This window comes from Lactiplantibacillus sp. 3062, from assembly GCF_055413545.1.
Map to the genome: position 1 here is coordinate 403,701 of NZ_JBVAYE010000002.1, position 57,118 is coordinate 460,818.

The following is a 57,118-nucleotide window of genomic DNA, read 5'->3' on the forward strand; positions in this document are numbered from 1 at the left end:
AAGTTTGAAAGGTCAATGGCGTGATAAACTTTGCCGCATGGGTCGTCATCGCAACTCGCACGACGGCGCCCTGTTTCATCAAACTACGAATCAATACTAACGCTTTATAACTCGCAATCCCACCACTAACGACTACCGTTACATGGCGTTTTGTCCATATACTCACTTCTTCACGTCCTTTGAAAAATCTCGCAACCGTGCCAGCGAGATTTTTACACTTTAATAAAACAATTGTATCAAGAATCGACAGTAACGTGAAGCTGAACGTCCGCGTCATTCTTCATAAAAAAAGTGCCAAGCCCCAGCTGGCTCAGCACACCGTTTTGTTACTAATCTTTGTCAGTTTCATCTGGATCGATCATTAGGTCACCGGCCGCAATTTCTTCCATGGCCCGACCAATCGTTTTAACCGATTTGTATTCGCTAAGCATTGGTGCTGCACCAGCGTCCAATTCATGGGCCCGCTTGCTAGCTAACATAATCAATGAGTAACGCGAATTAACTTGCTTCAATAAGTCATCAACTGATGGATATAAGATCATGATTCCGCATCTCCTAACATTTCTTCATACTCGGGCATGACCCGTTTAACACTAAACCGTTCACTACGAATAATAGCCTTGATTCGTTCAGCAGCTAGCGGGACTTCATCATTGATAACCGCATAATCATAATTACGCATCATCTTGATTTCATCAACCGCTTTTGCCATCCGCTTGTTGATCACACTCATATCATCAGTCCCACGACCAATGATGCGGTGCTTCAATTCCATCAAATCCGGCGGCGTCAAGAAAATGAAGACGCCATCAGGCATTTTTTCGCGGACTTGCATGGCCCCGTTAACTTCAATTTCTAAGAAAACGTCTTTGCCAGCCGCCAACGACTGCTTAATATATTTTAAGGGCGTCCCATAGTAATTGTCAACATACTTGGCATATTCAAGCATACCGCCGCTCTTAATTTCATCCTCGAACTCTTCTTTGGACACAAAATAGTAGTCCTTGCCATCTACTTCGCCCGGACGCATTTGCCGCGTCGTCATCGAGACTGAATATTGAAAATCGTTATCATCTGAGTCAAAGATTTCCTTGCGGACGGTACCTTTACCGACACCCGAAGGACCTGATAAGACGATTAACATGCCTTGTTTCGCCATGATCACAAATTCCCCTTAATTAAAATATGTTTTAAAGTTTATTTTGCACTTTTTAACCCTATATTGCAAGTATTATCAAGGTTACACAGCTTTTTTTCATTTTTATTCGTGAATTTTCTCAAATTTTAGGCTTGCTTTTTAGAACGCCTGTTCGTATAATGGAAACACAAACAAATGTTCGAGGTGGCTAATATGCAAAATCAACAATCTAATTTGAAACTAATTTCCAAGAACTTACACGCTTCCTATCGCCAATTTATGGATGACTTTACTGCTGCCCCGACCGTCGTTGCGCCGTTACTGCCAATGATGCCGGCTTTCCAGCGGGATTTGTTCTTAGCTCAAGCGCACACGGAACACTATCAAATCATGCTCCAGATGCAGCCTCAGCTCACTGAGTCCCGACCATATAATATTCACGGAGTGTTAAAAACCCTCGCTAGTGGTCAGTTGGTTCTAGTTAATCGGCAGTTACACCTGACCCACTTGGTCGACCCGGACGCCATCCGTTATATCAAACGCGTTTGGTTTAATCATTAATACTTGCATCAAAAGATGAAATCATGTTCAATACAACCTTGCGTATTCTCATGGTGTTTTTGATGCAAATCAAAAAGATTGATGTTACAGCTCCACTGACTTCCCTGAATGAGTGAGTACGGAGTACCTGTAAATCAATCTTTTTTAGTAACTTAATTTTTATATTGCTTCTTTTACTTGTCGCTCACTGACGTTATTTTTGAGTTGGATCAGCACGCTTTTCAATCCAAGCCAAGACCGTATCAGCAATGATTGCCATTAAAGCTGTTGGTAACGCCCCGGCCAAGATAATGGCACCACCATTCGTAGCATTGGTTCCTCGAATAATGATATCCCCTAAACCGCCGGCACCAACGAAGGTCCCAATGGCCGTAATCCCGATAGCCAACACTAATGCGTTCCGGAGTCCAGCCATAATGACGGAAAGTGACAGTGGCAACTCCACCATTCGTAACAATTGCCAACGCGTCATCCCCATCCCCTTACCGGAATCTAAAATACTAGCACTCACATTTTGCATTCCAGTATAGGTATTCTTGATAATCGGTAGCAATGCGTATAAAAAGACCGTGACGATTACCGTGTTCACACCTAAGCCCAAACCAATCATGATGATTGATAACATCGCTAGTGACGGAATCGTTTGAATCACATTGGCAATCGCGATCACTGTCGCACTCAACCGACTATGATGGGCAATGAAAATGCCAATTGGAATCCCAACAATTGCCGCAAACAGCACGCCATAAATTGAAATCAAGAAGTGACGTGAGAACTGGCTTAACACGTACACACCGTTTTGTTGGTAATAATATATCAACTGTTGCAGTAAGTTCATCTGAGCCATTATTTGTCACTCCCTTCAAAGTAATTATGTTTTTCAAGGAACTGTTTAGCCACAACTTCCGGTTCCACTAAGTTATTATCAACTTGATAGTTCAAGTTTTGCATCGTCTTTAAGCTGATTTTACCGTTTAATCGATTCAAGATTGGCTTCAACTTCGGATGAGCTTTCAAGATCTTGTTCGTTGCAACCGCACTCGCATTGTATGGTGGGAAGAAATTCTTATCATCCTTTAAAATCTTCAGATCATAACTACCAATCCGACCATCAGTCGAGTATCCGAGGATGGCATCCATTTTACCTGATTCCAAGGCATCATAAACTAAACCAATTTGCATTGGATAAGTCTTCCCAAATTGAAAGCCATACAACTTCTTAAAGGCAGGATAACCGTCACCTTTTCGTTCAGTCCAGATTTGATCCAAACCGACCGTCAGCTTCGAGGCTACTTTTTTCATATCACTAACCGTATTTAGATGGTATTTTTTAGCCGTCGCTTTCGTCACCATAAAAGCATAGGTATCTGCGAACCCATAACTTGGGAAATAGGTCATTTGATACTTGCTGTTGAACTGTGAGCGAACTTTTTGGTCAATCGACTTGATATTACTCCGATCCATCTTTTCGCCCAGAATCGTCGTTAAGTCCGTCCCAGTGTAACGAATCGCTGAAATATCAGCCTGATCATTCTTCAAGGCATTGAAACTAACCGTCCCAGAACCTAAATTGTTAATGATCGTCGTATTCAAATTAGAATAATGCTTAATCATATCTTGAATCATGTACGCCATGATTTGTTGTTCAGTCGTGTTTTGTGACGCAATCCGGATCGTATCGGATGAAGTTCCTGACAAACCCGGAAAGCCACAGCCGGCCAATAATAACGCACTGGCGACCGTTGCGAAAACACCTAACAACCACTTTTTAATTTTCTTCATCTTTAATCCCCCTTACGCTTGTGTGGTTCTTGGGGTAACCGCTGCTTCTAGTTTACCCAACAGCCAATCAACGATGAGGGCTAAGATAATCACCGGAATTGAACCGCCTAAAATTAAGTCAGTTCGATAGAGGTTTAACCCATTAAAGATAAAGTCCCCAAGGCCACCGGCACCAATGTATGATGCTAACGCGGCCCAGGCAATAACGTACGTTGCGGATAATCGAATACCAGCCATAATAACTGGGGCTGCCATCGGTAACTCAACTTTAACAATTGACTGCCAACCGGTCATTCCCATTCCCTTAGCCGCATCGATCAAGGCTGGATCAACGTCTTCCAGTCCAAGATAGGTATTGCGGAGAATCGGTAATAAAGAATAGATGAACAGCGCAATGATAGCTGGAATTGCACCAATCCCGAAAAACGGGATCATCAATGCCAACAATGCCATCGCTGGGATCGTTTGTAACATACTAGCGATTGACATGACCACATTCGCAATCGGCTTCACCCGCGTAAGCAGAATTCCAATCGGAACCGCTACGATAATGCCTAAGAACAATGAAAACGCCGAAATATACAAGTGTTGCCACGTCTTAACCAGCAGCTGCATGCCGTAGTTTTGTAGGAAAGTTATCATGCCTGTTCACCGCCTTCAGCGGGCGCATCGTCCTCCCCATGATGAATATTATTTTCAGCTTCATCTTCGTCTTCATCACCCCAGAGAGCATCATAAACAATATCGACCAGGGTGGCCCGCGTTACAATTCCGACCAGGCGATGTTGTTCATCTACGACTGGAATGTTCTTCAAGCCGCGTTTCAAAATACGTTCGACCGTATCCCGAATCAATGAATTTGACTGAACATAGAACAAATCAGTCTTCATAATGTCGCCCACACTAGTAGCCGAGTTAAAGTTGTAATCAACGTCTTCAATGCCGATCACACCCTTCAAGATGCCGGCTTCATCGGTGACTAACAACGAGTCAACGCGTTTATCATGCATTTGTCGTAATGCGACCGTCAATGACTTTCCTGGTGTGGTGGCAATTGGGTCTTTCAACATCACTTGCCCAACAGTGGTAATACTTGGCCGTGCTTGAATCAAACGATCCTTACCAATTAAGTTCTCAACGAATTCATTAGCTGGATGACGTAAGATACCGTCTGGCGTATCCACTTGCATAATGTCGCCACCATCCATGATTACGATTCGGGTCGCTAATTTTAACGCCTCATCCATATCATGGGTTACAAAGACGAACGTCTTACCTAAGCGTTCCTGCAAATCCTTAACGAGATCTTGCAAAGATTCACGGGTAATCGGGTCTAACGCCCCAAATGGTTCATCCATCAATACTAAATCTTGGTCTGCTGCTAACGCCCGAACAACCCCGATCCGTTGTTGTTGCCCACCGGAAAGCTCCGACGGGTACCGATCCAAGTAATCTTCTGGCAATTCCACCAGTTTGATCATCTTCTTAGCACGTTCATTCATTTTATCTTGGGGCCACTTTAGCAATCGTGGTACCAAAGTGATATTGTCTCGAATCGTCATATGGGGCATTAGCCCAATATTTTGAATCACATAACCGATTTGTCGCCGTAATTTAACCGGGTCAATCTGGCTAATATCCTTACCATTAAGTTTAATGGTACCGGAAGTCTGACTTAACATCCGATTAATCATCCGCATCGTGGTCGTTTTACCTGAACCAGACGTCCCGATGAAACAAACAAATTCACCTTTTTCGATTTCCAAATTAAAATCTTCAACGGCTACTTTGCCACCAGGATACGTTTTATTCAAATGTTCCATTGTCAGAAACAACCTCATCACTCCAATCATTTACTCAGTTTATTTCGTTGCCGAATAAACTGTACTGTAATTAAGCATAACTTATAACGAAAGCAAAATGCAAACGTCATGACATGTAAACTGAACATTTTATCGTTTTAACGGTATATTTTGGTAGTCGGAGCTTCAGATTAGCCACCCACTACCAACCAGCCCGACAGTTCATTAAAACGTGTCCGTTGACCCATATTTCGTCTATTTGCGTTTTATATTGTAAAGAATTATCGTCGCCTTGGCAATAATACCGAAACCTCACTCGACACTATCGTCACTAATTAACACCATCAAAAAAGGACCGACCATAGTTGTCCGTCCCTTGTGGTACCGATCAATTAAGCTTAATCATCTTTTTCCTCATCGGCCAGTCGCAATAACTCTTCCGCATGTTCAAGCGATAACTTAGTGACTTTAGTTCCCGCCAACATGCGTGCCAGTTCTTGAACCCGGGCCGCATTATCCAGCTTAGTCACACTCGTTTTCGTGCGTTTACCAGTAATCTTCTTGGCAATGAAGTAGTGGTGATCACTCATCGCCGCAACCTGTGGCAAATGGGTAATACAGAGCACTTGTGAAAAGTGTGCAATACCATTGATTTTCTCAGCAATCGCTTGAGCAACCCGACCGCTAACGCCCGTATCAACTTCGTCAAAAATGATACTGGTAATTCCCTGTGATTCAGAAAAAATGGTTTTCAAAGCCAGCATCATCCGTGAGAGTTCCCCACCAGACGCAATTTTAGCCAATGGGCGCATGCGCTCACCAGGATTAGTCTGAATATAAAATTCAACACTGTCCAGACCACTCCGATAGATCTGACCCTTAGTCGGTTTGAATCGTACTTCAAAGATTGCCTTATCCATATACAGATCTTTGAGTTCTTGATGGATCTGTCGTTGTAACACTTTCGCCGCAGCCCGCCGTTTATCGGACAACGCTTCGCCCGTCGTAAGTAGTTGTTGTTTCAGATCGGCGACCCGCTGGGCCAAATCTTCACTATTTTCTTCAGAGTCAGTCATCTTGGCTAACTCAGCCGCGATTTTTTGGTAATAATCTAAGATTTGTTGTTCAGAGTCCCCATACTTACGTTTTAACTGGGCCAAAACGTCCAGCCGCTGTTCGATTTCATCCAAGCGACCCTCGTCGAATTCTTGCAAATCGAGCTGATTAGAAATCTGACCGGCCGCGTCCTGCAGCCCATAAAAGGCATTTTTGACATTCACGGTAATCTCATTAAAGGCGGGGTCCAAATTAGCAATCGGTTCTAGTGCATTCATCGCCGTACCGACCATATCAACCGCACCAGTCGTCTCCTCACCTGCAGCTAACAATGTGTAACTCTGTTGAAGCGCTTGATTGATCATTTGGTAATTATCCAAGCGGTCACGTTCCGCAGTTAAACTGGCCTCTTCACCCACTTTGACTTGTGCTGCTGCGATTTCGTCCACTTGAAAGTTCAGCATATCTAAGCGTTGAGCCCACTCTTTTTCATTCGCATTCTTTTGCCGCAGTTCACGGTTTAACTGCTGATAACGATCATACTGTTGCTGGTAACGCTGCTTCAATTTACGAATTTTAGCGGTGGCAAACTCGTCCAGCAATCCCAGGTGTTTTTCAGGTTGCATCAACTCTTGATGTTCATTCTGACCATGAATATCAACAATTGTTTCACCAATCTGTTTCAAAGTCGTCGTATTGACCAGCATACCATTGATGCGACATGTATTACGGCCGCTTTTAGTAATCTCGCGCTGTAGAATGACGGTATTATCCGCATGTTCGATCCCCGCTTCATCCAACAATTGGGCCGTCACGCCGTCAGCCGGCAAAATAAACATGCCTTGCAAAACGGCTTTATCAGCACCGGTCCGAATAAACTCTGCCGAGCCGCGGCCACCCGCTAATAAACCGACTGCATCAATAATAATTGACTTACCAGCACCGGTCTCACCAGTTAAAACCGTCATGCCGGCTTCAAAAGCAATGTCTAAGTGTTCGATAATTGCAAAGTTCGTAATTGATAATTCTTGTAACACTGCAAGCCCTCCTTAAAAGCAATTGGTTACCAGCATCCGTTAGTTAATTTTGAAAAAAAGCGACCTGACACACGTGTGAGCAGGTCGAAGATAGCTTACTAATTAGTGATCACTCAGTAAGCGTTGAATTTTTTGTTGTAGCTCTAAAGTCATCGCTAACGACTTGCAAATAATCAGAACGTGAGCATCATCGCCTAGCGTTCCAAAAATTTCGTCATAATGCATTGCTTCAATCAACGTTGCTAGTGCTGGTCCGTTACCCGGCAACACCTTGATGAGGACAAATTTATCCTGAGTCGCATACGAGACATAGGCATCTTTCAGTGTCCGCTTGAGCTTTTTCTCCGTATCCATTTGTTTCTGAACTGGCATACTATAGTGGTAACCGCCCGTTGCCGAGGGAACCTTGACCAGCTGCATATCTTTAATATCGCGCGAAATGGTTGCCTGTGTCACGTCAATATCTTCAGCACGTAACAGCTTGACAAAGTCTTCTTGACGTTCAATTTCGTTCGAACTCAATAATCGTTTAATGTAGCGTTGGCGCTCTTGCTTCTTCACCCGATCACCCCCGGTAGCTATTCATACTTATTTAAACACATCATAAGCCAAAATGCATAAATATGAAAGTCCGGATTTCAATTTTAAGCTTGATTTAATTGTTCATAAGCGGCCGCCTGAGTTTTTTCAATCGACACAGTCGGCGCAATCCGTGGTGTTTCATCGGTAGCTTGTAAATGAATTAGAAACTCAATATTACCTTCACCACCCTTGATTGGTGAATAATCAAGCCCTAGAACGTTATAACCATTCGCTTGCGCAAATTCCACGATATCTGTCAACACCGCCTGATGAACAGCAGGATCACGGACAATTCCGTGTTTGCCGACATTCTCACGGCCAGCCTCAAATTGTGGCTTGATTAGAGCAACGACTGAACCACCGTTTTCAATAATTGCGTGTAATGGGGGCAAAATTAAGTGTAGTGAAATAAATGAAACGTCGATGGACGCGAAGTTAGGTTGCCCCTGCGTGAAATCTGCCAGTTTACTATACCGAAAGTTAGTATGTTCCATCACAACCACGCGCGGATCTTGGCGTAACTTCCAGACCAACTGATTACTACCGACATCCAAGGCGTAACTCATTTTTGCCCCATTTTGTAAAACCACGTCGGTAAAACCACCAGTCGACGAGCCAATATCTAGGACCGTTTTGTCGGTCACGTCAATTTCAAAACTTTTGAGTGCTTTTTCAAGTTTGAGACCGCCACGTGAAACGTAGGGCATCGGTTTGCCTTTCAAATGTAATTCAGTTGCCACTGGGATCTTCATGCCCGGCTTATCTAAGCGTTCTTCGTTGACACCTAAGATTTCACCGGCCATTACGGCACGCTTAGCCTTTTCGCGGGTATCAAATAATCCTTGTTGTACTAATAATACGTCAACTCGTTCTTTTTCCATCTAAATTTAAGTCCTTAATCTGTAAAATACGTTAGAAAAGCTGCAAGCAAGCCCATGCCTCGTTGACTAGCAGCACTAGCTTTTACTAACGCCGTTTGAGCAGCTGTTACCGCTTGTTCTAACGCTGTTCGTGCGCCTGCAAGCCCCAGCAAACCTGGATACGTATTCTTATGTTCATCGGCATCCTTATGCGTAGCTTTTCCTAACTGAGCAGGCGTACTCGTCACGTCTAAAATATCATCATAAATTTGAAACGCCAATCCATAGGCATCAGCATATTGTAATAGCAATTCCTGCACGGCTGGTTGCACTTGAGCTTGAATCAACCCTGCCTGGACAGCGTAGTGAATTAACGCCCCCGTCTTCTCGCGATGCAGCTGTTGTAAGGCTGGCAAAGCCAGATGTTGTCCCGCTCCAAGGACATCAGCAACTTGACCAGCCACCATCCCGCGAGGTCCGGTGGCCTGCGCTAATGCTAAGGTTTGATTAGCGACGATCAATGCCGGTAACCCACTATCCGCAATCCATTCGAAAGTCAACGGTTGTAAAGCATCCCCTGCAAGAATGGCAACGTCTTCCCCAAACTTAACATGGTTAGTCGGTTCGCCACGTCGTAGCTGATCATTATCCATCGCCGGTAAATCATCGTGAATTAGCGAATAAGTATGCATCAACTCAACGGCCACACTTGCCCGCAAGTTTGCAGCCGTCGTTGTGATATCAAAAGTATCTAAAATGGCTAACGTCAATAACGGCCGTAACCGTTTGCCACCTGCTAGTACCGAATAACGCATGGCGTCAGTCAGGGTTGATTGGTCAGAACACGCTTGAAGCTGCTCATCTAAATACTGATTAATCTGAGGACGCCACTTGGATTCAAATTCAGTTAATAATTGCTTATTCATTGGCGTCAGCTTGCTCAAACGGAACTTCGTCGCCATTTTCATTCATCATCTTAGTGAGCGTCTTTTCAGCACCTTCAAGGGTTGCTTGCAACTGCTTGCTAAGTGCCACGCCCTTTTGAAATTGATCCAAGGCTTGTTCTAAAGGAACATCACCCTGCTCTAATTGGTTTACGATCGTCTCTAATTGTGATAAATTCTGTTCAAAAGTTGGTTGTTCAGCCATTATTTTCCTCCATCAATCTTCGTAATCTGTGCCTGAGCCTCACCATCAGCCATGTGAATTGCAACCGTTTGTTCTGGCTGCAATTGTTTGACCCCGTGAACCACCTGTTCATCCGCCGTCACAAAGGCGTAACCACGCGTCATGATTTTAAGCGGACTAAGTAGATCCAACGATTGGACGGTCTGCGTCAGTTGTTGCCGTTTTTGCCGCACGACTAACTGGGTACCCCGATTCAGCCGTTGCTGCAAGTTAAGCAGTTGCGTTTGTGCCTGGCGAACTTGGTGAATCGGCGTTTGCTGTCGTAATTGTTGAAAAACACGCTGGTAGTGCTGGCTTGCCAGATTAAAGTTATTTTGACCAGCCTGTTTAAGTCGCTCATTTAAGAAGTCTAACTTCTGCAAATACCCTTCGTACAAGCGGTTCGGCTGAGTAAACACGTACGACGTTTGTAATTTATTAAGTCGTTGTCGATCGCGTTGAACGAAATTCTGAAATGCATTGAACACGCGGGTCTGGTCTTGCTTTAATTGTAATAAAACATCGTTATATACTGGTACCGCTAATTCGGCAGCCGCAGTTGGGGTGGCCGCCCGCACATCTGCGACCAAGTCAGCAATTGTCGTATCCGTTTCATGCCCCACGGATGAAATAACTGGCAGTTGACTCTGTGCGATTGCACGCGCAACCACTTCTTCGTTGAATGGCCACAGATCTTCGATTGAACCACCACCACGCCCAATAATTAATGTATCAAAATCACCTTGCGCATTGGCACGTTCGATCTGCCGACTAATTTCGGCCGCAGCCGCATCACCTTGAACTTGAGATGGAAACAAAACGATCTGCGCAATCGGAAAACGGCGCCGAGTAGTCGTGATAATATCGCGAATCACTGCGCCACTACGACTAGTGACCACTGCAATTCGCTTTGGAAAGCGCGGAAGCGGCTTTTTGGGTGCACTAAACAAGCCCTCAGCCGCTAATTTCTTTTTAAGTTGTTCGTAGGCTTGATACAACGCACCCACGCCGTCTGGTTCCATGCGTTCCACATAAATCTGGTAACTACCACTGGGCTCATACAGACCAATCCGGCCCACGACCAGAACCTTCATACCTTCTTCAGGCTGAAATTTGACCTTGGCAAACGCCGACTTGAACATAATGGCTGAAATCTTGGCATGGTCATCTTTCAAACTGAAATATTGATGCGTATTAGGCCGGGGACGATAATTAGAAACTTCCCCCGTTAGGTACACTTTACCTAAATACGGATCAACCTCGAATTTACGTTTTAAATACTGAGTTAAAGCTGTCACTGTCAAATATTGTTGACTTTCACTCACTTACATCACTCCACTTTGCAAGTTCCACCGTTGTCTGCATCAAGGTGGCAATCGTCATTGGACCCACACCACCAGGAACGGGCGTAATCAACCCTGCGATGCCTTGAGCAGAATCAAAATCGACGTCACCCACTAGTTTACCATTTTCATCACGATCCATGCCAACATCAATGACCGTCGCGCCTGGTTTGATATCAGCACCAGTGATCAGGTGTGCAATCCCCGTTGCAACCACCAAGATATCCGCCGTCCGGGTGACCGCCTTTAGGTCAGCTGTTTTACTATGTGCAATCGTTACAGTTGCGTTAGCATTTGTTAACAAAGCGGCCATCGGCTTACCAACAATGGTACTCCGACCAATAACAACCGCCGTTTTACCAGCCGGATCAACCCCATAGTCAGCCAACATCGTCATAATACCGCGAGGCGTATTTGCTACAGGATAATTACCTGGAAAATTGGTGATCAACTTACCAACGTTCGTCGGGTGAAAACCATCGACGTCCTTTTTAGGATCAATGGCCATCGTGATCAATGGTTCATTAATTTGGGCTGGTAGTGGCGACTGCACCAAGATGCCATGAATGCTGTCATCCGCATTGTATGCCGCAATAATGGCTAACAGTTCGTCCTGACTAGTAGTCGCTGGCAACTGCCGCACCACGGAGTGCATCCCCAACTTAGTGGCTTTACGATTCTTATTTCGAACATAGATTTGACTGGCTGCATCGTCCCCAACAATAATTACAGCAATCCCTGGTTGAATTCCCTGAGCAGCCAATTCCGCTACTGCCGTTGCCGTCTGCGCGTTAACTTTCTTAGCTACTGCCTTACCATCAATAATCTTCGTCACAAGTGCCACACTCCTCTTTCTCTGTCTGGTCTTATTTTAGCATATCACCACAATGATTTATGACCGGTTTACTAATAAGTTATTAAAAAAAGTCTGGCAAATCGCCAGACTTTTACGGTAGAACATAAGATTGTTCGGTTTTAGACTAATTGGCTTGGTTTTTAACCACTTTACCAAGCACCCCGCTAACGAATTTCCGAGAGCGGTCATCACTGAACGCCTTTGTCAATTCAATTGCTTCATTAACCGCGACCTTAGTTGGAACGTCGTCAACAAATTGCAATTCAAAGAACGCGATGCGTAAGATAATCAAATCGGTCTTAGCCAGTCGGTCCAACGACCACTTCTGACTTAAATAAGGCTGAATTTGAGCGTCTAATTCAACTTGATGTTCACGAACACCAGTTACTAACGTACTTAAATATGCGGGAATTTCAACTGCATCCGCTTCTTCAGGGTTGAGTAACTGTTGGAACAACTGATTTTCATCAGCGTCTGGGTTAGCATTCAACGCGAATAAAGCTTGAAATGCTTTTTCCCGGATTTCATGACGCGTTAAACTCACGATTCTTCACCATCTTCATTTTCATCGGTCTGGGTATCTTCATCACCAAACAAGTTGTTTGGATCAATGGCACTTTCAGTCTTCTCAGTCACGATACCAGTGATGTGGACATTGACTTCACTTAAGGCGAGGTCGGTCATAAATAAGATTTGTTGCTTGACCTTATCTTGAATCGCTAAAGCGACTTTTGGTACCGAAACACCATAGTCCAAGTATGCGAACACATCAACACTAATCTGATCATCGACGATTGTTAACTTGACACCCTTACCAAGATTCTTCTTGCGACCGAACAACTCATTTACACTGGAAGAAATCGTCCCTTGCATCCGGTTAACGCCATCAATTTGACTTACCGCGATACCAACGATTATTTCAAGCACTTCTGGTGCAATTTGAATTTGTCCTAAGCTGGGTTCTTTGCTTTGTAACGTAATATTGCTACTGTCAGCCATTTTGACATTCCTCCAATTCCATGTTTGCCGGTATTAGTTTTTCTAAAAATTAAGCCCGTGAAACGTACGTGGAGTCAACGGTGTTAACGATCAGCTTGTCACCGGCCTTAACGAAGAATGGTACCTGAATAATTGCACCAGTTTCCAACGTAGCTGGCTTGGAGCCACCGGAAGCGGTATCACCCTTAATCCCTGGTTCAGTTTCAGCAACTTCCAAAGTAACCGTGTTTGGCAAATCGATTCCCAACACTTCACCCTTATAAAGCGTTACTTGAACTTCCATGTTTTCCTTCAAGAACTTCAATTCGTCTTGAATGTGGTCGCCAGGAATTTCAATTTGTTCATAAGTTTCCGTATTCATGAAGACATAGCTGTCACCATCGGCATAAAGGTATTGCATCGTACTCTTTTCAATTGGCGCTTGTTCCATCCGCGCACCGGCACGGAAAGTCTTGTCTTGAACGGCTCCTGTCCGTAAGTTCTTAAGCTTTGAACGAACAAACGCGCCACCCTTACCAGGCTTAACGTGCTGGAATTCCACGATGCGCCAAATTGCATTGTCTACTTCAATCGTCAAACCATTTTTAAAATCTGCAGTTGAAATCATTTTTAAAAATCCTCCTCAAATATATCTTTATAACTATAACAAGACCGAGCCGCTGTGGCAACTGTCTTAACTATAAAATCAGTAAATCACGAGTTGCAGTCGTCAGTCGTTCATGGCCCTCAGCAGTCACTAAGACATCATCTTCGATCCGCATTCCGCCTAAATCTGGGAAATATACCCCGGGTTCAACAGTAATCACACTGTTTGCAACTAAGGTGCCAGTCGTGTTTTTTGAGATCAACGGGCCTTCATGAATGGCAAGACCAATGCCGTGACCCATACCATGATTGAAGGCGTCACCATAGCCCGCTTTTGTCAGCAAATCGCGGCCAACTGCATCCAGTTGAGCAGTGGCTGCTCCTGCTTGGACCTGATCGATCACAGCCTGTTGAGCGGCCTGCACCGCCTGGTAGGCCGTAACCAACTTATCATCCGGAGTACCTAAAGCAAACGTCCGTGTCATATCTGACGTGTACCCGTCCAAAAAGTAACCAAAATCAAGAGTAACAAGTTGCCCGGCCGTCAAGAGTGCTTTAGAAGCCGTCCCATGTGGCAAAGCCGCTCGTGCACCACCAAGTACGATTGTCGTGAACGACGGCCCACTTGCACCGTGCGTCCGCATAAACGCGTCTAACAGGTTGCTAACGTCGATTTCACGCATGCCTGGTCGCACGATACTCGTTACGTATTCGAAACCAGCATCCGCCAAACGTGCACTCGCTCGTAGCCGGTCAATCTCATCAACACTCTTGGTGATGCGCAACTCATCGACCACGTCTGGTAACGCAACCAAATCGCTGACCAAGTTCTCATCTAAGTAACTGTAGGCTGTATATGGAATCTCGGCCTCGAAGCCCATGACCCCAGTACCGGTAATATCACAAACGGCCCCCAGATAATCACGTGTAATGACTAGGTGCTGGTCATCATACTGACCGGCAAAAGCTGTCTGATAACGGGCATCCGTAATCAGATAGGCTTCCTGTGCCAGTACTAGCAGATAACCATCGCCAGCCATATCAGCCATTCCTGTTAAATATTGAAGATTAGCTCCATCTGAAACTAAGAACGCATCAATTTTTAACTGATCAAACTTATTTTGTAACCGTTCAACTCGACTCATTATTTCGTCACTCCCATCATTACCTCACGCTTCATTATACCAAACTTTCCAAAAACTGAAGGTAATGATTTATTGAAGGCCATTCGTCAATCAATTACGTTTACGGCTAAGCGGCCCGTGAACCAATAATAGTCGCGGGTATCCCTAGATTGCTTCACAAAAAAAGAGCCTCCCTGCAGAGGCTCTTCAAAAATTATTTTGCTGGGTAAACAGATACTTGGCGCTTGTCGCGACCTTTGCGTTCAAAACGAACGACACCGTCAGCCATTGCAAATAATGTATCGTCGCCACCACGGCCAACGTTTACACCTGGGTAAATATGAGTTCCGCGTTGACGATAAAGAATGTTACCATTCTTAACAGTTTGGCCGTCAGCCCGCTTAGCGCCTAAACGCCGACCAGCTGAATCCCGACCGTTGGCAGTTGAACCGCCACCTTTATGGTGAGAGAAGAATTGCAAGTTCATTAACATAGTAAAGTCCACCTCCGAATGTGGTTATCGTGTTTGTTCACGAACTCGGATGTAATCTCCGTAATTCGTGGCCACATCGTTCAAACCAAGTGTGAAACTTTCAAGTAAGGTTTGTAATTGTGTGTTCGCCAAGTCCAGCTTAGTGAAATCTGCAATTAATAGCCCACCATTGGTTTCATCACTTTGTACTACGGGTTGCAAGCGGGCAACTTGTTCAATCCCATTGATTGTACTAATTGCTAACACCGAAACCGCTGCACAAACGATGTCTTGTCCATAAGCACCTGAATCAGCATGTCCCGTCAACTTAAAAGCGGTCACTTGACCGGTCGCATTACGAGAAATGGTTGCCTGAATCATAAAGAATGCCTACTTTCTTAATTATGCATTAATTGTGTCGATCGTTACCTTAGTGTATGGTTGGCGATGACCCTTCTTAGTATGTTGGCCCTTCTTGGCCTTGTACTTGAAAGTAACCACTTTACGGTCACGGCCTTGCTTTTCAACAGTACCTTCAACCGTCGCACCATCAACAGTCGGCGTTCCAACCTTAGTTGTGTCACCACCAACAAAGACTACTTGATCAAAAGTAACCTTGTCGCCAGCAGCAGCGTCAAGTTTTTCAACGTAAATTGCTTGGCCTGCTTCAACTTTATATTGTTTACCACCAGTTACAATAATTGCGTACACGTTTGTGCACCTCCTTAAATTATAAATCACTTAGACTCGCCGAATGTAAGTGCCATTGCTGAACTTAAGACTCAATCCGTGCGGTTGTAGCTGTAGAAGTCCACAAATACAACAGGAAAATATTATCAAATTTTTTCATAATAGTCAAGGATTGATTTCACTTCACAAAAAAGTCCGTGAAACTAATGCTCCCTACCGTCATCAAATGGTGCATTTTTTTAATACACTTGGTTAAGTAATGTGGCGTGTAGATCATATCATTAGCTAACCAATCAGTAATCAGGCCGACTGTCGCAGAAACGTAATACGCGATTTGAATGCTGACCGGTACTTCCAAATCAGCAAATTGATCCTGAAAATCACGGTGAAATTTCGTCATCCACGTCGTCATCTGCTGATTGATCCGTTGATTGACCGCTAACTGGCGCTGATCTAACAATAGCGTCTCAAAGGCTTCCGCGTGCTGACTGATGTAACCGAGTGCCTTTGATAAGGAAAAAACATGCACCCGCTGTAACGGGTCAGCCGGATTGGTCATAATATCACCCACTGAAACCGTCACGATGGCCGTTTCAAACAATTCACTTACCAAGTCATCTAGGGCCTGATCAACAAATGCTGGCTTGTCTTTATAGTGGAGATAAAATGTTCCGCGGGTAACTGCTGCCGTACTAGTCAGTTTTTGCACGGAAATGTTATCGACTGTTTCTGTCTGTAATAGTGTAATTAATGCTTGTCGCAAGCGCCGCCGAGTTTTATCGACACGCGGATCAACTTCATGACTCATATCTGCTCCCTACTTTCATTTCATAATTAATATAACATTAATTACTAAGAGCGTCTAACAGATGATAATCAGCCGGACAAATAGTTAGATTACGTCTAAGATGGTTCTCAGTGATCTATCTGGCCCATTCATTCGACTGACACATGATTGATATGGGGCTCACCTACCTGCCACTATCATACTAGCTGGTTAGTCCTTACATGCCTTAGCATCAATTCAAAGCTAAATTGATCTTTAGGAACGCTGTAAAGGATTTTATCTTGACAACCGACCAAAATAACCGTTATACTAATAATGCAATTTTTGGGAAAAGTCTGGCTTTTCCTGTTAATTCGGTTGCAATGTACACTATTCTTGTTTAATATAGTCGTTATTGGACTAATCAAAGGAGGGACATACTCTTATGACTGTTGTTGCAAAACCATATAACACATGGGCATCACGTCGGCCAGTTGCTGGGAAGCAAAAGCGCATTCGTCGCGAAAAAGAAGTTGCTGCTATCCAACGTTGGGCTGCCGGCAAGACTGACACCATCGAAAAAACACCAAAAATCAAGTAATTAAAAAAGAACTGCTCATCTTGAATGAGCAGTTCTTTTTTAATTGATTGATTGTATAATGCCAATGTGCAAGATAAGAACTCCCGTTGACTAACGGTCATTACGGGAAGCAGTGAAATGCTTACTGCTTGCATTTTCTTTGGCAACAAAGTTTGAATAATATTGAATGCCACCAGCGATGGCGATGATCCCGACGATTGCAAATACTGAACCCATAAGAATTCTCCTTCCTTGTTACATGATTATTATCGTTTTGTTACAGTAACATTTCAAGTGAAATAAACTATTTTAGTCAGTTTTGTTAGTTTCTTTATCTTTTCTTAAGTATTTTAGGAGATATTGGTTCTTCGCCGTCGCCATTTAACAACCCCGTCTTGCAAAGCTTAAATTAATGATGACCGGACTTAGTTACCGCTATTACAGCGTTTATATTGTGTCGTTCTTCAAGCATTAATTGGTATTCATGAAAACAATTTCCTCGTTCACCAGGCTAACTTCATTTTTGACTTTCACCATAATGACCAATTATCTCAGCAAAATGTGCTTACTGTAATTTAGTGCTTTTTCATTACAAATATTACATTTTCAATTTCTGTTTACATATAACTGTACTAATGCCTAAAGATATTACGCGAGAATAACTGCGCGTTAATAATAACCTGCATTTTTCTATAGACAACAAAAAAATCCCTGTGAACAGGGATTTTTTGTGTCAAGCCTATTTCAAATATGTCACGAGTGAGACTTGAACTCACAACCCTCCGCTTAGAAGGCGGATGCTCTATCCAGTTGAGCTACCGTGACAACAACAAGACTAATTATAGATAAGAAGCTGAAGCGTGTCAATTTATTATTTAAAATTCGCACAATCAATCGCTATTCAGATTCGTTTAGGCGCCTGGTAAATAACCCGACATAATTTGATGTCCATCATTAAACAGGTAATAATTGAATAAGTTACTGAAAGGAGATTCCCACCGATGAAACAGAAAGCCTACTTTGTCAGTTGGCATCTATTTGTACTGCTGACAAATTATTATATCAACCAGTCTTATTTCCAATTGCCATGGTATCTCAACTCAACTATCAGCAGCTTGGTCACGCTAATTGTCGCATCCGACTTGCCGATTAAACACATCAAGCATACCAGTCAGCGCAAGCATCTGCACATGCTCAATCATTGGACCCTGCTCCCACTCTTAATGGCCGAGTTGATCATTAATTTTGACTTTTTGACCATTTCCAGCTTTGAAATGGTTAGTTTACTCTTTAAATTGATGAGCTGGTTGCTAGCTATATTCATCACTCATATCACCAGCCATTATTTTAATTATGAGTGCATTATTTAATTCCCCATAAATTGCGCACCAACCTGAACTTCGTGTTCATTCAACCAATTTACAATCAAGACACCGTCCAATCCACCACAACCTTGGTGTAGTACAATCAACGTATCTAATACTGTCTGGGGGAATCAACAATGCTTTTACGCCATGGCTTAACCAGTAACATTTATCTGAACGATTACTTAACGTTTATTCAGCAAGGGCGTGACACCTTTGAATTTCATCATAACTTATTAGTCGCACAGCACCATTACCACCTAGTCATCAACGCCCACCATGCCTTTAACGCTTTCTACGCTGAACAGAAGCGGCTGGCCGAGCAGCTGATGGACTAAATCAATTCTCGCATCCCATCCTAATAGTGCGTATAATATGTTTTGAGGTGAAACATATTGAAACTTGAAGCAATTGCCGGAAATATCGCGCATGCCATCAAAGATCGTTCAACTGACGGGCCCTACGTACTCGCGGTCGAGTTTACGGACAAAGCCACCAAGGGAAAGTCAGCCACTGGTTGTGTCATCGTCCGGATGCCAGATCACCAGCACTATACGATTACCAGCAATGACTTTCGGTATATGGATGCGGGCAAAGATACTTTAGCTGAGGAACTCGGGGCCTTCTTTGAATGCGACGATGATCTTGATCAACGACAAACATTGATCGACCAAGTTAATGACTTAGTTGCACAAGACGCCGATAACGACGCGCAATTAATGACAGAGGCTTAAAAAATAACCTAGTTACGTGATCAAATCGCGCAATTAGGTTATTTTTTTAATAGTTATTTGCTTGTCGTTGCTCATTGACATGATTTTTGGCCGTAAACGCCGTTTGTATCTCGTCCTGAGTAAAACCAAAATCAACTAGCCCAATCTTCAAGAAAACGTGCCAAGCGTGCTGGTAGCTCTCCTGACGATGGTTAAAGTAAGCATCATAGAGGAGGTGCTTGATCGCCAAGTACTGTTTATTCAAATCAGTCGCCGGCTTAGCCGCAATCGTAGTCAATTGCTCAGGCGTTACTGGAATCAAATGCGTCCACTGTTGAATTGCTGAGACAAGGAAGAAGAAGTCCATCGCATCTACGTATTCGTTCAGCAGCGTTTCGCGGTGTGTCTTATCAGGATCCGCTTTGCCACGATGAATCTTCCAAACTTTGAACCATTCCGACGTATTAGCCATTTCTGCCAATTCGACGTCCAGTGAGACCATCGCATTTTGCAACCGTTCTTGTGGCCGCCAATGAATCTGTTGACGGGCCGTAATATCGCGGTCTAAACGAATCGACTGTTGTAATAGCGTTGTTAGTTCTAACATCTAATACCCCCGTTACTTAAGCAAATACTAATGGATCCGCTTTTATTTCTAGCGAATCGATATTTTCTAAGTACCAATCACGCATGAACCCAAAGTGTAACAACACGTCAAACCACGAAACTGCTTGATCAGGATCATGAACAGTCAGGACCCATTGTTGACTACCGCCAGCTTCAGCTGCATCAAAGATATCAACTGTCAAACCAGCCCGCAGTTCAATTTGGGCACCATGTCCTTGCTGTGAATTACGCAACATGTGCTCATTCTTAGCCGCACTGACAAACAATTTGTCAACGATTGCCCGATCTAAATTAGCCGACCGCAGTTCATATTTAGCCGCGTTAGCAACGTCCAAAATATTAAAGTCGACGTTAAAGCCAAAATCATCTTGTAAGCAATGTCCAAATTTAATTAGCGTTGCGAGAACCGTATTAATTTGGTCAACCCCAGTCCCCTTCAACAATAATTTATTAATAAATAAATTTGTAAACGCCGAACTATTAAACCGTAACAAGCGCCGTTCTAAATGAATATAAAACAAGTTTTCGCCAGTTGTTTGTTCACGATAATATGCACCACCGTTGCCGTTGTTCACCACTTGATACAAGAAGGTGTAATCATCCGTCAGCGCCCCGTAAACGTGATACAGCGCTTCAGTATGCCGTTGAGAATTCAGCACCGCTTGTTCATCACCATGCATGCCCAATAACCGACTCATGAAGATCAAATAATAATCGGCATTCTGATATTGATGGGGAAACGTCACGTAAGCCGTATCCAGTTTAAAGTCTGCTAGCTGTTGTGCCGCCGCTAACAGTGTCTCCCCGTCAGTTGTATCAATCAGTTGGTCCATCAAGGCCGTAAATTTTTCACCATTAGCGAGTCCTTTTTTTAAGCCCTCATTGAACGTACTCAGCTTACCGTGAGTGCTCAGTGTTGCCGTGTCCATCTGCTTGTCCGTATTATTCGCCATCAGCCGCTACCTGCGCCTTCCCAATCAGCGTGGTCAAGTAGTCAACATAAAGACTACGGTTACGCTCATTAAAATTCTCAAAACTCTTAAAGGCGTTTTCAATCGCTTGTTTCTCATAAGCTAAAATCGTATCTTCCTTAGAAAGCGTTAAAATCTTAGCTTCGTTATCCTTCATGGTTGCATGGGCATTATTAGCTTGTTCGTCTTCATCGGCCAACTTAGTTAACTGGTCAATAATTTGCTGCCGTTCTTCTTTGATCCGACCAGAATCAAATAGTGAGTTACGTTGCCCATTTTCCTTTAGTTGCTGCCGCAATTCTTCTTTTTGCGCATCACGGTCTGATTGCGCGTCAATCAGTTTCTGTAGCTGATCGCTACCAGCTGAGATCTGCTGAATACGATCTGTATTGAAACGTTTGTGCGCGGGAGCCAGTTCAAACGTCTTTTGTAATTTATTGTATTCTTCCGAACTAAATTCAAAGGCGACTTTCAAAACGTTCAATTTACCAAACCGGCGCCGATCCCACCAGTTACCAAAGTAAATCTGAAATTCGCCGAGTTGGGTTTCTTCATAATAAAAGAATGGGTACTCATGAGCCAAATAATCAATTAACTTGGTACTCAAGTAGTGACTGATTGCCGGATAGACATCCGTAATTAAATCCACTTGGGCGTTACGGGTTGGATCCGGTTCCTCGTTAAGTAAGGCTTGGTGATAGTGGTCACCATCGATCAATTCGTAGATCAACCGGTCGTCACCAGCCGTAATTGCTTGGCGCACCGTAGTTACATAGTCTAACTTTTGTTGAAGTCGCTTCGTAAGCGCGCGCGTAGGTTGATCTTGTTTTTCAAGATCAGGCTGATTTTGTTTTTCCATAATAATCTCCTTGCAATCAATAATAATTGAAAACTTGCTGAATTGCATTGCTGTTCCTAATGTTACCGAAAATTAGTGCATTAATAAAGGTTAACACCACTAATTTACCAATTTTATAACAAAAACGGCTAGTTCGCCATTTAAGGTGCCCTAACCGTCGTATTTTTATCTCAATTAATGGTTTAGTACAATTCCATGTACTGATCACGTTCCCATTCACTAACTTGTTGACGGTATGAAGCCCATTCAAGCCGTTTAGCTTCCAAGAAACTCTGATAAATATGTGGCCCTAACGCCTTCTTCATCGTCGGATCTGTCTGGAACTCTTTCAGCGCATTGTGTAACGTTGATGGTAAGTCAGCGATACCAGCTGCAGCCCGTTCATCCTCATCCATAACATAGATATTACGATCAACACTCTTTGGTGGTTCAATACCGTTCTTGATTCCGTCCAAGCCAGCTTCAAGAACCGCTGCAAAGGCCAAATATGGGTTAGTTGAAGCGTCCACACTCCGTAATTCAAGGCGCGTTGACAAGCCCCGTGCACTTGGAATCCGAATCATTGGTGACCGGTTAGATGCTGACCAGGCCACGTAAACGGGCGCTTCATATCCAGGAACCAAGCGTTTGTATGAGTTGACTGTCGGGTTAGTGACAGCAGTGTATGACCGGGCATGCTTCATCAAACCACCTAAGAAGTGATAAGCGTCTGATGATAATTCTAAGCCATTCTTATCATTAGCATCATAAAAGGCATTGCCTTGATCATGGAACAAGGACATGTTCACATGCATCCCAGAACCATTGACACCGTTTAACGGCTTAGGCATAAAGGTTGCCCACAAATTGTATTTCCGTGCGATGGTCTTAACGACCAATTTGAACGTTTGGATATGATCGGCTGCAGATAAAGCATCCGCGTACTTAAAGTCAATTTCATGTTGACCAGGTGCAACTTCATGATGGCTGGCTTCAACGTTAAAACCAAGTCGTTCAAGTTCAAGTGCAATGTCCCGGCGGCAATTTTCACCCAAGTCCATTGGTGATAAGTCGAAGTAACTTCCCTTATCATTCAATTCGGTCGTTGGTTCACCCTTTTCATTCATCTTGAATAAGAAGAATTCAGGCTCAGTCCCACAGTTAAATGACGTATAACCTGCTTCGCGCATATCGTTTAAGACACGAATTAAGTTGTTCCGTGGATCCCCTTCGAACGGCTTACGGTCAGACGTGTAAACTTCACAGATAATCCGTGCAATTTTACCATGTTCCGTGTTCCAAGGCATGATCAACCAAGTTGATAAGTCAGGATACAGGTACATGTCACTTTCTTCGATCCGAACAAACCCATCGATGGATGAACCGTCAAACATCAACTTGTTATCCAAGAGTTTGTCGAGTTGTGAAACTGGAACTTCAACGTTCTTAATTGTGCCGAATAGATCAGTAAACATTAACCGTAAAAAATTAACGTTTTCTTCTTTGACGATGCGGCGGATATCGTCTTTTGAGTAGGACTGTTTTGCCATGAAAATCGCTCCTTAAATTGATTGACTAACGAATGCAAACATCTTAGTGTGCCGGATAATTGGGGCCCTTGTCGGACTGCAAGCCTCCGAGATTCAGGAATTCATCATGAAGGATTCGGCGCACATCGCGATCAGTTAGCGGCTTAGCCAAGTCAGCTTGCTTCTGCTCAGCTCGCTGTTTTTGGAGCGCATATATTTCTTTGATTCCAGCCATATTGATGCCATCTGCTAAGTAATCCTTGATTTCAAGCAAACGATCAACATCATTCAACGAAAACATTCGCCGATTACCGGCATTTCGTTCCGGCGTAATCAATTCTTGCTCTTCATAGTAGCGAATTTGTCGCGCAGACAAATTGGTCAGCTTCATAACCGTACCAATTGGCAAGACGGCCAACGAGCGACGGAGTTCCTTTTCCTTCATAACGACCCTCCTCTTTAATACAGACTTAATATTAGCAATGTTATCATCGAATGTCAATCATTCATGTTAGAAAATATCACACGTTTTATCATAGGTATACCAATTTATAATTTAGCTTAACCAACTAGCTAGCCGTTGGTCAATCGAGGCCCGTAATTCAGGGTGTTCCAATAGATTGATCCAGTCGACCGACATCTTGTTACGGAACCAAGTCAACTGACGCTTCGCATAACGACGTGAGTCCTGTTTGATCTTAGCAATTGATTCGTCACGCGTCTGCTCCCCATTAAAGTAAGGGAACCATTCGTGATACCCGATCCCCTTACCAGCCGGTAACATGGCGCCACCTTGGTCAAATAGCCACCGCGCCTCTTGTTCCAATCCGGCCGCTACCATTTGATCGACACGTTGATTGATCCGAGTATACAGCAGCGCTCGCTCCGCGGTCAGACATAAGGTATAAGCATCCAGTGTGTCACCGTGCGTATCCGCCTGCTCAGAAAAAAGCTGACCAGTTGTATGCACGTACTCCAACGCCCGTACGACCCGTACCAAGTTAGCGGGCGCAATTGCGGTGGCCGCCTGCGGATCACGCTGTTTCAACGCCATCCACGCCACATCCGAACCTTCGACAGCGGCACGATCAAACCAAGCTTGACGATACGCCATATCAGGTTCATTATCCGCTGGTCCAAACTGATAGCCCGCCAACAAGGACTGCAAGTAAAAGCCAGTGCCACCCACAATAATAGGCAGTTTACCCCGAGCACTAATATCAATGATCAACGCCGTCGTCCGACTGACAAATTCAGCGACTGTAAAACGCTGATCAATATTTTTGATATCGATTAGATGGTGGGGAATGCCCGCCTGCTCTTCCGGCATTATTTTAGCCGTACCAATATCCAAGTGACGATAGACCTGCATTGAGTCTCCTGAAATGATTTCACCATTCAGCTGTTTAGCCAGCGCTAGCGATAATGCCGTCTTACCGACTGCTGTTGGTCCCGCGATTAGTAATACTTTATGTTTAGTTACTGTTGTCACTCGTTTAACCTCCTTGTACCTGCTTACGAATTCTTCGTGCTAATCCAGGGTAGTCGGTAATCAGTCCCGCAAACCGATGACGATAACAGAACCGCATATCGCGTTCCGTGTTGACCGTCCATGGCCGCAACTGCACTTTTGGCAATAAGAGCCAGTGAACTCGCACCCAACGAATATCCGGATGATAACCGAGAACAATGTGTTGCGCATGAAGCCGCTTCGCAGTTTGAACCTTAGTCTTGAACAGGCTATCCGATTCGACCTCGGGCTGTAAAATATGCAACCGTTCGATCGACTTTCCGTAGAAGCTCGAATAAATTAGCGTAAACGGAACTTGATGATGGTTAAAATAATCCGCTACCAAGTCTTCGATCCCCTCATAATGAATCTTATTAGTTTTGATTTCCAGATTAAAAATACCAGTAAAGTTGTATTGAATCAATAATTGAACCACTTCATCTAAAGTCGGAATACGCGTTCCCGCATAGGCTGATGCATACTTAACACCAGCGTCCAATTGCTTTAACTCGACCAACGTGTGATCCACAATCCGACCCGTTCCGTTAGTCGTGCGGTCGACGAGCTCATCATGCATAATAATCAGTTGCCCGTCTCGCGACAAGTGTACGTCAGTCTCAATGCCATCCGCACCATCCTCGATAGCCGCAATAAACGCTGGTAACGTATTTTCCGGCCTGGTCCCCTTGCTACCACGATGAGCAATAATTTGAGTAAGCATTGCGTTTCACCCCACTTTTTTAAAAATTAGATTGAATTGATTGCTATCTCCGCATAAAACAAGCATAATAAAACTAACAATTGCTAGGAGGTTTTACTAATGAAATCATTTACCCGTGGCTTCTTGTTTGGGGTCGTCGCAACTGCTGGTGCCGTAATTGGCTCCGTCTTATCATTTAAGAAGCAAGTTGTTGATCCAATCGAAGACCAAGAAAACAAATTCGAAGAAAACCGGAAAAAGGCGATGCGCAAGAGTCGCTCAGCTCACAACGGTTAATTAAATAAAAAATGGTGGCCGAACAAGTTGTTGTTCTAGCCGCCATTTTTTAATACTTCGCTTTTTTCGTCTTACCTTCCCAACGTGCGTAACCGGGTTTTAAAATGTATAGCTGTGAATAACCATTCTTAGCTAATGTGACGACGGCCCGTGTACTTAACGTATGGGTTTGATCGTAAACGTAGATTGGCATATCCTTGCGAAGTTCGTTCATCCGAACTTTCAAACTGTTGAACGGAATATTCCGAGCCCCCAGAATATGACCAGCGTCAAACTCTTTCTTTTCACGCAAATCAATCACTTGTGCCTTACGCATTCCCGCCTGAAACGCTTCTTCGTCCAACATCGTGGACACCTGACGCCGTCGAATGTAACTATACAACTCATAAATAAAGTAGGCCGCGATTATGATAACTAACACGATGTTAACATACGCCATGCCGCTCAATGCACCTAAAACCACGTTATCCCTCCTAATTTCTACTTATCTATTTTACACAAAACCGCTTACTTTTACTAGGGGTAAGCAGGAAAAGCCGCGATTAAACTGCTGACTAATCCTGAATTCCCACCGATTGCTTTATGGCCGTACTCACCCACGGTTTAAAGGCATCCATTAAAACGGTCGGGGGCCTGAGACCCGCATCTAACCACGCTGTTAATTCAAAACCAAGCATCGCGGTATCACATTTATGAATCCGAATCGATCATCTGAATCTGACTACCATGCACCAGTAATCCCCGATTGTTAGTCAACCGTTTGACCGTAACGCCCGTCTTATGTTCCCAGTCAGTGATCAACTGCGGCAATTGCGGCTTTACTTCACAATGAACATCATAATGCGGATAAATACGGATCGTCGTCGTATTGATGGCTGTTGTGCTTGCCAGTTGCTCGGTGTGGTCCTCCGGGTATAAATAGGCGTACAGGTCTAAATCCGGGCCTAACAAGATAGCCCCAGCGCTAATACCGTAGATTGGCTTGCCCGCCAGCGCGAGAGTCCTCAGTCGTTCCAGCACGTGCGTTTCACGCAGATTCTTCAACAGTAAAAACTCGTAGCCACCATTCAAAATAATGACCGTTGCCGTATTCAATGCGGCCAAATCATCCGTCAATACATCTAGGAGCTGCACGTGCGCATATCCAAGCTGCTGAACCGTTTGTTGTAGTGCCACCATTTGGGGGTGATTTTTACCCGTGCTGACCGAATTGACAATAATCACAATTCTCGCACTGTTCTTAGCCACCGGCGCCACTAAAGTGAAAAAGGCGTCCGTTACGGCCACAGTGCTAAACGCCCGTGAAGACAATAATAACTTTACCATCCTGCTTCTCCAATCAATTCTGTCATCTAATTCAATTCACGCTAGTCGATCCGTATCCCTTGTGCCAAATCGCGTAACAGTTCATACGCCGCTACAACAGCATACCGACATGAAACTAAAATCGCGCATAGTCTGAGGACATGAGCCCAAATCAGCATCGGCAATTGGCGCTCAGTTTTTAACCACAACCTAATCAGCACAGTTTTTGGAGCTTAGTATAAAAAAGAAGCTCGGACATTACTTCCAAGCTTCTTGACGATTGATTTTAACTTAAATAAACCGTTGGGCCAATGAACCTGCTCCGATAACACCAGCGTCGTTACCTAAGACCGCTAACTTCAAAGCAGTCGTGTCGCGAATCGTTGGGAATGTGAATTGGTTAAAGTAACTGATGACTTGATCTAATAAGAAATCACCAGCAGCTGAAACCCCACCACCGATAATGATTGAAGATGGGTTCATCGTGTTCCCGACATTAGCTAATGCCAAGCCTAAGTAATAAGAAACCCGATCAACAACGCGTTTAGCCAAGACATCGCCTTCTTTAGCTAAATCGAAAGTGATCTTTGAACTAATTTCTTCACCGTTGTCTAATAATTGTTTCAACTTAGAAGCACCAGAGAATTCTTCTGCCATATCGCGAGCAACGTGAACGACACCAGTTGCAGAAGCGTATTGTTCCAAACAACCTTTCTTACCACAAGTACACATGTAGCCGTTTGGTTCAACCGTTACGTGACCAATTTCACCGGCACCACCGGCAATACCATGGAGTAAACGGCCATCGGCGATGATCCCACCACCAACACCAGTTCCAAGCGTTACAAAGACAACGTCACTACCGTTTTCGCCAGCGCCCTTCCAACGTTCGCCAAGTGCAGCAACGTTAGCGTCGTTATCCAGCGTAAATTTGATGCCAGTTCCCTTTTCGATTTGAGCCTTAACTGGTTGTAAGGTCTTCCAGTTTAAGTTGTAGGCACCGATAACCGTACCATTATCCAAATCAACGGTCCCGGGAGTCCCCATTCCAATTCCGATAAATTGAGAACGGTCCATCTTATATAACTCAATGTGGTGGTTGATGGAATCGATGATGTTAGGCACAATGTGGGCCCCTTCATCTAAAATCGTGGTTTCAATACTCCACTTTTGTTGAATATCACCATTTTCTGTTAAAATGGCAAACTTAGTTGTCGTCCCACCAAGGTCGACTCCGATTAACTTACGCTCCATGTTGCTAAATCCCTCCATTAGTCATGCGCCGCGTCTTCACGGGCGCGTTCTGCTTCTATCCGGTGCTCATGGCTCAATACGAGCTTGACGCGGGCATACATCTTCGGGTCAATGACACCAGCTTGATAGAGATGATCGATCTCAATGGCCATTAACTCAATGTCCCAAATTCGCTTGCCTACGTACACGTACACGCCAAATTTTTTAAGTAATTGTTGGACGTCGTAAAGTGTTTTCATGTGCATATCCTCGATTAATTATACAGTTAAATTAGCATTTGTAAAACCCATTTTTAGTAAAGCTAACCAGCCAATGACTAGAATAACCGTTGCCACAATTCGTTTCAGCGGCGCAATCTTGCCAATTCGTGGTACACCCAGCAGATAGCCTAACAAAAAGCCACCAACTAGACCCCCGACATGTCCCCAGATATCAATGCCATTCGAGAACATATCGAATACTAAATTCAAAACGGTTAGTAGTAAAAATTGGTTCGTGAGCTGGCGAATCACTGGATTTTCCCAGAACGATTCCCCAATCGTCAAAAAGGCACCAAAGAGTGCGAAACACGCCGTACTGGCCCCTACTGACTGATTATTGGATAACGCGAAACTCATAATATTACCACTAATGCCACCCAAAATATAAATTGCCAACATCCGCCAATGACCATACATTGCTTCAATTTGCATGCCCATAAAATAAATAACGACACCATTCAGTGCAATATGAGTAAGTCCCATATGTAAAAACATCGGCGTCACCAATCGCCACCACTGGCCGGCCGCAATTGCTTGATTGTTCTTAGCACCTAGTGAATTAAAAATCAGCATGGCGCCGTCGCCCATCAGCCACTCGACTAAGAAGACTGCCACAGTAATTCCAAGTAGCACCTGCGTGATAGCCGGTTCAGTTTGCCACCAGCGTTTAATTCTCATCATGTTGTTCATCCCCTGCTACCAAGAGTTCGTCTAACAAGACGTCATATTGATCAACCGGCCATTCAGCGTGTTCAAAAGCCATCTCGTCATAAGCCAGTGTCAACTTCTTACCCGGATAATCAGCGAGGTAACGATCGTAGTAGCCACCACCAAATCCAATCCGGGCGTGCCGGTCACGGCTGTACCCAAGACCAGGAACTAAGATCAGATCGATCTGTTGCTTGGCGACTGGTTCACCCGTGACGGGCTCTGGAATTCCAAAAGTCGTTCGCTCAAGTCGATCAGTCGCTTGGTAAGGATAAAAAGCCATTTGACGATGCGGCAGCGTTTTTGGAATAACCACCATTTTGCCCTCCGCCCAAGCTTGTTCAATAAGTGGGCGCGTCGCTACTTCGATGTCACTACTAATTGTCATGGCAATGACCTGGGCAGTTTGCCATGTTGGGCTTGCAAATAATTGGGTCTGTAACGCCTGGTTTTGCCGTTGCCGGTCAGCCGGCGTCATTTGGCTTAATCGCCCAAGCTGTTGCTTACGAAATGCTTTTTTCTCCACGTACGGCACCCCCGAAAATAAAATTGGTATAAAAAAATCTCATTCATTAACATGTCAAATTGAAAAATCAATTTGGCAGTTGCCAACAAATGAGAAACCCATTGTCTGATGACAATGTTACAGAAAAAACAACAGGAGTCCCCGTTGTTATTTTGTTTCACGATGTAATGTCACTTTGTGTTCCCGTGGACAATACTTCTTAAATTCAACCCGGTCCGGATTGTTCCGGCGGTTCTTTGAAGATAAGTAGTTGCGTTCATGGCATTCTGTACATTCAAGTGTAATGTGTACCCGCATGTTGTTGACCCTCCAAACTCATTCGCATATTACAGGGCCGGAACCCTTAACTTGAACTACTATACCATTAATGATTAAAAAATACCAGTATCAATTAAGATACTGGCACGAAAAAAGCTGATTTTTTACTTGTTATAATACTTCCAAAAGGCCTTATAAATCTGTGTGGCAGTTGTCGTGTTATAAGCACCGTTGGTTGCAGTAATCCCAGGAAAGGCAATGGCAATCACTACCTTAGGATTCTTATAAGGTGCATAAGTGACTAAACTCAGTGTTTCGGTAGAAGTGGTGCCATGGAAAGTTTCAGCAGTCCCAGACTTTGCGGCAACGGCTGGTGAAAGGTTCTCCAGTGCGCTCCCAGTCTTATAGGTACTTGTCCCATGGACCACATCCCAATACCCTTGGTGTACGACATCAAAGTATGAGGATGGGACGTCAATGGTATTCAGGACACGTGGCTTAACATTAGTCTTAACAGCCCCTTGAGACCCGTTAGATTTAGTCCCAGTAATGGCGGAAACGATGTGTGGTGCAATGCGTTGCCCACCGTTTGCCATTGTCGCAATGTATTGCGCCAGCTGAATAGTCGTGTAAGCATCGTAGTTCCCGTAGGACAAGTCTAACGCTTTACCAATATCCTTCTGTGCCGAAGAACCTTGGTAACCTGAGGCTTCACCCGGCAAGTCGATCCCGGTCTTAACACCTAAGCCAAACTCGTTAAAATAACCACGAAGTTTAGAGAAGACCGAATTAGACATCGTCAAGGCTTTACCAGACGCATAGCTGAAGTTACCTTCCTTCATGGCTAATTGCATCATATAGGAGTTAGAAGAAACTTCCATGGCAGTCGAAGCGTTAAGACTCAGACTAGTCCCACCATTCTTGTTAAACCATGACGACTTGGTGGCCGTTCCGGCTAACTTGATCGGCGTATCGGTCAAAGTACTATTCGTGGGTGTAATCACACCATCTTGCAAGGCACCCATGACCGTGGCACCCTTAACGACCGACCCCATAACGAAGGATTGGTTGATGGTTCCCAACGCATTTTCAGTCACTTTACCAGTGGATAGATTCCGGCTGGCACCTGCTAACGCATAAATGGCACCAGTGCTAGGGTTCATTACAACAGCATAGGCTCCTGGCGAGTAGGCATTGCTACTCCCCACCGTTTTGGCTTCAGACATAATGATACTTTGAACCTTTTTCTGGAACTTCGAATTAATCGTCAGCTGAACGTTGTCACCCTTCTGGCCACCGTACTTCTTAATCTCCTTCTGAATGACTCCATCCTGCGTCTTGACCTCAGTCTGCGACTTGGTTCCACGAAGGACATTTTCGTACTGCTTTTCCAATTGGCTTTGACCAACCGAATCATCACGAGAATAGCCTTCTGCCAGCAGAGTTTTAATGCTATCACTCGGTAACCCTTGCTTTTCGGTCGTAACTGTCCCGAGCACACTACTCAAGTCAGTCCCATTAGGATAACTCCGAGTCCAACTCGTTCCGACCTTAACTCCTGGCATTTCGGATTGGTGCTCACCGATTTCAGCAAGCTCCGTACTCGTCACACCAGTCGATTTGATATTGACCGTTGACAGCGAGTACGCCGAACTCATCTTATAATAAATCGCCGCCGCATTCTTTTGCGTAGACGTTAAATTATTAATGATATGTTTTTCCGCATAGGCGACTTCCCGTGCGTACAAAACATCATCGTCGCTAGACGTTTTAACCTTCTTAGCAACCGACTTTAAATTAGCCGCCCCCGCTAAGTAATAATCAGCCAAGTTCCGATCCGTTAATGTATCCGTTGGAATGGTTAAGTACTCACCTAACTTATTCGCCACTTCGTACATCTTAGTCGACGCAACTGACAGCCCCTTCGTGTATTGAATCGCTTGGTGGGATTTGTTTCCCACTAAGACCCGACCGGTTGAATCATAAATCGATCCCCGTTGAACGTTTCCCGTTGCCGTCGTATTATTGGCTGAATTCACCGTACTTCGGAACTTCTGTCCGTAGTCAACTTGTAAGTAAGCTAACTGCGCAATCAACGCAGCAAATAACAAGAAGACGATGAAAAACAAGAAGTTCAGCCGAAATGGAATATGCGACTTGTTGGGATCACGATTTATCGTAATTTTCTTAAACAATTTCAATTCTCAGGCGCTCCCATTCTTAATTTGGTAAACATTTCGCAAAAATTTACCAGATGATACTAGCAATCCTAGATAAATACCATACTTATGTTATTCTAAACGATAGACATAAAAATTTCAGCCGTTATTACGGATTTTAATGTTTTTTTGATTATTTTTCTGTTTGGCTGTGAATTATTAGAGATTGAGGTGGCAATTTTTGAAACTCCGTCGTTTTTTTGACAAGCGCACATGGCCATTATGGATCAGCTTTTGGTTACCTTTACTGATCATGACCGGTTATTTTATTTATCGGCACATGGCTCCCTTTGGATCAAGCAGTCTGTTAACGGTCGATTTAGGCCAACAATACGTTGACTTGTTTTCCTATTTCCGGCATACCCTACTGCACGATCCGAGTGCTTTCTTCTATTCCTTCTCCAAAACGATTGGTGGCGAGATGGTTGGGGTCTGGGCTTATTACTTAATGAGTCCCTTTAATTTAATCTACTTACTATTCCCTGGTCAATCAATCACTACCGGCATTTTTATCGTCACTGTACTAAAGTATGGTTTCGCAGGGCTATCCTTCGCCTGGCTACTAACTAAAACGCAGACGCAAAAGGGTTGGTTGGTGCCAACTTTCAGTACCGCATACGCATTGATGGGCTGGATGGTCGCCAATCAGCTCAACATGATTTGGTTAGACACGGTCGCCATTTTACCATTGGTCATTTTGGGACTGGAACGCTTGTTTACAACTGGTAAAGTCCGTTACTTCGCTGGCTGGCTGGCCGTCATGCTAATTGACAACTATTATATGGGCTACATGGTCATTTTATTCAGTTGTTTATACTGGTTGTATGGTGCAACTAAGTATTGGCAAAACGTGAAGACCTTAGCAACTCACGCCCTCAAATTTGCTTGGGGTGGTCTGCTAGGTGTCGCGTTCTCCGCATGGTTGCTATTACCAACTTTCTGGGCACTCATTCAAAGTAAGGCTCAATATAATGTGACCAAGGTTCATTGGAAAATTGAATACGCGCCCTGGAAGATGTTAGCTAAGTTCGTCACCGGTACTTTCAACTTCGATCAGATGCCATCCGGTCAACCGAACTTTTACGTGGCATGGTTAGCAGTTCTCGCCTTTGTGCTCTTCTTCTTACGGCGCCAGTTCAAATGGTCCGTGAAGTTGAGCGCCTTGATTGTAACCGCGACGCTTATCTTATCATTTTGTTACGAACCACTTGATTTATTGTGGCATGCGGGCCAATTTCCAGTTTGGTACCCTTACCGCTTCTCCTTTGTCTTTTGTTTCTGGGTCGTCTGGATTGGTGCCCAAGCACTGACAGACAAAATAACGATCAAACTGTGGCAAGCGCTAACGATGCTCGCATTGCTGGTCGGTTTGTTTACAACCATTTACTTGAACATTAAGAAAGTCACCTACGTCACCCAAGCTAATCTCTTAATTACAATTGGCTTGGCAGCAATTACATTGATTTTCTTAACGTTGCCTAAGGAACGACGTCTCATTTATCAAATCGTCGCGTTAATTTTAGTTGCGACTGATATGTCGATCAACGTGGTCGCTTCATTAAATAATATTTCCTACGTGTCACAAAGTGAGTTTGGTAAATACACGCAAGTCCTTGACAATGCCGTCAACAAAATTAAAGCTAGCAACAATCGTTTTTATCGAATTGGTAAGACGTTTACACGAACTAAAGACGATCCGATGCAGGCGGCTTATAACGGTGCTGATCATTTCAGTTCGACCTTCGAAAGTATTATCCCTAACTTTTTCGGTTCAATTGGTCAGCCGGATGGGGACGGTGTGGTCGCCTACACCAACGGGACCATGATTACCGATTCGTTACTGGACATGCAGTACTTTATGGATAAAACAGTACCGACATCCCAGACTGATAACGCGAACTATCGTAGCTACATTCCGGTCACCAGTACCAAGAAAGATCTGACGAATTACCAAAAATCGGCAAAGCTCAGCACTAACAAAGTCACGACCTACAAAAATCCATACGCCCTGGGTCTTGGTTTCGCAGCGTCTGACAAGATTACTAGCTTGAAAGTCTCCAAAACAACTGGCGATCCGATTGCCCGGCAAGAGTTGATTTACCAAACCTTGGCAAATCGTTCAACCAGCGGCTTGATCAGTGCCGAAAACTTTAACGAAGTGGTCTTCCAAAACGTTAAGAAGGTCACGACGTTAACTGGCGCCGTCTTGAACAAACAAAATTTAGCGAAAACGGGATCAGTTTACTTTAAGTTCACGCCGACAACCAATGATTCCTACTACATCACGCTCGGGCAAAACCTAACTACTTCGAATGCGAGTTACTACATTAACGGTAAGGAACTCAAGCAGTACCCAACTTACCGGCACACGATCGCTGTTAACGTTGCATCGAATAGCAAGGGCAAGACCGTGACATTCGGGATTCAGATGAAGAAGACTTCTCTCTGGTTACAAAACTTCACCCTCTACAAGTTGGATAATACCCAATTCAAGAAGTCGGCGCAGAAACTCCAGCAATCCCCTTGGAACATCACGGCCCACTCAAGTCGTAAGATTACTGGTACAATCAACATCAAGCATCGTCACCAAGTTTTGATGACGACCATTCCTTACTCCAAGGGTTGGCATGCCACTGTTGATGGAAAATCCGTCGCAACTAAGAAAGTGATTAATACCTTTGTTGCTGTCCCATTAAGTAAGGGCAAGCATACGGTCACCTTGACGTATCGACCGCCATTCTTAATCACTGGTAGTCTGATTACTGGGATTAGTGCACTCGCAACGGCTGGTTGGTTTATCGTCCGGCGTCGACGCCACCACGCCTAGCCCAGTTCACAGTCAAAGATGTGGTCAGCAAAAATCAGCGTTACCTGAATTGTTAATTCAGGCAACGCTGATTTTTTGTCCAAATATTAATCGCTATTGGCAAGCACTCACCAGAACTACTCGTTATTGGGCGTGTAGTCATACTTCGGGCCGTCACTTTGTTCATCATAATCAACTGTGAGATCATAGCCCTTAAAGAACCATTCATCACGGTCGTTGACATAGTAATTGACACCATCCTTTTCAACCATGGCAATCGGTTGATGGGGTTCGTCATCACGCATGATCCCGATTGAGAAGCCACTGTGAACTGCTGTCTTGCCATAAGTTTTGCCGTAAAAGCGCACCCCATTACCAGTGGTTACACCCATGTCATCACGAAACCACTTACTGGCCAAATCTGTAATTGTTATTTTCATTACTAACACCTCATCATTGAAATCGTTTACAGTAATTGTGCCCTTTTTGCCCATAAAACGCAACATTGACAGTCGATGAGCAAGCCAATGACCAGTTGCGTTCCTGAAATGACCGCTAAGGGAGTCTTTATTTACAGCGTCATTGTTTTGTGGTGTACTTAAACTACTTAAGGAGGTGAAACCCATGCAAGTGAACATTGAAACGGATCCCGGCACCTCAATTCCAACCGTCACACTGCATGTTCCAGTCGACTACCCCGAAACGGCCGCCCTCACTGCTGCTCTCAAAAATCTTTCAATTGAGGCCGCTACGTTAACCGTTTCACAACGTGGTCAACTCGTACAGTTACCGCTTACTTCGATCCTATTCATCGAAGCAACTGGTCACCAGGTCGCCGCCCATACGCTGGATAATGTTTATCGTGTTCCCAAGTCGCTGACCGCTGTGGGCACAGGCTTACCTGCTTACTTTCTTCGCGTCTCCAAATCTGCCATTGTCAATACCAAACAAGTCTATTCCTTGACCAAGACATTGACCGGGAACTTGATTGCGTTTCACCACTCACCTAAACAACTGTACGCTTCAAGACGCTACTATCGCCAACTCAAAATAAGTCTTGAACAGAAAGGACTGTTATAAATGCATAAAAATTGGTTTTGGCCCGTCTTCTTAATTGCCAGCGCCGTCGTTCTTATCGTTAGTCAACTCAGTCTCTTCACGCTCCACGTCAGCATCTGGAGTCTCTTGTTAACATTGATTCTAGTTGCGGCTTTAATTAGTAGCCTTCGTTACTTGAATATGCCGGGCGTCGTCTTCGCTATCGCATTCTTAGCCATGATCTATGCGCAACCACTTGGAATCACTAAGCTCGTACCATGGACAATTTTAGGGGCTGCCGTATTACTCAGCATTGGTTTGGGTCTTTTGATTCACCCCCGTTATCAATATCATTATCGCTATCACAACCATGATCATGCTCATTACAATCATCATAACCACGATGACGTCCATGAATCAACGAGCACAATCAACGATGACCATGTTAATTTAGATCTCTCACTAGGCAACAGTATCCGCTACGTTCACAGCGAAAATTTTCGTTCTGCGGATCTGAACGTATCAATGGCTGGTGCCAAAATCTACTTCGATGACGCTGACATCAAAGAAGGCCGAGCAACCATCAATGTCGACGTTTCATTAGGTAGCCTTGAGTTATACCTCCCTCAAACTTGGCAGCTACAGGAAAATCTCAGCAACTCAATGGGCCACATCTCATCGACAGGTACACCGACCACTGCTGGCCCGGGTGTCATACTAACCGGCAGCGTCTCGCTTGGTGAATTACGAATTATCTATATCTAACCCTACTTTGCTGTCGGCCATATCCTGATCAATCTGTCATAAATCATGATTAAAACATGCCAGTTGGTTGGATTACTGTTCATCAGCACTTGCGCGTCCTATTCCGACCTCCGGTCTCAAGCCTGTGAGGGGTCACGGGTTGAAGCCGAGCATTGCCTAGCCATCGGATTAATGCGGTTTTGGCATTAGTCCGTTGGCGTAGCACGCACAGGCTTCAGTGGTACCGAGCACATTTCGGAAACCCGCTCGAATGGCTGATAAACGGCCACTTAACTTGGTGCAATTGGTCGTCGACTATTTTAATACTGGAACCTTAAGTACAATATCACTCTCAGTCTGACAGTTGATTGACAAAATTACCGTTTTTGAAAAGCAATGGCCAATTTATCAAAAGTTGGGTACCTCACCGTCTGCCATTCGAATACTATCCCGACTGGAAGGCGTTTCTGACAATGCCCAGTGGTGAAATTTCACTTAGCAAGCGTCCTTTGCTTGGTTAGTGAAAGGCCAGTATTTGAGACGTGGTGTTTCGGCTCAAATCTGTGCCCACCACGTTCCGGCAATTGGCAGAAATGCCTGGAGGTCGGCGTAGGACGAACCCACAACAAAAGTCTACGCGAGTTCGAGCTGTTTCCAGCGGGTCTAAGCTGGCTGTTTTCGAACCTACACAACTGGCATGTTTTAATCATAGTAAATGCTAAAAAAATGTAACACGTCCAATTTACTCACCCGTTTACCTGCTTTGTGCAGATAAGCGGTGTTTTGCTTGAATCCCGAACTCACACGCAAACGTGCTTGTTCAGTAACAGTTCGTTAAATAGTGGCTGGTAATCAGTAATCGCGCTTCTAAACCACCAAAAAAGACTGTTTCAAGGTATCCTCTACCTCAAAACAGTCTTAAGCATAAAATTACGCGTTTTCAACCTTCAAAATTTTAACCGTCATGGTACCGGCTGGAATGTTGATGGCAACTTCTTCATCAACGTGATGCCCAATCAAGCCCTTGGCGATCGGGGAATCATTAGAAATCTTGCCAACCATTGGATCAGCTTCGGCAGCACCAACAATGGTGTAGCTTTCTGGTTCTTCATCAGGTAATTCTTTGAACGTCACGATTTTACCAACGGAGACTTCCGTTTCGTCAATCTTGTCACTATCGATGATTTCAGCATATTGAAGCATGTGTTCAACCGTCTTAATCCGGTTTTCTAGCAAGCTTTGTTCATTCTTTGCTGATTCATACTCAGAGTTTTCTGATAAATCACCGTAGCTACGTGCGATCTTAATACGATTAATAATTTCTGGACGTTGATTAATTCGAAGGTCTTCAAGCTCTTTTTCCAGCTTGACCTTGCCTTCTTCTGTCATTGGATATGTCTTATCTTCAGCCAATGTGTTTCACTCCTCAAATACGCAATATAGTTATCAAAAACCAGCCTACCATTTCAGATTTTAAAAGTAAACTCTTAAATCTAAAATAGCGCTGGTTAAGACGTTATTTTTTATAAAATTGAACGAACTTTAGTTGTCAATAAATCAATGGCAACTTCATTTTCGCCACCTTCTGGCACAATTAGATCGGCATAACGTTTCGTTGGTTCCACAAACTGATGATACATTGGTTTGACCGTCGCCAAATATTGACCAATCACAGAGTCTAGTGTCCGGCCCCGCTCTTTGATATCACGCTGAATGCGCCGAATGATTCGAATATCATCGTCGGTATCGACGAACACCTTAATATCCATCAGGTCGCGTAAACGCTGATCATCTAGGATCAATACCCCTTCGACAATGATCACATCACGCGGTTCTTGATGAATGGTCTTGTCGCTACGCGTATACTGCTCGTAATCATAGACCGGCTTTTCAATTGGTTGATAGGCCAGCAACTGCTTGATTTGCTTAATCATCAAATCTGTATCGAAAGCCAGTGGGTGGTCGTAATTAACGGCATGGCGCTCAGCCATTGTCATTTCACTTTGATCATTGTAATAGGAATCCTGTTGTAAGATCAACAATGATTGACCAGATAATTGGTTGTAAATTGCATTGCTGACCGTAGTTTTACCACTACCGGAACCACCAGTTACCCCGATGACTACTGGTCGGCGATGTTTATTTTCAGTCATTTAAGTTACGCCTCATTCTTATTTTTCAGCGGCTTCGTTGTGCTTCGAAACCTTCTTGATGTTTGCCGCGTGACCCGCAGCATCCTTTGCATAATAGACATCACCAGTCTTCAAATCTGCTACGAAATACATGTAACCCTTGCTCCGTTGTGCAGGATCTAAGACTGCCTTGATCGATGTTAAACTAGGACTGTTGAACGGTCCGGGGCCGTAGCCTAAGTTCAACCGTAAGTTATACGGTGAATCAGTCTGCAAATCTTTATTCGTTAACGTTGACTTGTTAGAATTGATCGCATAGAACACTGAAATATCAGAATCCAAGCGCCACTTAGCATCTAACCGATTCAAGAAGACGCCAGCAATCAACCGCCGATCTTTCGTCGTACTGCCTTCACGTTCAACTAAGGACGCTAAGGTCATTACTTCTTGCACGGACATCTTCGACTTCTTAATTTGCGCGTAGTATGGTTCAAGCTCATCATTAGTCTTCGAAACCATCTGCGTTACTAATTGTTTCAAAGTTGTTTTCTTACCAACAACATAAGTTGCCGGGAACAAATAGCCTTCTAAACGATAGCGAACTTGCTTAGCACTCATCGCTGAATTCAACAATTGTGGATACTTCTTGGCCAATGATTTGATGAATGTTTGATCCTTCATTAAGGCTAGAAATTCTGCCGACGTGAAATCAGTTTGTTTTTGAACCGTCTTCGCAATCGTCTTAATCTGACTACCTTCAACGATTAGGACTTTACCACTAGAACTCTGAACCGGTTCCGATGAACCACCTTTATTCAAGGCCTTCGCGATTTGAGCAAGTGACATCGAAGGCTTCAACTGATAGTAGCCCGCGTGAAAGTTTGATAAGTTGTGTGCTTTCGTCCAGTATTCAAAGACAAAACCACTCTTGATCACCTTTTCGCGCTGTAAAATATCGGCAATTTTCTTACCATTAGCACCGTACGGGATATCAACTTGAACGACGCGATTGTCGCTACTGTCATATGGTTGCGTCGCATTATCAAAATATCGATAACCCAATACCCCCACAATAATTAAAAGTACGACTAAAATACCAACAACGCCACCAATAACGTGTTTCGAAAATGATTTCCGCTGTTTTTGTTCTGAACGATTAGGTTCATTTACCCCACGATCTTGTGAATCGTTTTGATCCTTCTGATCTTGGTTATCCTGGTTGTTATTCAAGACTCGCCCCTCCATTTATTGATTAATCTTATCAATTATACAAAACTGTTGCCCAGTTTGCACTAGTTCGCCATTAGTTTTATGGTTTTTTAGGATCTTGGACACACATTAAACGCCGAATGACTTCAAATCATTCGGCGTTTAACAAGACTATCAACAAACTAACGAATTTCAGCACCTAATTCATCCGTTAAGGCTGTCAGTACTTTTTCAAATGCTGTCGTAACATCATCATCGACTAACGTTGCGTTTTGGTCTTGATACGTTAACGTATAAGCTAGCGACTTTTTACCCGCTGGCACGTGACTCCCATTATAAACATCAAAGAGTTGAACGTGCCGTAAATGCGCGCCGCCCTTCTTGTTGATCAAGGCAACCACGGTTGCGTTGGTCACATCGTCATCAATCAACATCGCCACGTCCCGGGTGATACTTGGGAACTTGGAAATCGGTTGATACTGTTGACGCGCTTTTGGTAAGGCAATCAACGCCGTTAAATCCAGTTCAAAGACATAAGTTTCCCGAATCTTGTAGGCTTTGGCAGTCGTTGGATGAACTTCACCGACGAAACCGACTAACTGGTCACCAACGTAAATATCAGCTGTCCGACCAGGATGCATCTCTGGATGTTCGGCCGTGGCAACGTAACTAACGGCATCTTGCAACGCCAGACTCTTCAGATAACCAGCCACGATACCCTTAATCTGGAAGAAATCAACGGGTTGTTCGTCAACGCCCCAGCTCTTGGGAACCATGGAACCCGTAATAGCTCCGGCAATGTGTTCAATTTCCTTCGGCCGGACTTGTTCAGGTTGACTGTAAAAGACCCGTCCTTCTTCATACAATGCCACATTGTGTTCCTTACGAGCATTGTTATAAGCTAAATCATCCAGCAAACCAGAAACTAGACTCAAGCGTAGCGTGGTCCGTTCTGAACTCATTGGAAAGTCTAATTTAGTGACGTCACTAGCATGAAGCGCAAAGGCCTTCGCCTTAGTCTCCGTGGTCAATGAGTAACTGATGGCTTGCGTGAGGCCAGCACTTTCCATTAACTTACGTGAGTCACGAATCACCTGTTGGGTCTCATTAAGCTTACCGATTGTTGGTTGGCCCGTTGGTAGGGTCGCTGGTAAGTTATCATAACCGTATAGCCGGGCGATTTCTTCGATAAGGTCAGCCGGAATATGGATATCCCAACGCCGTGATGGCACCGTAACCGTGAACGTTTCATTAGCAACGACCGTTGGAAAGTCCAATCGTTTAAAAATATCACTGACCGTGTCCAATGACAACTCAGTTCCTAAGACTTGGTTGATCCGTGCTAAGTCAATGGTTACTGTCGTTGGTTGCACATCCTCGTCACGACCGATGACCATACCACTAGCAACTTGACCATCACCAAGTTCTGCAATCATGGCTGCGGCAGCGTCTAAGGCCGTTGCGGTCATGCCGTGGTCAATGCCCCGTTCGTAGCGCATTGAAGCTTCGCTGTGTAAGTCATGATTATGGGCAGTTTTACGAATCTTAACTGCATCAAAAACCGCACCTTCCAACGCAATGGTCGTAGTCTGATCAGTGACTTCGGTCGCTAGGCCACCCATCGTCCCAGCCAAACAAATTGGTTGATCGCCACTACAAATCAACAGATCACTCGTTAGTAATTCGCGATCTTCACCATCTAACGTCGTTAAATGCTCGCCAGCTTTCGCCAACCGGACGTTAATTTGACCGTCATTCAATTGATCAAAGTCAAAAGCATGTAGCGGTTGTCCATATTGCATCAAAATGTAGTTTGTTGCGTCAACGACGTTATTGATTGGCCGCATACCAGCATTCCAAATTCGAATTTGGAGCCATAACGGACTTGGCTTAATCGTAACGTTTTTAATTAGACGCATTTTGTACATTGGGACATCATGTTCGTCGGCAGCGACAGCCACATGTAGATCATCCGCAGCCACCGTCGTAGCATCTTCATACAAATCAACTTTCGGCATCGTTGGTTGTTGGTCGTAAATGGCAGCAAGTTCATGCGCCGTACCATTCATACTAAGCATGTCACCACGGTTAGGGGTAACGGACATGTCAATAATTTCATCATCCATCCCTAGGTATGAAAAGACCGGATCACCTGGCGTGGCATCGTCAGGCAGAATGAAAATACCATCCGCAACTTCTTTTGGAACTAACTTTTCATCAAAACCAAGTTCGTCTAAGGCGCACAGCATCCCATTTGATGGAACTCCCCGCATCTTACTCTTCTTGATCTTAGTGTGACCACCAATCCATGAATTCGGTAACGCCACGATCACCTTTTCGCCAGCCGCAACGTTAGGTGCCCCACAAACGATTTGCAAGGGTTCTGATTCGCCTACGTCCACTTGACAAACGTGGAGATGATCAGAATCTGGATGTGGCTCACACGTTAAGACGTGCCCCACTACAACTTTTTTCAATCCTTCACTGGGACGAATAACACCGTCAACTTCAACGGCCGTCCGTTCAATCTTTTCTGCTAATTCATCGGCCGGAATGTCCAGCTTCAAATAATCGCGTAACCATGTCGTAGAAATTCTCATGTGGACGCCTAACCTTTCTTATAGAACTGTGACAAGAACCGCACGTCATTCAAGTAGAAGTTGCGGATATCGTCAACACCGTATTTCAACATTGCAAAGCGGTCTGGTCCTAACCCAAAGGCAAAACCACCATATTCTTCTGGATCAATGCCAGACATTTCTAACACGTGGGGGTGAACCATGCCGGCACCCAGTACTTCGATCCAACCCGTTTGCTTACAGATTGCACAGCCCTTGCCATTGCAATTAAAGCAAGTTACATCAGCTTCTACGGATGGTTCCGTGAATGGAAAGAAGCTTGGCCGTAGCCGAACATCGAATTGATCGCCAAACAAAGTCTTGGCAACCAGAATTAAGGTGCCCTTCAAATCAGCCATCGTAATATGCTTGTCCACGACTAACCCTTCAATTTGATGAAATTGATGGGAATGGGTTGCATCATCCGTATCACGCCGATAAACGCGGCCAGGTGACAAGACCTTCAGCGGTCCTTTAGAAAAATCGTGATTTTCAAGTGACCGCGGCTGATCAGCAGACGTCTGCGTGCGTAGTAGCACGTCTTTGGTAATATAGAACGTGTCTTGCATGTCACGGGCGGGATGGTCCTTCGGTAAGTTCAACCGTTCAAAGTTGTAGTAATCTTCTTCAACTTCATCACCATCAACAATTTGATAGCCCATTCCCATAAATAGATCTTCCAATTCAGTAATAATCTGGGTAATCACGTGAGGCTGACCTTGTGGAACTTCCCGACCCGGTAACGTCACGTCCAGTTTTTCGGCAGCCAATTGCTCATTAACGGCTGCTTGTTCCAGTTCTTCACGGCGTTCATCAATCGCAGCCTGAATCCGGTCACGAACTTCGTTGGCATAAGCGCCCACCTTTGGCCGTTCTTCCGGGCTTAAGTCGCGCATTCCGCGCAATACTTCTGTAATCGGACCCTTTTTACCAAGCAAATCAACTTTGACTTGGTTAACCTTTTTCAAAACATCGGCGGATTTAATATCGGCCAAGCCTTGATCGCGTAATTCGGTTAATCGATCTTGTAAACTCATATGCTGCCTCCAATTTTTAGTTGCGTTGCGGACAAAAAAAGACCCCATCCCTGAAAAGGGACGAGGTCATCGCGGTACCACCCTTGTTTGCATAGTAGTCACTATGCACACTCACTACCCGTCATAACGGTCGGGATACCGGAAAATTATTTGTTTACACAAACGCCCAATTTCAGCTCAGAGAGTGAATTCGTCAATCTTGGTCGCCAGGGTGCTTTCAATCGGTGACACCCGTCCCTACGACGCCGTAACTAACTACTATTTCTCGTCAAGGCTTTTATCTACATTGTCAGTTTATGGCAAAGTGCCCTGCACGTCAACCCCGTATTAGGATTCGGCCGGGCTGAACCACTTATCAGACCAGTTATGGACCGTATCCATGACCTGTCGTAAATCTTGCCCCTTCGTAGTCAAGCGATACTCAATCAGGGCAGAGTCACAATGGGTTACCCGACTCACAATGCCGTTTTCTTCCAATTCCTTGAGACGAACGACCAGCACCCGATCACTGCACTTAGGAATCCGGCGTGCCAGATTCTTAAAGCGTTGGGGACCGTCTTCCAGTAAAACATCGATAATTAAACCGTTCCACTTTTTCCCTAGAATTGAGAACGTCTTTTCAAATTTTGGACACAGTTCGAAATCCACGTTGGATTCTGTTACCGTGTCAGCTAGCATTTCTGACATGCAATGACCCCCAATTATTGAATTAACCGGCGGAGACCTTGCCTCGGAACCGATCTAGTTGTTTGGCCACTTTCATACGTAATGGTCCAAAAAATTCATGTTCTGCTTCATAATCATCAACTAAAGAGACGAGCAAACTTTCACGATATTTAGGCACAGCTAAAGTTGCACCAAACATATGCTTCAAAATGATATCTTTTTCCATCGGCGTTAATTTCGTTAACTTTTCAGCGTTACGTAACGCTACCCGCGGATGAATAAATGCGTGCGAGCCGAGATCAAACTTGGTTTCACGCCAGTCATAATAAAACAAATCATGCAATAATCCACCACGCGCCACTGCCGTCGTATTTAGATGCCATTTCTTCGCTAAAACATAACTATCATATGAAACTGCAATCGAATGATCCAATCGATTTGAATGGTGGTGCTGTGTAAACTCAGCAAGCCGCTGAACGGCCGGCTGTGCTAATAAATCTTCGACGATCACCACGTATTCAGAATCTTGTTGCCACGCATTATTAGTTTTCATCTAAAGCTCCCTTTGCTAATATCTACGGCTATTCTACTAAAAAGCCAGTCATTTTGAAAGTATTTTACCTGGATTTTAGCATTTTCTTACTAATTGTAAGTTAGCGATATAAACCGAACATTAAAACGCCAGCAGCCACGGCTACATTTAACGATTCTGCTTGCCCCTTGATGGGAATGTATAAGTTTTGGTCTGTCCGTGCCAATAATTCCCGACTCATTCCATTACCTTCGTTTCCCATGATCAAGCCAAAACTAGCCGGCGCGTCAATATCTAAATACCGGGCTGCCTGTGGATTTAACTCTGAACCGTAGACTGGTGAACCCTGCGCCTGCAATTGGTCAACCAACTTGTCGAGATCAGTACTAATCAGTTGTAAATGAAACTGACTCCCCTGCATAGCTCGTTCAACTTTGGGTTGATGGATGTCCACCGTCCCGGTACCGAAAGCGACGCCGGCAAAACCCGCAGCATCCGCAGTCCGTACCATGGTTCCAATATTTCCGGGATCTTGAACATTATCGAGCAGTAACCAAGGCCGCGTTAAATCTAATTGTGATAGATCTTCAATTGCAGCAGGCAGGGTCGCCAGCGCAAACACCCCCTGCGGCGTCACCGTCGCACTGATATGTTTGGCGACTTCATCAGAGATTTCAATGACCGCTGGAAAATGAGTCAAGTCCGGTTCGGTCGCCAGTTGCTTGGCAGTAATGAGCAAGGTCTGAATCGCGACGTGTGCTTTAACTGCTTCGTTGACTAAATGCCAACCATCTAGCAAGTATTGTCCCTGTTGTTTGCGTCCCTTCTTTGTTTGGAGCTTTTTCCACGCCTTGACGTGCGCATTTTGTAATGAATTAATTTTTTCCATCGTCAACTTCCTTTAATTAATCGGTTGAAACATCAGCCGGTCTTGTCAATTCGGGGCACCCTGTATCATTCGAAAGTGTCCGTTTTATCCCAAGTATAGCATATCGCCCGTTGAACATTTCCATGCTATTATATAAGTAATACAGATTGTACTAATTATGCTAACACAATACAATCAAGATGCTAGTCACAGGTTAGACTAGCTGAACAAGTTAAGTAAGGAAGTGACACAATGCGTGCAGTAACATTAAAAGCAATCGGCCGGGTCCAGGGGGTGGGCTTCCGTTGGGCCACTAAAGTTGCCGCTGACAAATGCGGCGTGAACGGAATCGTTCGTAACCTGATGGACGGCTCAGTCTTTATTGAAGCCGAGGGTGAAGATCAACGAGTGCAAGTCTTTATCGACGTTGTTCGGCAGTCGCCAACCGATTTTGGCAAGGTCAAGCACCTCGAAGTGCATGAAGTTGAACCACAAAACTATCACGATTTTCGGATAACCAATTGAATTCCCCCGACATCTTTAGTATCATCATCATTATATGACTTTAACAAAGGGGATTATTAACTAGTGAAATCAAAAAAAGGCCTTACGCTCACCATCACCTTAGGAACGTTAGCACTGTTTCTAAGCGGTTGTGTGCAAACGACCAAAGCTGGTAAACCATACGGGTTTGTTTACGAGTACCTTGCAAAGCCAGGGCAAAACGTGATGGAATGGTTGTCACAACTATTCGGTAACAACTACGGTTGGGCAATCATCGGCTTGACGGTCATTGTGCGACTCGTTTTACTGCCAATGATGATTAATCAACAACGTAAATCAACCTACCAACAAGAAAAAATGTCCGCGGTTCGGCCACAGATGGAAAAAATCCAGGCACGGCAAAAAGCAGCGACGACTCAGGAAGAAAAAGCCGCAATCAGTAATGAGCTCATGCAACTTTACCGTGACAACGGTATTAGCATGACTGGTGGTATTGGCTGTTTACCACTACTGATTCAACTGCCAATTTTCTCCGCCTTGTACTACGCTATTCGCTATTCGCCTGAATTATCTAAGGCGACCTTTATGGGGATCTCCCTTGGGAAATCCAGTCTGATTCTAGCCATTTTAGCCTTTTTATCCTACTTGGCACAGGGTTACCTATCCATGATTGGTTTACCTGAAGAACAGAAGAAGACGATGCGTCTCATGCTCATTATGAGTCCGGTCATGATTTTATTTGTTTCCATGTCCGCTCCCGCAGGTTTAGGACTTTACTTCTTCGTTGGTGGTTTGTTTGCCTGCTTGCAAACACTGATCATCAACTTCTTCCGGCCACGTATTCGGCGTGAAGTTGAAGCAGAACTCAAAAAGCACCCCATCAAAACACCAACACCGACGCAACCAAAGCCGATTAATGCAACTGAATCCAAGCCTAGTCATCCTCGTCCGCAAAATAATGCGGGGCGTGGTCGGAATGCCGGTAAACAACAACGACACCGTAAATAACCACTGAAGCTTAATCAACACTAAAGCACCGTCATGAAAATTCTCATGGCGGTGCTTTTTACGTTGCACCTAACCGGCACGCAGCCGTCCCCTTAACTGATTTCGCAAACATTACCACGAGATGCCAATTAACGCTGCCAGGCCGATCAGATCAATTTCTTACTTAGCTGGTAGGAATAACCCACGGTCAAAATCACGACCAACACGATAATCGTAACAAAGACATTGAGAAATGAGTCCGTTGACATCTTTCCCATCGCTACTAACAGCGGTCCTGAGATTCCAAATAATCTGCCTGCTAGCACGTTAGTCCGATGCCAGTTTTCTTCTGACAAATAGGTCCACGGAATCCGGATTCCAACCAAGCGATTACGAGAAGTATATGCCATCGGTAATGCGACAATCGAGATGATTATCGCGATCAGCGCAAAGCCAATCGTGGAAATCCGGTTGAAATCAATAAGTAACAAATAAAATAAAACGGTCAAGTTAATATCAGCACCGAGATACGTTCCCTTGCGCCAGTTGGAATTCTGTTTACAGATCAAAATTAAACTAATCCCAATTAAAAATAACCCACCAACCACGGCCAACGGTGCATTACGAATTTGCCACATGGGCCCACCACTGGCCAGTTTAATCACTACTAAGATGACCAAATTGATTAAATTTACCATGATAAGCAATTTAACCCCAAGCGTCTGTTGCCATTTTTCTGGAATCATGAGTAAGCCCCCATTCTAAACTGCTAGCCAGATAAGGTTGCAGCGCCATAATTATTCCAATACCGAGTCCTACGTTATGCGTGACTAAAACACGCAATCGCTGAAAGCAAGGATGACCAGCAAATTACTCACCCGTATGTTGCAATCAATAATTGCTCAACTAGTTAAGCGCAATTATAGCTGAATTGAATCATAAGGGGTAGAACTTGCCCACTTTCAAGTTTGTCCGCCAACATTCCAAACTAAATCAAACGTATTTCGTCAAAATTAATCTACTTTGGGCAGACGACACTTCGAGACCTGAAATTTTATGTAAATATGCGATAATGGAAATTAACAATTCAAACTCAAGGAGGAACTCCCATGAAGTTACTACATACAGCGGATTGGCACATCGGCCGGACGCTTAACGGTTATTCTTTGTTAGATGAACAGGAAGCAGCGTTCAAGCAAATTCTAACGATTGCATTGGCTGAAAAAGTTGATGGTATCGTGATTGCTGGGGACATCTACGACCGGGCCGTTCCGAGTACCGATGCGGTCACTTCACTCGACCACATGCTGCAGGCTATTAATATCGAGCATCACCTACCAATCTATGCCATTGCTGGCAACCATGATGGCGCCAAACGTCTCAACTACGGTCGTGAATGGCTAGCCTATAATAATTTTCATATCAATACGTTACTAGCCGAGGCCTTCACGCCCATCGAGACCCCAACGGCACAAATCTTTATGTTACCGTTTTTTGACCCCATTGACGCGCGGGTCTACTATCAGCAACAAGGTTTGCCCGAAAAACAAGTCAAGGCGATTCACACCATTCACGATGCGATGCAACGCGTGGTTAGTGACCTCGTTACCACCTTTGATCCTGAAAAACGGCACTTGTTGATTACTCATTTTACCGTTACACCCAAAGCAGATGACGACTTGGAATTAACAAGTGAAACAACTTCCAAAGTGGGCGGTTTGGCGACGCTGACCACCGATTTATTCGCAGACTTCGACTACGTGATGCTGGGCCATATTCACACTCGGTTAGCCTCACCCGACAAAGATCGAATTCGTTATGCCGGTAGCCCCGTCAAATTTAACGTCAAGGAAGCCAACCCTAAGTTCCATGGCAAAGGTGTTGAAATTGTGACAATCACACCCACTGCGATCACCCATGAATTCAAGCCAATTCAGCCGCAAACTGACTTGGTTACGTTGCGTGCGCCTTGGGAAACGTTACTTGATCCCAACTTTTATCAGCAACAGCCGTTAAAGCAGGCTTGGTTTGCGATCACCGTCCAGGAATTCGACCGTAGTAAGCATCTGAACGTCCGGGCGCAACTCGAACAAATCTACGGCACAATTGTCGAACTGGACTACGAATCGAACCACCAAGCCACCGCCATTAGTGGCCCAAAAAACATGAACGAACTGAGTCCTGATGCCATTGTTGGGCAATTTTTCCACGCGATTACTGGTAACCAGCTCTCAACGACACAACAACAACTCGTTGACCAGATTTTCGTCAACTTAAGAAAAGAGGATTAGCCGTGAAACCCGTTTATTTAGCCATGAACTATTTTGGCCCCCACGAACATTCAATTATTGATTTTAGCAAGCTAGAAAGTACCCCGATTTTTCTGATTAGTGGTGATACTGGGGCCGGTAAATCAACTATTTTCGATGCCATGACTTTTGCCCTCTTTGGCAGTACGACGAATGATGGGACGGATGGTCGGGCAGCCAAAGAGATGCGCAGTCAGTTCGCCCCCGCTGACCAACCGACAAGCGTCACCTTCTACTTTGAGCAAGGCAATCAACTCTATAAGATTGCGCGCTCCCCTGAACAATACTTAGCTAAGAAAAAAGGATCTGGACTGACGAAAAAGAATAGTACGGCCAAATTAGCTGTCGTTGATCACGTTGGTGGCGTGGAGATTGAGAGCATTGCAACCAAGCCGGCCGACGTTGGTCCCGAGATCACGACCATCTTGAATTTGACTGCTGATCAATTTAAAAAAATCATTCTACTCCCCCAAAATGACTTCTCGGAATTCTTAAAGTCAAAAACGACTGACAAGGAAAAAATTCTTAAAAAGATTTTTGGAACGCAACTTTATTCAGACTTTACTGCGGAACTTAAAGCGGAGTATCAAACCGCCAGCAAGACTGGTGATCAGTTTGTCGCCGATTTGCGGGTCGCACTAGCCTCAGCAACTTGGAATGATGAGGAACAGGCTCAACTTCAAGCAGTTCCGGACAACCAAAAAATTCCACTACTACGAGCATTTGTTACGACGCGTCAAAGTGCTTTTGACCAAGCACAGCAAACGACTAGTAAAATCAATCGGTCTGTTAAAGCGGCCGAAACGACCTACCAGCAAGCACGCGATCGCCAACAACAATTTGACCGGCTCACACAGGCGCAAGCTGATTATCAAACTAAAGTTGAAGAACAAACACCGGCAATTACCATAGCCAAGCAACAGTTGCACGCGTTAACTTGGGCCCAGCCCCTACAAGCCACCATGCAAGCCCTCACTCAACAAACACGTGACCAAAAGCAATTGACACTTGACCAGCAAGCAGCTATGGATAACGTGCAACAAGCGCAGGACGACTATCGCCAAGTGCAAGCTGCAGTTCAACAATTACATGACCAAAGTGAAGCTAACCATCAGCACCAGCAGCGCTTGGAACAATTGGCCACGTTGATTCCACAAGCGCAACGCGTTGAAAGTCTCATCGCACAGCTCGCAAAGCTCAAGCCGAGTGTCGCTGATCTGAAGGCGACTTTTGAACAGCACCAAACCGTAATAAAGACATTAACAGCCAAAATCACCACCCAACAAGCGAACTTGCCATCTATTGATGACTTACACGCCACTAAAGATTTGCTGATTAAACAACGAGAACAGTTCGTCGACACCCTGACACCACTTGATAATCAATGGCGAGGTGCGCAACAAGAACAGCAGCGCGTCACCAAGCAACTGACTGATTTACGGGCGCAGCTTGCCAGCGATGAACAGAATCAGCACAATGCGCAAGTCCAATTTGAACAACAACGTGGTCAACGCCAAAGCTTAATGATTGCCCAATTACAACAAGAACTCGTTGACGGCCAGCCCTGCGTGGTCTGTGGATCAACCGATCATTCACAGATGCCGGTCACAACCATCGTTGCAAATGAAGCTGACTTACGACAATCCATGCAAGCCGTTGACGACGCTCAAAACGCGCTGGCGGCAGCCAACAAGCAAGTGGAAGCAACTCAACAACGTGTCGAACAGGCTGAAAAAGAAGTTGACCAGGCTACGCAGCAAGTAACCACCGCCCAAACGCAACTAACTTCAACTTACCAACAGTTGATTGAAACCAACGGACTAGCACTAAAGTCACCCTACGATTTGACCGCAGTCAGGGCTTTTTTCGCTGAGCAACTCGCCACAATTACGAAGAAGCTTGAGGCAGCCCAACGAGTGGTTCAAGCTATTGAGAAATATACTGCTGAACTGGAAGCACAACAAAAACAGGCCCAACAAACGGAGTTACAGTTAGGCGAACAACGGGCCTTATTGCGCAATAAAACAGCCGATTTGACGGTAGCTCAGGCAGCCATTGGTACGGACTTACAAGTCACAAGCGCTGACCTGCTGGCCGAAAAAGCGCATCTCAATCAGATCGTCGCGACCTACCAACAACGCCTAGAGGCCGCCCAAGCCACCGTTCAAACCAGTCAACTTACTTTATCAAAACATCAAACTAAGCTCGATGATTTAAACGACCGGTTGAAGACAACACAGGCCACGCGCACGCAGCTTGAGCAAACAATCGCACAGGCCTTAGCTGCTCCAGAAGCACCGACTCATGACCAAACTGTACTTGAAAATTGGTTAGAAGAACTCGCCAATGGTCGACTGACCGCCCTGCAAGTCCAAATTGCCACCTATCGGCAAGACAAGGAGCGTCTGACAACCGAAATCAAGCAACTGCAAACCGCCTTAACGAACGTTGAACGACCTAATATTACGGGTATCCAAGCTCAGCTGGCCGACCTGCAAGCTCATAAGGATCGAGCACTGCAATCCCAAACCGTGGCGGAACAAGCCTTAACCGACGCGCAAAGTTGTCTCGAAAAAGTCCAACAAATCATGCACCAGCAAGGCACATTTGCAAAGCGGTTCGCCGAAATTACAAGCCTGTATAATATCATGACTGGTAAAGATGGCAACGATCACAAGCTCAAGTTAGAGACCTACGTTGTCCAAAACTACTTGCAACGCGTCTTAAACTACGCCAATGATCACTTTATCAACCTGCTTTCCAATAACCGCTACACATTTGAACTAGCTGCCGAAGCGAGTGATAACCGCAGTGACCACGGCCTCGATATCAATGTTTACGATAATGAAACCGGCAACTCGCGTTCATCCAACACGTTGTCCGGTGGTGAAACCTTCATTGCTGCTCTGTCGATTGCACTCTCGCTCAGTGAGGTCGTTCAATCTTCGGCTAATGGCGTCCAAATCGACGCACTGTTTGTCGACGAAGGCTTCGGCTCCCTGGATGATGAAACTTTGGAAAAAGCGATGCAGGCACTCGAAACAATTGGTGAAAACCGAATGGTCGGTGTTATCAGTCACATTGAATCAATGAAACGAACGATTGGCCAACAAGTTCTCATCAAAAAGATGGGGGATGGCCGCAGTACCGTGCGGTTGATCAGTAAATAGCCGCCGAAAACAACCGCAGTACATGACTAACAAGGTCTAAAAAACAGCGACACAAAAAATGGCGGCCGTCATTCAGCAATTATGCTGGATGACGGCCGCCGTTTCTGTGAACCATCCCAATTAATCAGACCGGATTAAAAGAAAATACCCAGGATCAGTCCAAGTAATTGCATGCCTTGAAACATCATCAAATTTTGTGGTGCCGTATTAAAGGTGGTTTCTTTCACCTGCACCGCGTTAAAGGCCCAAATATTCTTCAAAATTTTTGGTAAAACGAGCAACACTGCCAGCTGATAAATCGGTAGTATTTGTAAAACAACACTCATCAGCACTGGCAAATAACCTAACAGCGCCAGCGTATCGTAGACCCGTAGTGACCAACGATGACCAATATAGTACGGAACCGTATAACGTTCATTGCGAATATCCTGTTGTAAATCTGAAATATTATCAGCTAACATGATATTCGCAACCAAGAAAATCCCTGGTAGCCCCACCAAAATCATGACCAATATGTTCTCTAAATTCCCCACAATCGCAAACTGCGGCCAAGCAAACTTAAAGCCCGCCAGTACGGGGGTCGCGACGTTCATATAAACACTCAGAAAGAAAACGCCAAATCCTTCGACACATCCCGACAGTAATTCACCCAACGGGAAGCGCGAAAACGGTACCGGGCCATAGGTATAGAAGATAGCCACACCAATCGCTGCAGCGCCCATGAACAGTAACAATAGGTTTGTTCTGACGACTAGCACTAATCCTAAAATAATTGCAGTTGCTAACATCGCTAGCATCAAATTCAATGATCGTCGTGGTGATAGGTGCTCACGGCCAACAATGTTATAAGTATCCCGATAATGTAAATCCTTAGCCAAGTAGTAATCCTGCACGTTATTAAACCCCGTCACAAACAATGCAATCGCTACTTGTGCAACTAAGTAAATTAACGAATTGATCCAATTAAACGCATGAAAATAATAGATTGAAAATAAAATACCAATAAAATACGGCACCACACTAGCTGCCTTGGCATTTAGCCGAATGAATTCCAAAAAAATTTTGAACGTCATTGGCCGATAAGTTGGTTCGTTCGTCAACAACTTCGCCCCCTGATTAAATTAACTACTCTTCCACTATACCAAAAAAGGTTACTTGTGAAAATGGTTTCATGATGAACATATCAACAAATATCGGTCAGCTTAAATATATTTCGAGTCGGATCAATCTAAATCAGGATTAACCCCAGCCTGCTGGTGTACAACCTATTCGTCGTTTAATCATCATCTTACTGCGCCCTATCGAACTGTCAGTCGATGCTCAATATTGATTCAAGCCTCACTCAAAATCACGATATGATCCCCATAGGCCGCGGCTTTAAATTTCATTACAGCGCAATTATCTAAACTGAAAACGCACATTCAAGTTAAATTAACTTGAATGTGCGTTTTCAATTCATCAATGATTCGATTACCTAGTGGTCGTGCTCATGATCATCCAAGGGCGCTTCATCACGAGTAGCTGGTCGGATTCCGGCTGGCAGTTCCGACTTGGCAATCTTTTCAACATCATTCGTTTCAGCCTCGGCCTTAGCTAAGAGCTTCGCGTCCCGTAGAATCGGTAACTGGAACCGAAAGATCGAGCCTTGGCCCACCACAGATTCAACACTAATATGACCATGGTAACCTTCAACTAACCGTTGCGCAATGGATAATCCTAACCCGTTACCACCCTTATCACGGCTACGCGCCTTATCAACCCGATAAAAACGGTTGAAAACCCGATCGAGATTGTCCTTAGAAATACCCTCGCCAAAGTCTTGGACGGCGACTTCAATGTAGCGATAATCCGTGGATAATGATAAATGGATTTCTTTACGTCGTGTCGAGTACTTGACCGCATTATCCAATAAAATAATCAGAATTTGCTCGAGGTGATTACGGTAAATCTGAGCATACACCGGCTTTTTAACATCATCATCAAACGTAAAATGAAAGTCGGGATGAATCATCGTAAAATCGTTAAATGCTTGCGTCACTAACTTCTGAACGTCCGACGTCTCATGGCTAAAATTGATTTCCAATTGTTCAGCACGCGATAAGTCCAACATTTCTTGAACTAAGCTCTGCATTCGCTTGGTTTCTGACAAACTAGCCGCCAATGATTCCGACAACACTTGCGGATCATCCTTGCCCCATCGATTCAGCAACTCCATATGGCCCTGGATAATTGCCACCGGGGTCCGTAATTCATGGGAAACGTCTTCAACAAATTGCTGCTGTTGATTAATATAGCGTTGCATCTGATCAAGCATATCATTGAATACGACTGCTAAATCCGACAATTCATCATTGCGTTTAAGATCGGGCACTCGCGAGTCAGTTTGCGGATCATCATTGACCGCATTGATCGTCTGTTTGATTTTACGCATTGGCCGTAATAGAAACGCAGCTAAGAAATAGCCCAGTAGCGTGGCACCAAAAATAGTGATCATTGTCATCACAATAAAGATCCAGATCAAATTCTGAGTCGTTGAATGGTATTCCGCCAAATTATCGGTGACCTGGGTGTAACCGATCAAACGGTGATTGCTAGCCGCATAAATGGGCGCCCGCCCAACTAATTCAGCATCACTTCCTCGGCCAATCACCACCACTTGACGCGTCTTATTCTTAGAGAACTCATGTGCATCCTTGCGGGATAGATAGAGTGTGTTCCCGTGTGGATCATAAACCGTCACAGCTAAATTTGTACGGGATAAGGCTGTTAAATCGGAATCTGAAAAGATTTTACTTTGCAGTACACCATGCTTACGTTCGCTCATGGTAGTTGCCGGTTCAACGCTCGCCTCAGGTTGCAATTTAGCGGCCACCGACTTAATGGTCAGTCCCTTCGACTCCGTTCGTAACGATTGTTGCACCGTTGTAACAGCACTAGCCACGTTCCGTTGTTCTTGGTGCAATAAGAGGTTCGTGAAACTCTTATAGACCAATAATGAAAAACAAATAAAAATGAGCGCGGACCCAATTGCGGTCCCGAGCGCCCATTTCCATTTTAATGACCAACGGCGCCGTGGTTTAGGCGTCACTTGATTCGTATCAGCGTCAGTCATTAAGAACGAATCACGTATCCAGTCCCACGAACAGTTTGGATGTAACTCTTTTCTCCTGGTCGGTCAATCTTGTTCCGTAAGTAACGAATATAAACGTCGACGACATTCGTTTCAACTTCTGATTCGTAACCCCATACTTTGTTTAGTAAGACATCACGAGCGAGGACAACGTTAATATTTTCCATTAAAGTTAATAACAGTTCATATTCACGCTTCGTCAAGTTGATGACTTCGTCGCCACGTTTAACGACTAAGTTTTCCTTTTCAATCGTCAAGTCTTTATAAGTGACGGTCGTTTGTTTAGTGCTTTGTTGTTCACTTTCCAAATCGATTCGCCGCAATAGTGCTCGTAAGCGGGCAAGTAATTCTTCGATAGCAAATGGCTTAACAATGTAATCATCTGCCCCATGATCCAGGCCGGAAACTCGATCAATCACGGAGTCACGGGCCGTCATCATAATGATCGGCGTGTTCTTGACTTCACGAACCCGCCGGCAGACTTCCAAACCGTTCAGTTCTGGTAACATCAGGTCTAATAGGATGGCATCAAAATCTTCAGCTAACGCTGCGTCTAACCCTTTACGGCCGTTATATTCGACTTGAATATCATAGCCTTCGTGTTTTAATTCTAATTCAACGAAGCGTGCGAGGTTTTTTTCATCCTCAATAATTAATATTCGACTCATTTACTTTTAGTCACTCCTAATATTCAACTTATCTAAAAACCGTACGAATCAGTGATTTATCACCACTAACCTGCATTAAGCTAGTACAACATGTTATTTTAACATGAAAACGCTGAATTTCCTACACCCCAACCAGGGTCTGCTCCTCACCCAAATCTAATTTTAGTGAATTCTCATTAAATTGCAATCTTTATGTCTCATCATCTGACGGTTCGGTTTGC

At 44.5% G+C, this 57,118-nt stretch carries 65 protein-coding genes, 1 tRNA gene and 2 other annotated features (2 of these 68 only partly in view); of the genes, 13 read left to right on the plus strand and 53 right to left on the minus strand.

What is annotated here, in order from left to right; genetic code table 11:
* The 3 genes in view from coaBC to gmk are tightly spaced (at most 52 nt apart) and all read right to left on the minus strand, a layout consistent with a single transcriptional unit that may run on beyond the window.
* Positions 1–277, minus strand: partial view of a bifunctional phosphopantothenoylcysteine decarboxylase/phosphopantothenate--cysteine ligase CoaBC gene (coaBC, locus tag ACWQAU_RS04875; RefSeq protein ID WP_172765775.1) — the beginning only. 1,061 nt of this gene lie to the left of the window's left edge; only the first 277 of its 1,338 coding nucleotides appear in the window; it begins with the start codon at positions 275–277; its stop codon lies off the left edge, out of view.
* A 52-nt stretch (positions 278–329) separates the two neighbouring features.
* The gene (rpoZ, locus tag ACWQAU_RS04880; protein ID WP_003640362.1) at positions 330–542 is read right to left on the minus strand and encodes a DNA-directed RNA polymerase subunit omega; all 213 of its coding nucleotides are present in this window, start codon (positions 540–542) and stop codon (positions 330–332) included.
* Entirely contained in the window at positions 539–1,159 is a 621-nt protein-coding gene (gmk, locus tag ACWQAU_RS04885) for a guanylate kinase (protein ID WP_003640361.1), read from the minus strand. Before gmk ends, rpoZ begins: the two co-directional genes overlap by 4 nt.
* 192 nt (positions 1,160–1,351) lie before the next feature.
* On the opposite strand from gmk, the gene ACWQAU_RS04890 reads away from it, so the two are divergent.
* Positions 1,352–1,699, plus strand: coding sequence for a hypothetical protein (locus tag ACWQAU_RS04890; RefSeq protein WP_027821409.1), 348 nt, complete (start codon positions 1,352–1,354; stop codon positions 1,697–1,699).
* Between the two features lie 193 nt (positions 1,700–1,892).
* Here the strand turns inward: ACWQAU_RS04890 and ACWQAU_RS04895 are convergent, their stop codons facing one another.
* The 19 genes from ACWQAU_RS04895 to ACWQAU_RS04985 all read right to left on the minus strand — a co-directional run bounded on the left by ACWQAU_RS04895 (position 1,893) and on the right by ACWQAU_RS04985 (position 16,862).
* Entirely contained in the window at positions 1,893–2,546 is a 654-nt protein-coding gene (locus tag ACWQAU_RS04895; protein ID WP_003640359.1) for an ABC transporter permease, read from the minus strand.
* Positions 2,546–3,481, minus strand: coding sequence for an osmoprotectant ABC transporter substrate-binding protein (locus ACWQAU_RS04900; protein ID WP_003640358.1), 936 nt, complete (start codon positions 3,479–3,481; stop codon positions 2,546–2,548). Before ACWQAU_RS04900 ends, ACWQAU_RS04895 begins: the two co-directional genes overlap by 1 nt.
* A gap of 12 nt (positions 3,482–3,493) precedes the next feature.
* On the minus strand, positions 3,494–4,123 hold the full coding sequence (locus ACWQAU_RS04905) for an ABC transporter permease (RefSeq protein WP_003644316.1): 630 nt from the start codon (positions 4,121–4,123) through the stop codon (positions 3,494–3,496).
* A complete protein-coding gene (locus ACWQAU_RS04910; RefSeq protein WP_003645157.1) occupies positions 4,120–5,304 on the minus strand; it encodes a betaine/proline/choline family ABC transporter ATP-binding protein in 1,185 nt (394 codons plus the stop codon). The genes ACWQAU_RS04905 and ACWQAU_RS04910 overlap by 4 nt, the downstream gene beginning before the upstream one ends.
* Positions 5,305–5,681: 377 nt before the next feature.
* Positions 5,682–7,376, minus strand: a complete 1,695-nt coding sequence (recN, locus tag ACWQAU_RS04915) for a DNA repair protein RecN (protein ID WP_003645158.1) — start codon at positions 7,374–7,376, stop codon at positions 5,682–5,684.
* A gap of 102 nt (positions 7,377–7,478) precedes the next feature.
* Positions 7,479–7,937 (minus strand): arginine repressor, encoded by a 459-nt coding sequence (locus tag ACWQAU_RS04920; protein ID WP_003640354.1) that lies wholly within the window; start codon positions 7,935–7,937, stop codon positions 7,479–7,481.
* Between the two features lie 83 nt (positions 7,938–8,020).
* Positions 8,021–8,839, minus strand: a complete 819-nt coding sequence (locus ACWQAU_RS04925; protein ID WP_003640353.1) for a TlyA family rRNA (cytidine-2'-O)-methyltransferase — start codon at positions 8,837–8,839, stop codon at positions 8,021–8,023.
* Between the two features lie 14 nt (positions 8,840–8,853).
* Positions 8,854–9,744 carry a polyprenyl synthetase family protein gene (locus ACWQAU_RS04930; RefSeq protein WP_027821408.1) on the minus strand — a complete coding sequence of 297 codons (891 nt, stop codon included), beginning with the start codon at positions 9,742–9,744 and terminating at the stop codon, positions 8,854–8,856.
* Entirely contained in the window at positions 9,737–9,967 is a 231-nt protein-coding gene (locus tag ACWQAU_RS04935) for an exodeoxyribonuclease VII small subunit (RefSeq protein WP_003640351.1), read from the minus strand. The genes ACWQAU_RS04930 and ACWQAU_RS04935 overlap by 8 nt, the downstream gene beginning before the upstream one ends.
* A complete protein-coding gene (gene xseA / locus ACWQAU_RS04940) occupies positions 9,967–11,310 on the minus strand; it encodes an exodeoxyribonuclease VII large subunit (RefSeq protein WP_003645161.1) in 1,344 nt (447 codons plus the stop codon). The genes ACWQAU_RS04935 and xseA overlap by 1 nt, the downstream gene beginning before the upstream one ends.
* On the minus strand, positions 11,303–12,163 hold the full coding sequence (locus ACWQAU_RS04945; RefSeq protein ID WP_027821407.1) for a bifunctional 5,10-methylenetetrahydrofolate dehydrogenase/5,10-methenyltetrahydrofolate cyclohydrolase: 861 nt from the start codon (positions 12,161–12,163) through the stop codon (positions 11,303–11,305). The genes xseA and ACWQAU_RS04945 overlap by 8 nt, the downstream gene beginning before the upstream one ends.
* A gap of 145 nt (positions 12,164–12,308) precedes the next feature.
* A complete protein-coding gene (gene nusB / locus ACWQAU_RS04950; RefSeq protein WP_003645163.1) occupies positions 12,309–12,728 on the minus strand; it encodes a transcription antitermination factor NusB in 420 nt (139 codons plus the stop codon).
* Positions 12,725–13,183 carry an Asp23/Gls24 family envelope stress response protein gene (locus tag ACWQAU_RS04955; protein ID WP_003640347.1) on the minus strand — a complete coding sequence of 153 codons (459 nt, stop codon included), beginning with the start codon at positions 13,181–13,183 and terminating at the stop codon, positions 12,725–12,727. The genes nusB and ACWQAU_RS04955 overlap by 4 nt, the downstream gene beginning before the upstream one ends.
* Before the next feature lie 49 nt (positions 13,184–13,232).
* A complete protein-coding gene (gene efp, locus ACWQAU_RS04960; RefSeq protein WP_003640346.1) occupies positions 13,233–13,790 on the minus strand; it encodes an elongation factor P in 558 nt (185 codons plus the stop codon).
* A 70-nt stretch (positions 13,791–13,860) separates the two neighbouring features.
* Complete coding sequence (locus ACWQAU_RS04965) at positions 13,861–14,913, minus strand: M24 family metallopeptidase (protein ID WP_027821406.1); 1,053 nt, start codon at positions 14,911–14,913, stop codon at positions 13,861–13,863.
* A 193-nt stretch (positions 14,914–15,106) separates the two neighbouring features.
* Positions 15,107–15,385, minus strand: coding sequence for a 50S ribosomal protein L27 (gene rpmA / locus ACWQAU_RS04970; RefSeq protein ID WP_003638594.1), 279 nt, complete (start codon positions 15,383–15,385; stop codon positions 15,107–15,109).
* A 24-nt stretch (positions 15,386–15,409) separates the two neighbouring features.
* Positions 15,410–15,745: a ribosomal-processing cysteine protease Prp gene (locus ACWQAU_RS04975; RefSeq protein ID WP_003640344.1), complete on the minus strand. Its 336-nt coding sequence runs from the start codon at positions 15,743–15,745 to the stop codon at positions 15,410–15,412.
* 21 nt (positions 15,746–15,766) lie between these two features.
* Positions 15,767–16,075 (minus strand): 50S ribosomal protein L21, encoded by a 309-nt coding sequence (rplU, locus tag ACWQAU_RS04980; protein WP_003640343.1) that lies wholly within the window; start codon positions 16,073–16,075, stop codon positions 15,767–15,769.
* Between the two features lie 22 nt (positions 16,076–16,097).
* Positions 16,098–16,171 (minus strand) — a sequence feature (ribosomal protein L21 leader region).
* Positions 16,172–16,232: 61 nt separating this feature from the next.
* Entirely contained in the window at positions 16,233–16,862 is a 630-nt protein-coding gene (locus tag ACWQAU_RS04985) for a TetR/AcrR family transcriptional regulator (protein WP_003645165.1), read from the minus strand.
* A 403-nt stretch (positions 16,863–17,265) separates the two neighbouring features.
* On the opposite strand from ACWQAU_RS04985, the gene ACWQAU_RS04990 reads away from it, so the two are divergent.
* On the plus strand, positions 17,266–17,421 hold the full coding sequence (locus ACWQAU_RS04990; protein WP_003640341.1) for a hypothetical protein: 156 nt from the start codon (positions 17,266–17,268) through the stop codon (positions 17,419–17,421).
* Positions 17,422–17,511: 90 nt separating this feature from the next.
* Here the strand turns inward: ACWQAU_RS04990 and ACWQAU_RS04995 are convergent, their stop codons facing one another.
* Positions 17,512–17,637 (minus strand): hypothetical protein, encoded by a 126-nt coding sequence (locus ACWQAU_RS04995; protein WP_015380266.1) that lies wholly within the window; start codon positions 17,635–17,637, stop codon positions 17,512–17,514.
* A 514-nt stretch (positions 17,638–18,151) separates the two neighbouring features.
* A tRNA-Arg gene (locus ACWQAU_RS05000) sits at positions 18,152–18,225 on the minus strand.
* 176 nt (positions 18,226–18,401) lie between these two features.
* On the opposite strand from ACWQAU_RS05000, the gene ACWQAU_RS05005 reads away from it, so the two are divergent.
* From ACWQAU_RS05005 to ACWQAU_RS05015, 3 genes are all read left to right on the plus strand, one after another.
* Complete coding sequence (locus ACWQAU_RS05005) at positions 18,402–18,770, plus strand: hypothetical protein (protein ID WP_003640339.1); 369 nt, start codon at positions 18,402–18,404, stop codon at positions 18,768–18,770.
* A gap of 131 nt (positions 18,771–18,901) precedes the next feature.
* Entirely contained in the window at positions 18,902–19,102 is a 201-nt protein-coding gene (locus tag ACWQAU_RS05010) for a hypothetical protein (RefSeq protein ID WP_003640338.1), read from the plus strand.
* A gap of 57 nt (positions 19,103–19,159) precedes the next feature.
* Positions 19,160–19,498, plus strand: coding sequence for a hypothetical protein (locus ACWQAU_RS05015; protein WP_003645167.1), 339 nt, complete (start codon positions 19,160–19,162; stop codon positions 19,496–19,498).
* A gap of 46 nt (positions 19,499–19,544) precedes the next feature.
* On the opposite strand, the gene ACWQAU_RS05020 is transcribed toward ACWQAU_RS05015, so the two are convergent.
* The 7 genes from ACWQAU_RS05020 to ACWQAU_RS05050 all read right to left on the minus strand — a co-directional run bounded on the left by ACWQAU_RS05020 (position 19,545) and on the right by ACWQAU_RS05050 (position 25,673).
* Positions 19,545–20,084, minus strand: a complete 540-nt coding sequence (locus ACWQAU_RS05020) for a dUTP diphosphatase (RefSeq protein ID WP_003644309.1) — start codon at positions 20,082–20,084, stop codon at positions 19,545–19,547.
* A 16-nt stretch (positions 20,085–20,100) separates the two neighbouring features.
* On the minus strand, positions 20,101–21,057 hold the full coding sequence (locus ACWQAU_RS05025; RefSeq protein ID WP_003640335.1) for a hypothetical protein: 957 nt from the start codon (positions 21,055–21,057) through the stop codon (positions 20,101–20,103).
* Positions 21,047–21,982: a hypothetical protein gene (locus ACWQAU_RS05030; RefSeq protein WP_003640334.1), complete on the minus strand. Its 936-nt coding sequence runs from the start codon at positions 21,980–21,982 to the stop codon at positions 21,047–21,049. Before ACWQAU_RS05030 ends, ACWQAU_RS05025 begins: the two co-directional genes overlap by 11 nt.
* A 134-nt stretch (positions 21,983–22,116) precedes the next feature.
* Positions 22,117–23,463 (minus strand): type I glutamate--ammonia ligase, encoded by a 1,347-nt coding sequence (glnA, locus tag ACWQAU_RS05035; RefSeq protein WP_003640333.1) that lies wholly within the window; start codon positions 23,461–23,463, stop codon positions 22,117–22,119.
* A gap of 43 nt (positions 23,464–23,506) precedes the next feature.
* Entirely contained in the window at positions 23,507–23,887 is a 381-nt protein-coding gene (locus tag ACWQAU_RS05040; protein ID WP_003644308.1) for a MerR family transcriptional regulator, read from the minus strand.
* Between the two features lie 111 nt (positions 23,888–23,998).
* Positions 23,999–24,934 carry a tRNA (adenosine(37)-N6)-dimethylallyltransferase MiaA gene (gene miaA / locus ACWQAU_RS05045; protein WP_003640331.1) on the minus strand — a complete coding sequence of 312 codons (936 nt, stop codon included), beginning with the start codon at positions 24,932–24,934 and terminating at the stop codon, positions 23,999–24,001.
* Positions 24,935–24,938: 4 nt separating this feature from the next.
* Positions 24,939–25,673: a glycerophosphodiester phosphodiesterase gene (locus tag ACWQAU_RS05050; RefSeq protein WP_027821404.1), complete on the minus strand. Its 735-nt coding sequence runs from the start codon at positions 25,671–25,673 to the stop codon at positions 24,939–24,941.
* Between the two features lie 99 nt (positions 25,674–25,772).
* On the opposite strand from ACWQAU_RS05050, the gene ACWQAU_RS05055 reads away from it, so the two are divergent.
* Positions 25,773–25,949 (plus strand): DUF3042 family protein, encoded by a 177-nt coding sequence (locus ACWQAU_RS05055; RefSeq protein ID WP_003640329.1) that lies wholly within the window; start codon positions 25,773–25,775, stop codon positions 25,947–25,949.
* A 49-nt stretch (positions 25,950–25,998) separates the two neighbouring features.
* Here ACWQAU_RS05055 and ACWQAU_RS05060 read toward each other — a convergent pair whose 3' ends face one another.
* From ACWQAU_RS05060 to ACWQAU_RS05095, 8 genes are all read right to left on the minus strand, one after another.
* Positions 25,999–26,412, minus strand: a complete 414-nt coding sequence (locus ACWQAU_RS05060) for a rhodanese-like domain-containing protein (protein ID WP_003640328.1) — start codon at positions 26,410–26,412, stop codon at positions 25,999–26,001.
* Positions 26,413–26,639: 227 nt separating this feature from the next.
* Positions 26,640–27,275 (minus strand): Type 1 glutamine amidotransferase-like domain-containing protein, encoded by a 636-nt coding sequence (locus ACWQAU_RS05065; protein WP_027821403.1) that lies wholly within the window; start codon positions 27,273–27,275, stop codon positions 26,640–26,642.
* A gap of 270 nt (positions 27,276–27,545) precedes the next feature.
* Positions 27,546–28,508 (minus strand): ROK family glucokinase, encoded by a 963-nt coding sequence (locus ACWQAU_RS05070; RefSeq protein WP_003644304.1) that lies wholly within the window; start codon positions 28,506–28,508, stop codon positions 27,546–27,548.
* Positions 28,509–28,525: 17 nt separating this feature from the next.
* Positions 28,526–28,747, minus strand: a complete 222-nt coding sequence (locus ACWQAU_RS05075; protein ID WP_003644303.1) for a YqgQ family protein — start codon at positions 28,745–28,747, stop codon at positions 28,526–28,528.
* 18 nt (positions 28,748–28,765) lie between these two features.
* Positions 28,766–29,449, minus strand: a complete 684-nt coding sequence (locus ACWQAU_RS05080; RefSeq protein ID WP_003645172.1) for a rhomboid family intramembrane serine protease — start codon at positions 29,447–29,449, stop codon at positions 28,766–28,768.
* Positions 29,436–30,002: a 5-formyltetrahydrofolate cyclo-ligase gene (locus ACWQAU_RS05085; RefSeq protein ID WP_003645173.1), complete on the minus strand. Its 567-nt coding sequence runs from the start codon at positions 30,000–30,002 to the stop codon at positions 29,436–29,438. The genes ACWQAU_RS05080 and ACWQAU_RS05085 overlap by 14 nt, the downstream gene beginning before the upstream one ends.
* 147 nt (positions 30,003–30,149) lie before the next feature.
* Positions 30,150–30,299 (minus strand): 50S ribosomal protein L33, encoded by a 150-nt coding sequence (rpmG, locus tag ACWQAU_RS05090; protein WP_003638573.1) that lies wholly within the window; start codon positions 30,297–30,299, stop codon positions 30,150–30,152.
* A gap of 125 nt (positions 30,300–30,424) precedes the next feature.
* Entirely contained in the window at positions 30,425–32,461 is a 2,037-nt protein-coding gene (locus tag ACWQAU_RS05095) for a peptidoglycan D,D-transpeptidase FtsI family protein (RefSeq protein ID WP_013355492.1), read from the minus strand.
* Between the two features lie 199 nt (positions 32,462–32,660).
* Between ACWQAU_RS05095 and ACWQAU_RS05100 the strand changes: the two genes are divergently transcribed.
* Entirely contained in the window at positions 32,661–35,306 is a 2,646-nt protein-coding gene (locus tag ACWQAU_RS05100) for a YfhO family protein (protein ID WP_027821402.1), read from the plus strand.
* Between the two features lie 116 nt (positions 35,307–35,422).
* On the opposite strand, the gene ACWQAU_RS05105 is transcribed toward ACWQAU_RS05100, so the two are convergent.
* Positions 35,423–35,725, minus strand: a complete 303-nt coding sequence (locus tag ACWQAU_RS05105) for a HesB/YadR/YfhF family protein (protein ID WP_027821401.1) — start codon at positions 35,723–35,725, stop codon at positions 35,423–35,425.
* Positions 35,726–35,909: 184 nt separating this feature from the next.
* Between ACWQAU_RS05105 and ACWQAU_RS05110 the strand changes: the two genes are divergently transcribed.
* Positions 35,910–36,365, plus strand: coding sequence for a LytTR family DNA-binding domain-containing protein (locus ACWQAU_RS05110; protein ID WP_015380261.1), 456 nt, complete (start codon positions 35,910–35,912; stop codon positions 36,363–36,365).
* Positions 36,366–37,088: a LiaF transmembrane domain-containing protein gene (locus tag ACWQAU_RS05115; protein ID WP_027821400.1), complete on the plus strand. Its 723-nt coding sequence runs from the start codon at positions 36,366–36,368 to the stop codon at positions 37,086–37,088.
* Between the two features lie 909 nt (positions 37,089–37,997).
* Here ACWQAU_RS05115 and greA read toward each other — a convergent pair.
* The 8 genes from greA to ACWQAU_RS05155 all read right to left on the minus strand — a co-directional run bounded on the left by greA (position 37,998) and on the right by ACWQAU_RS05155 (position 46,150).
* Positions 37,998–38,480: a transcription elongation factor GreA gene (gene greA, locus ACWQAU_RS05120; protein WP_003640314.1), complete on the minus strand. Its 483-nt coding sequence runs from the start codon at positions 38,478–38,480 to the stop codon at positions 37,998–38,000.
* Between the two features lie 110 nt (positions 38,481–38,590).
* Positions 38,591–39,220: a uridine kinase gene (udk, locus tag ACWQAU_RS05125; RefSeq protein ID WP_003640313.1), complete on the minus strand. Its 630-nt coding sequence runs from the start codon at positions 39,218–39,220 to the stop codon at positions 38,591–38,593.
* An 18-nt stretch (positions 39,221–39,238) separates the two neighbouring features.
* Positions 39,239–40,444, minus strand: a complete 1,206-nt coding sequence (gene mltG, locus ACWQAU_RS05130) for an endolytic transglycosylase MltG (protein ID WP_003640312.1) — start codon at positions 40,442–40,444, stop codon at positions 39,239–39,241.
* Between the two features lie 146 nt (positions 40,445–40,590).
* Positions 40,591–43,008: a phenylalanine--tRNA ligase subunit beta gene (pheT, locus tag ACWQAU_RS05135; RefSeq protein WP_079111786.1), complete on the minus strand. Its 2,418-nt coding sequence runs from the start codon at positions 43,006–43,008 to the stop codon at positions 40,591–40,593.
* 8 nt (positions 43,009–43,016) lie between these two features.
* The gene (locus tag ACWQAU_RS05140; protein WP_003644299.1) at positions 43,017–44,063 is read right to left on the minus strand and encodes a phenylalanine--tRNA ligase subunit alpha; all 1,047 of its coding nucleotides are present in this window, start codon (positions 44,061–44,063) and stop codon (positions 43,017–43,019) included.
* Positions 44,064–44,116: 53 nt separating this feature from the next.
* Positions 44,117–44,344: a binding site (T-box leader), on the minus strand.
* Between the two features lie 46 nt (positions 44,345–44,390).
* The gene (locus tag ACWQAU_RS05145; RefSeq protein ID WP_003638562.1) at positions 44,391–44,750 is read right to left on the minus strand and encodes a winged helix-turn-helix transcriptional regulator; all 360 of its coding nucleotides are present in this window, start codon (positions 44,748–44,750) and stop codon (positions 44,391–44,393) included.
* 22 nt (positions 44,751–44,772) lie between these two features.
* On the minus strand, positions 44,773–45,282 hold the full coding sequence (locus tag ACWQAU_RS05150; protein ID WP_027822049.1) for an HD domain-containing protein: 510 nt from the start codon (positions 45,280–45,282) through the stop codon (positions 44,773–44,775).
* A gap of 100 nt (positions 45,283–45,382) precedes the next feature.
* Positions 45,383–46,150 (minus strand): TrmH family RNA methyltransferase, encoded by a 768-nt coding sequence (locus tag ACWQAU_RS05155; RefSeq protein WP_003640308.1) that lies wholly within the window; start codon positions 46,148–46,150, stop codon positions 45,383–45,385.
* A 231-nt stretch (positions 46,151–46,381) separates the two neighbouring features.
* Here ACWQAU_RS05155 and ACWQAU_RS05160 point away from each other — a divergent pair, with 231 nt between their 5' ends.
* Positions 46,382–46,654: an acylphosphatase gene (locus tag ACWQAU_RS05160; protein ID WP_003640307.1), complete on the plus strand. Its 273-nt coding sequence runs from the start codon at positions 46,382–46,384 to the stop codon at positions 46,652–46,654.
* Positions 46,655–46,717: 63 nt separating this feature from the next.
* Positions 46,718–47,641, plus strand: coding sequence for a membrane protein insertase YidC (gene yidC / locus ACWQAU_RS05165; protein ID WP_003640306.1), 924 nt, complete (start codon positions 46,718–46,720; stop codon positions 47,639–47,641).
* 146 nt (positions 47,642–47,787) lie between these two features.
* Here the strand turns inward: yidC and ACWQAU_RS05170 are convergent, their stop codons facing one another.
* Positions 47,788–48,366, minus strand: coding sequence for an SdpI family protein (locus ACWQAU_RS05170; RefSeq protein WP_015380257.1), 579 nt, complete (start codon positions 48,364–48,366; stop codon positions 47,788–47,790).
* A gap of 363 nt (positions 48,367–48,729) precedes the next feature.
* On the opposite strand from ACWQAU_RS05170, the gene ACWQAU_RS05175 reads away from it, so the two are divergent.
* Both ACWQAU_RS05175 and ACWQAU_RS05180 read left to right on the plus strand, forming a co-directional pair.
* The gene (locus tag ACWQAU_RS05175) at positions 48,730–49,911 is read left to right on the plus strand and encodes an exonuclease SbcCD subunit D (protein ID WP_003640304.1); all 1,182 of its coding nucleotides are present in this window, start codon (positions 48,730–48,732) and stop codon (positions 49,909–49,911) included.
* A 2-nt stretch (positions 49,912–49,913) separates the two neighbouring features.
* Entirely contained in the window at positions 49,914–53,099 is a 3,186-nt protein-coding gene (locus ACWQAU_RS05180) for an AAA family ATPase (protein ID WP_079111785.1), read from the plus strand.
* A 134-nt stretch (positions 53,100–53,233) separates the two neighbouring features.
* Here ACWQAU_RS05180 and ACWQAU_RS05185 read toward each other — a convergent pair whose 3' ends face one another.
* The 4 genes from ACWQAU_RS05185 to ACWQAU_RS05200 form a co-directional block, all read right to left on the minus strand.
* On the minus strand, positions 53,234–54,202 hold the full coding sequence (locus ACWQAU_RS05185) for a UbiA family prenyltransferase (RefSeq protein WP_027822051.1): 969 nt from the start codon (positions 54,200–54,202) through the stop codon (positions 53,234–53,236).
* Between the two features lie 371 nt (positions 54,203–54,573).
* On the minus strand, positions 54,574–56,211 hold the full coding sequence (locus tag ACWQAU_RS05190; RefSeq protein WP_027822052.1) for a HAMP domain-containing sensor histidine kinase: 1,638 nt from the start codon (positions 56,209–56,211) through the stop codon (positions 54,574–54,576).
* Positions 56,211–56,897, minus strand: coding sequence for a response regulator transcription factor (locus ACWQAU_RS05195; RefSeq protein ID WP_003638551.1), 687 nt, complete (start codon positions 56,895–56,897; stop codon positions 56,211–56,213). The genes ACWQAU_RS05190 and ACWQAU_RS05195 overlap by 1 nt, the downstream gene beginning before the upstream one ends.
* Before the next feature lie 190 nt (positions 56,898–57,087).
* Positions 57,088–57,118, minus strand: the final stretch of a protein-coding gene (locus tag ACWQAU_RS05200; RefSeq protein WP_027822053.1) for a replication-associated recombination protein A. 1,319 nt of this gene lie beyond the right edge of the window; the window shows 31 of its 1,350 coding nt (coding positions 1,320–1,350); its start codon lies beyond the right edge, outside the window; the stop codon is at positions 57,088–57,090.

What these genes read in the sequence shown, in the direction of transcription:
- rpoZ (WP_003640362.1), bottom strand. Translation starts at nt 542, where the DNA reads ATGATCTTATATCCATCAGTTGATGACTTATTGAAGCAAGTTAATTCG.
- gmk (WP_003640361.1), bottom strand. Translation starts at nt 1,159, where the DNA reads ATGGCGAAACAAGGCATGTTAATCGTCTTATCAGGTCCTTCGGGTGTC.
- ACWQAU_RS04890 (WP_027821409.1), top strand. Translation starts at nt 1,352, where the DNA reads ATGCAAAATCAACAATCTAATTTGAAACTAATTTCCAAGAACTTACAC.
- ACWQAU_RS04895 (WP_003640359.1), bottom strand. Translation starts at nt 2,546, where the DNA reads ATGGCTCAGATGAACTTACTGCAACAGTTGATATATTATTACCAACAA.
- ACWQAU_RS04900 (WP_003640358.1), bottom strand. Translation starts at nt 3,481, where the DNA reads ATGAAGAAAATTAAAAAGTGGTTGTTAGGTGTTTTCGCAACGGTCGCC.
- ACWQAU_RS04905 (WP_003644316.1), bottom strand. Translation starts at nt 4,123, where the DNA reads ATGATAACTTTCCTACAAAACTACGGCATGCAGCTGCTGGTTAAGACG.
- ACWQAU_RS04910 (WP_003645157.1), bottom strand. Translation starts at nt 5,304, where the DNA reads ATGGAACATTTGAATAAAACGTATCCTGGTGGCAAAGTAGCCGTTGAA.
- ACWQAU_RS04925 (WP_003640353.1), bottom strand. Translation starts at nt 8,839, where the DNA reads ATGGAAAAAGAACGAGTTGACGTATTATTAGTACAACAAGGATTATTT.
- ACWQAU_RS04930 (WP_027821408.1), bottom strand. Translation starts at nt 9,744, where the DNA reads ATGAATAAGCAATTATTAACTGAATTTGAATCCAAGTGGCGTCCTCAG.
- ACWQAU_RS04935 (WP_003640351.1), bottom strand. Translation starts at nt 9,967, where the DNA reads ATGGCTGAACAACCAACTTTTGAACAGAATTTATCACAATTAGAGACG.
- ACWQAU_RS04955 (WP_003640347.1), bottom strand. Translation starts at nt 13,183, where the DNA reads ATGGCTGACAGTAGCAATATTACGTTACAAAGCAAAGAACCCAGCTTA.
- efp (WP_003640346.1), bottom strand. Translation starts at nt 13,790, where the DNA reads ATGATTTCAACTGCAGATTTTAAAAATGGTTTGACGATTGAAGTAGAC.
- ACWQAU_RS04965 (WP_027821406.1), bottom strand. Translation starts at nt 14,913, where the DNA reads ATGAGTCGAGTTGAACGGTTACAAAATAAGTTTGATCAGTTAAAAATT.
- rpmA (WP_003638594.1), bottom strand. Translation starts at nt 15,385, where the DNA reads ATGTTAATGAACTTGCAATTCTTCTCTCACCATAAAGGTGGCGGTTCA.
- ACWQAU_RS04975 (WP_003640344.1), bottom strand. Translation starts at nt 15,745, where the DNA reads ATGATTCAGGCAACCATTTCTCGTAATGCGACCGGTCAAGTGACCGCT.
- ACWQAU_RS04985 (WP_003645165.1), bottom strand. Translation starts at nt 16,862, where the DNA reads ATGAGTCATGAAGTTGATCCGCGTGTCGATAAAACTCGGCGGCGCTTG.
- ACWQAU_RS04990 (WP_003640341.1), top strand. Translation starts at nt 17,266, where the DNA reads ATGACTGTTGTTGCAAAACCATATAACACATGGGCATCACGTCGGCCA.
- ACWQAU_RS04995 (WP_015380266.1), bottom strand. Translation starts at nt 17,637, where the DNA reads ATGGGTTCAGTATTTGCAATCGTCGGGATCATCGCCATCGCTGGTGGC.
- ACWQAU_RS05005 (WP_003640339.1), top strand. Translation starts at nt 18,402, where the DNA reads ATGAAACAGAAAGCCTACTTTGTCAGTTGGCATCTATTTGTACTGCTG.
- ACWQAU_RS05010 (WP_003640338.1), top strand. Translation starts at nt 18,902, where the DNA reads ATGCTTTTACGCCATGGCTTAACCAGTAACATTTATCTGAACGATTAC.
- ACWQAU_RS05020 (WP_003644309.1), bottom strand. Translation starts at nt 20,084, where the DNA reads ATGTTAGAACTAACAACGCTATTACAACAGTCGATTCGTTTAGACCGC.
- ACWQAU_RS05025 (WP_003640335.1), bottom strand. Translation starts at nt 21,057, where the DNA reads ATGGCGAATAATACGGACAAGCAGATGGACACGGCAACACTGAGCACT.
- ACWQAU_RS05030 (WP_003640334.1), bottom strand. Translation starts at nt 21,982, where the DNA reads ATGCAATTCAGCAAGTTTTCAATTATTATTGATTGCAAGGAGATTATT.
- glnA (WP_003640333.1), bottom strand. Translation starts at nt 23,463, where the DNA reads ATGGCAAAACAGTCCTACTCAAAAGACGATATCCGCCGCATCGTCAAA.
- ACWQAU_RS05040 (WP_003644308.1), bottom strand. Translation starts at nt 23,887, where the DNA reads ATGAAGGAAAAGGAACTCCGTCGCTCGTTGGCCGTCTTGCCAATTGGT.
- ACWQAU_RS05050 (WP_027821404.1), bottom strand. Translation starts at nt 25,673, where the DNA reads ATGCTTACTCAAATTATTGCTCATCGTGGTAGCAAGGGGACCAGGCCG.
- ACWQAU_RS05055 (WP_003640329.1), top strand. Translation starts at nt 25,773, where the DNA reads ATGAAATCATTTACCCGTGGCTTCTTGTTTGGGGTCGTCGCAACTGCT.
- ACWQAU_RS05065 (WP_027821403.1), bottom strand. Translation starts at nt 27,275, where the DNA reads ATGGTAAAGTTATTATTGTCTTCACGGGCGTTTAGCACTGTGGCCGTA.
- ACWQAU_RS05070 (WP_003644304.1), bottom strand. Translation starts at nt 28,508, where the DNA reads ATGGAGCGTAAGTTAATCGGAGTCGACCTTGGTGGGACGACAACTAAG.
- ACWQAU_RS05075 (WP_003644303.1), bottom strand. Translation starts at nt 28,747, where the DNA reads ATGAAAACACTTTACGACGTCCAACAATTACTTAAAAAATTTGGCGTG.
- ACWQAU_RS05080 (WP_003645172.1), bottom strand. Translation starts at nt 29,449, where the DNA reads ATGATGAGAATTAAACGCTGGTGGCAAACTGAACCGGCTATCACGCAG.
- rpmG (WP_003638573.1), bottom strand. Translation starts at nt 30,299, where the DNA reads ATGCGGGTACACATTACACTTGAATGTACAGAATGCCATGAACGCAAC.
- ACWQAU_RS05105 (WP_027821401.1), bottom strand. Translation starts at nt 35,725, where the DNA reads ATGAAAATAACAATTACAGATTTGGCCAGTAAGTGGTTTCGTGATGAC.
- ACWQAU_RS05110 (WP_015380261.1), top strand. Translation starts at nt 35,910, where the DNA reads ATGCAAGTGAACATTGAAACGGATCCCGGCACCTCAATTCCAACCGTC.
- ACWQAU_RS05115 (WP_027821400.1), top strand. Translation starts at nt 36,366, where the DNA reads ATGCATAAAAATTGGTTTTGGCCCGTCTTCTTAATTGCCAGCGCCGTC.
- udk (WP_003640313.1), bottom strand. Translation starts at nt 39,220, where the DNA reads ATGACTGAAAATAAACATCGCCGACCAGTAGTCATCGGGGTAACTGGT.
- mltG (WP_003640312.1), bottom strand. Translation starts at nt 40,444, where the DNA reads ATGGAGGGGCGAGTCTTGAATAACAACCAGGATAACCAAGATCAGAAG.
- pheT (WP_079111786.1), bottom strand. Translation starts at nt 43,008, where the DNA reads ATGAGAATTTCTACGACATGGTTACGCGATTATTTGAAGCTGGACATT.
- ACWQAU_RS05140 (WP_003644299.1), bottom strand. Translation starts at nt 44,063, where the DNA reads ATGAGTTTACAAGATCGATTAACCGAATTACGCGATCAAGGCTTGGCC.
- ACWQAU_RS05145 (WP_003638562.1), bottom strand. Translation starts at nt 44,750, where the DNA reads ATGTCAGAAATGCTAGCTGACACGGTAACAGAATCCAACGTGGATTTC.
- ACWQAU_RS05150 (WP_027822049.1), bottom strand. Translation starts at nt 45,282, where the DNA reads ATGAAAACTAATAATGCGTGGCAACAAGATTCTGAATACGTGGTGATC.
- ACWQAU_RS05155 (WP_003640308.1), bottom strand. Translation starts at nt 46,150, where the DNA reads ATGGAAAAAATTAATTCATTACAAAATGCGCACGTCAAGGCGTGGAAA.
- ACWQAU_RS05160 (WP_003640307.1), top strand. Translation starts at nt 46,382, where the DNA reads ATGCGTGCAGTAACATTAAAAGCAATCGGCCGGGTCCAGGGGGTGGGC.
- ACWQAU_RS05170 (WP_015380257.1), bottom strand. Translation starts at nt 48,366, where the DNA reads ATGATTCCAGAAAAATGGCAACAGACGCTTGGGGTTAAATTGCTTATC.
- ACWQAU_RS05175 (WP_003640304.1), top strand. Translation starts at nt 48,730, where the DNA reads ATGAAGTTACTACATACAGCGGATTGGCACATCGGCCGGACGCTTAAC.
- ACWQAU_RS05190 (WP_027822052.1), bottom strand. Translation starts at nt 56,211, where the DNA reads ATGACTGACGCTGATACGAATCAAGTGACGCCTAAACCACGGCGCCGT.
- ACWQAU_RS05195 (WP_003638551.1), bottom strand. Translation starts at nt 56,897, where the DNA reads ATGAGTCGAATATTAATTATTGAGGATGAAAAAAACCTCGCACGCTTC.